This window comes from Streptomyces sp. NPDC090088 (genome assembly GCF_044747345.1).
In the GTDB taxonomy this organism is placed as follows: Bacteria; Actinomycetota; Actinomycetes; order Streptomycetales; family Streptomycetaceae; genus Streptomyces.
On sequence record NZ_JBIVDZ010000008.1, the window covers coordinates 473117 to 530537 of the forward strand.

Below are 57421 nucleotides of genomic sequence, written 5' to 3' on the forward strand. Positions count from 1 at the left end.
ACCCAGCTCCAGATCTCTACCTGCACCGGCGCCGTCAACCAGCGTTGGAACATCCCCACCTGACCCTTCACCGGGGCGGCTTACCGGGTGCCGGAGGCGTGCTCAGGCACCCGATAAGCCGCCCTGCGGGGGGATTCCGCGAAGTCTCACATGGGGGCCGGCCACATTCGCGCCACCCCCTGCCGTCGAGCCCGCTGTCCAGGCGTTCAGGAGCGCGGCCCTTACCGCCTCCTCCGATTCCTCCGGTTCTGCCTCATCGCCCGGTGCCGCCGCTCGCTCGTCCATGTTCATCTCTCCGTAGGTCTGTTCATCTCCGAGGCACGAAGCCGGACGGGCCGTTCAGTCGTCTCTTTCGCGCTGGCGCGGTCCGAAGGCCCAGGTTTTTCCCGGGACCCCTCGACGAGGCCCAGGAACGTCGTGCGCCCCCATTGGGTCGCGCAGTCGACCGACAACCCGTCACGCGCGAGCCGCTCGTTGAGCCTTACGATCCTGCCCTGCAGCGCTCGGCGGCTCATCGGTTCCCCGGCTGTGCCGAGCAGTAGGCACAGATCGTGGCAGCACCAGGGCCGTGAGGCGGAACAGAGGATGTCGAACAGCACCTGCTGGGAGTGTTGCTGGGCGCGGACGGCGCGAAACGGTGGTGAGTCCGCTGCCCTCCGCCGCGATGAGCGCCGCATGTCCAGCCATCGCCTCTCGGCGGCGATTCTGCTGGCGAGTTCCCTGGGTGGCGAGGCGCGGGGGAGGACGTTGGCGGCACCCGCCAGCAGGAGCCGTACGGAATCCGTGTGATCCGGTACGAGTACGACCACGGACGAGATGTTGCTGAGCGCGTGCACGCGTTGCTCCAGGCCGTCGTTCCACTGCGAACCGGGTACGTCCAGGACGGCGAGGCGAGGGCCGGCCTCATGCAGCAGGGCGCCGTAAGCCCGCTCGGAGCCCCAGGTGTGCGTCTGGGTGGGCAGCACCTGCTGACTGCGCAGGGAGCGGAGCAGTGACGCCGTCTGCTCGCGCTGAAGCGTGAGCACGATGCTCACCGGATAGGTGACGTCCTCCTCTTCCACGAGACCGATGGGGCCCTGGGCGATGCTGAGGTCAGTCATGTTCGGTGTTCGTCCTCCGGGGTGGCGGGGCCCGGACCTGGGCCTGGAGGCGTTGGCGAAGGCCGGCTCTCTCGGACGTCGTCGGGTCGCCGGGCGGCAGAGGCAGACCTGACCCGCTCGCCGATTCTCGGTCAGGGTCGGCCGATCCCGCCCATACCGACCAGGGCCGTTCCGATGCCGGATCGGCATGTCCCCAGCTTGCCGACGCGTCATCCGCCGTACCCGCGGCGCCGAAGTGTCCGTTCGGGCCCTGCCGGGGTCCCGTTGGTACCCGATGCGCTTACGGCAGCCGTGAGCACGTCACCCGGAGCCCTACGGTGGTCCCCGTCGGCCTCCCCCGGTCCCCCTCGGTGGGAGGCCGCCCTGATGCCCGTCGGGTCGCCTGCGGTGTGGGAACCACGGCGACGACTCCCAATGTGCCGACGGACCAGGTGACGTGCGCCCCGCGGCTGCCGCTCCTGTCACCCACTCCGCCCTTCCCGCACAGAGAGCCGAACAACGATGCTCGAAGAGCTTCATGTCAGGTCCGAGGTGAGGGCCAGGCCGCCCAGCAGGCGGGCCGACAAGGCGGTCACTCGCCGAAGGTCGGCTGTCTTCTTATCCGTCGTCCTCACCACGTTCCTCGTCGCCTCCAGTGCGCCTACTCCGCTCTACCGCGTCTACCAGGCGAGTTGGCACCTCTCCTCCGGCACGGTCACCGTGGTCTACGGCGTGTACTGCCTGAGCGTCCTGGTCGCGCTCCTGACCGTCGGCGCGCTCTCGGACCATGTCGGCCGGCGGCCGGTCATCGGCGCCGCTCTCGCCCTCGAAGCACTGTCCATGCTGCTGTTCCTGCAGGCCGGCGGCGTGACCTCGCTGCTCCTCGCCCGGACGCTTCAGGGGCTGGCCACAGGTGCCGCGACGAGTGCACTGGGTGCTGCGCTGCTCGACGTGACCAGGCGGTGGGGGCCTCTGTTCGTCAGCATCGCACCGCTCATCGGCATGGCGTTGGGGACGATCGGCACCAGCCTGCTCATGGACCTGATGCCGACTCATCCCGGCAGTGTGTACTCGTTGCTGTTCGGCGCGCTGGCCGTGCAGACACTCGGTCTGGCCTTCCTTCCGGAGTCGAGGTCGCCGAGGCCGGGAGCCTGGCTGTCGCTGCGACCACGGATCCGCGCGCCCCGCTCCAGCCGACGCGCTCTCCTGGTCACCGCACCCGTGTTCGTCGCCGTCTGGGCCCTGGGCGGTTTCTATCTGTCCCTCGGGCCCGATCTGGTCCAGGGCATCACAGGATCGGCGTCGTCGACCGCCGACGGCCTGATCGTGTCCCTGCTGACCGCCAGTGCGGTCCCCGCCGTGCTGCTGACCCGGCGCGCCGAGGCCGGCCGAACGGCATTGGGCGGCTCCCTGCTTCTGACGACGGGGGTGGCCGTCACACTGCTGGCCGCCCACCGCGACTCCTCCACAGCCCTGTACGTGGGGACCGCGGTGGCCGGCACGGGATTCGGCCCCGCGTTCCAGGGCGGCGTCCGGCTGGTGACGGCGAACGTCCTCGCGACGGAACGGGCGGGTCTGATGGCCGCCATCTACACCATCACCTATACGTCGATGTGTGTTCCGGTACTGGTGACGGGTCTGCTCATTGGCGAATACGGGCTCCTGCACTGCACCTTGTTCTTCGGTGTTTTCGTCATGGCGCTCTCACTGACGCCGTTCGCGGGGCTGGGGAAATTCTCCGCCCATATATCAAGTAGAGGTACGACATAGTGAGAATCAGCAACGCGCGCATGCGCGTCCCGGTACTGCTGGCATTTCTGGCAGCCGTCCTCGTCACGGTGACGAGTGCCTCCGCCACCGCGCAGGCAGCCGACACGGAAAGCAAGGCACCCGCCGATTTCGTGGCACTACACGACGTGGCCCCCGCGATCCTTCAGGAAATCCGCTACGCCACGCCCCACAATTTCATCGGCACCCCGATAAACGGTTATGCCGAACCGCTGTGCATCGTCACCGCCCCGACGGCGCAGGCCCTCGCGAAGGCCGAGCGCTACTTCCTGACGCAGGGCTACACGCTGAAGGTGTACGACTGCTACCGACCGCAGCGCGCGGTGGACCAGTTCGTCGACTGGGCCCAGGACCTGACCGACCTGAAGATGAAGGACGAGTTCTACCCGCAGGTGGACAAGGCCGACCTCTTCACTGACGGGTACATCGCGGCGAAGTCCGGGCACAGCCGCGGCAGCACGATCGACCTCACGCTCGTGAAGCTGCCGGTCCACCCGACGCGTCCCTACGTCCCGGGGGAAAAGCTGGAGCCGTGCTACGCCCCGGCGGCGCAGAGGTTCCCGGACAACTCGATCGACATGGGCACCGGGTACGACTGCTTCGACACGCTCGCGCACACGCTGGACCCGCGCATCGTGGGAGTCCAGCACAGCAACAGACTGCTGCTCAAGAACGAGCTCGAGTCTGTCGGGTTCGTCAATCTCGCCGAGGAATGGTGGCACTTCACCTTCGCCGCCGAGCCCTACCCGTCCACCTATTTCGACTTCCCCGTCTCCAGATCCTCGCTGACCAGCTGACCAGCTGACCGGACAACCGAGACCTCGTTCCACGACGTGCGGCGCCGGCCTTCCGGCCGGAAGGCCGGCGCCGCACAGCGAAGGAAATAGAAACCATGACCGAACCATCCACACCCCCTCCGCCCGGACCCCGCCGCAGGCCACTGGTGATACTCCTCTTCGGCGGCCGGAGCTCGGAGCACGGCATTTCCGTCGTGACCGCGGGGGCCGTGCTGCGAGCCATCGACCGGACGAAGTACGACGTCCTGCCGGTCGGCATCACCCAGGACGGGCGCTGGATCCTGACGGCGGACGATCCCGAGCGCATGGCGATGACCGACGGGCGCCCGCCCACGGTCGAGCAGCTCACGGTTTCGGACCGGGGCAGCATCATCGTCTCCGTCGATCCGACCGACCGGACTGTCGTCCGCAGCGAACGCGGCGCGGAGCCCAAGGTCCTCGGCGAAGTGGACGTGGTCTTTCCCGTACTGCACGGACCGTACGGCGAGGACGGCACCGTGCAGGGCCTCCTGGAGCTGTCCGGCATCCCCTACGTCGGAGCGGGTGTCCTCGCCTCGGCGGTCGGCCAGGACAAGGAGTACATGAAGAGGGTGTTCAGCTCGTTCGGCCTGGCGGTCGGGCCGTACCTGGTGATCAGACCCCGCGAGTGGCAGACCGACGCGGCGGGGGCCCGCGCGAGGATCAGCCGCTTCGCCGGCGCGTACGGCTGGCCGCTGTTCGTGAAACCGGCACGGGCCGGCTCTTCGATCGGTATCACCAGGGTGGATGGGCCGCCCGGCCTTGAGGACGCGATCGCGGAGGCACACCGGCATGACGCGAAGATCATCGTGGAGGCCCTGGTGCAGGGTCGCGAGATCGAGTGCGGCGTGCTCGAGTTCCCCGAGGGACCGAGGGCCAGCGTGCCGGCCGAGATCCCGGCGCCCGACGAACGCGCGTACTACGACTTCGAGGCGAAGTACCTCGACTCCACCCCCGGAGTGGTGCCCGCAGCGCTGACCGAAAGCCAGGCCGGCGAGGTGCGCCGACTGGCCCTCAAGGCGTTCGAGGCGGCTTCTTGCGAGGGGCTGGTCCGTGCGGACTTCTTCCTCACCGAGGAGGGACGGTTCGTCATCAACGAGATCAACACCATGCCCGGCTTCACCCCCGTCTCGATGTACCCGCAGATGTGGCAGGCCAGTGGCGTCGAGTACGGGGACCTGGTGGACCGTCTGCTGCAGGCGGCGCTGCGACGGACCACCAGGCTGAGGTGATCCGAGCCGAGCCGGAGCGGGGGGTTTCACTGAGAAGCGGCCGGACTGCAAAACTCGGGGTTTTGACGATTGCTGCACCGAGCGGGGTGGAATTGAGCGGCGCCCTCGGCACGCCGCTGAGAATGCGGGCAAGGGTGCGCCCATGACCGGGCGGTCATGTGTCGATGGTAGGCCCCTTTATGTCGGTCAATCATGGCCGTGGATGCCTGGTGGCGCCAATGCCGATTCGCGCAGAAGTCATGCCGGTCTGGCATCGCCAAAGCCCAAGGCGCTTTTTCGGATCGTAGTTCGACAGGAAAAGCGGCGTGGCTAACATTGGCGTCATGGATATCGACCTCCGGCGTCTCCGCTATTTCGTGACGGTTGCCGAAGAGCTCAGTTTTGTGCGTGGTGCCGAACGACTGAAGATGACGCAGCCCGCACTGAGCCGACAGATCCGCGCCCTTGAGGACGATCTCGGAGCGTCGCTGCTTCAGCGCGGCCCGCTGGGTACGGCGCTCACTCGGGCCGGCGGTCAACTGCTGGAGGACGCACGGCCGCTGCTCGCGGCATCGCTGGCTCTGCAGCGGCGAGTCCGGCTCGCCAGCCGTGAGGGGCACCACTTCACCATCGGCTTCATGCCAGGGGTCATAGTCACGCCGATCGTCAGGCAGTTCCGGGCGCTGGCGCCTGAGGTCAATGTGCAGGTGCTGCACACGGCGCCCACCGACCAGGTCGACTATCTGCTCGACGGTCGCGTCGACGTCTGCTTCGTCCGGCTGCCGCTGCCGGTCGACATCTTCGAGATCGTTCCGCTGTTCCCCGAGCCGCGGGTTGCGGCTCTCTCCGACGAACATCCGCTGGCACAGGCGGGGACCGTCCACATCACGGAGCTGACGCCGTACCGCTTGCTCCAGGACTCCGCAGACGTACCGGAATGGCGAGGCACCGACTTCGACGCGGCAACGGCACGTAACCGTCCGGAAGCCGAACGGCCCACCTCGATCGAGGAGAGCCTGGAAGCCGTCGCGTCCGGCACCGGGTTTCTCGTCGTCCCGGCCGGCCTCGCCGATTTCTACCGCCGCCCCGACATCCGTTACGTCCAGCTCACCGGGGTTGCCCCGCGCATGGTGGCGCTGGCGTACGCCAAGAACCGCAAGATGCCGTCCATCGACCGGTTCGCCAAGATCGTGATTGCGGCGCTCGGTTCGGCCTAGAGGCGCGCGCGTGGGCGAGCGGAACCGCGCTGTTCTGTCGCCATGTCCGATCGGCATGACGCTTCGGGTAATCGGCATTGGCGCGACGAGCCGCGGCCCGCAAAGCTCATCGGTAGAAGGAATGTGAACTGACAGAAAAGGTTTTGACGATGTGTCATCGCGGCTTGTTCGTGCCGGCGGAACAGAGATGACTGCCTATGACTATGTGGTCGTCGGGGGCGGAACGGCCGGCTGTGTTCTCGCGGCGCGACTATCCGAAGACGCGGCGGCGGAAGTGCTTCTCGTGGAGAGCGGCTCGGCGCTGGGCCCGCCGGCCATGCACCTTCCGGTCGGGTTCCCGCTCATCCCGGCCAAGGAGATCCTCTGGTCACGCTGGACGACCCCGCAGCCCGGGACGCTGTCGCGCACGCATCAATGGCCCAGCGGGCGGGTCCTCGGAGGATCGAGTTCGATCAACGCGATGATGCACGTCCGCGGGCACCGCGCCGTGTACGACGCATGGGCGGACAACGGTGCGAAGGGCTGGAGCTACACCGAGCTGCTGCCGTACTTTCGCCGGACCGAGACGGCGATGGGCCGCAACCCCGCCCTGCGCGGCGTCATCGGGCCGGTGTGGGCGGCGCCGACGACCCAGCTCGACGACGGGTCGTTCACCTTCCTCGACGCGCTCACCGAGGCCGGTCACGACCTCACCGACGACATCAACGGTGAACGGCAGCACGGCGCCTTCTGGTGCGACCTGGCCGGGGCGGGCGGCCGTAGGCAGAGCGCTGCGGACGCCTATCTGGTCCCGGTGCTCGACCGGCCCAATCTGCACCTGGCCACGGAGGCGGACGTCAGCCGCCTGGTGGTCGAGCACGGACGCTGCACCGGCGTGGAATACACGTCCTTCGGCACGGTGGAACGCGCCGAGGCGCGCGGTGAGGTGATCGTGGCGGCCGGGACGGTGGGCTCCGCTCACCTGCTGCTGCTCTCCGGTATCGGCCCCGCGGCACATCTGCGTGATGTCGGGATTCCGGTGCTGGCCGATCTCCCCGGAGTCGGCGCCAATCTGCACGATCACCTGCAGTGTCCCGTGGTCTTCGAGACGGGGCGGCAGCTGATGACCAGCCACGGTTTCAGTACGGTCGGTGCCCTGGTGCACAGCGGCGCGACAGCCGTTCCGGACGTCCAGCTGATGCTGCTCGACGCTCCGGCGGACATCGCGGACGTCGGGACGCCCGAGTGCGGACACACGGTCGCCTTCGCTCACACGGCGCCGGTGAGCCGGGGAACGGTTCGGCTCAGGAGCTCGAACCCGGGCCGGCTGCCGTTGATCGATCCGAACTACCTGGCCGACAGCGCCGACGTGTCGGTCATGCTCGCGGCCCTCGGTATCGCGCAGGAGATCGGCGGCATGCCCGCCTGGGGCCAGTGGGGTGCTCGGGAGACCGCCCCGGGAAAGGGAGACGACCTCGTCACCTACGTCCGCAAGAACGCGGCGACCTTCCACAACCCCGTCGGCACGTGCCGGATCGGGATGGACGACCTCGCCGTCGTCGACCCGGACCTGAGGGTGCACGGCGTCGAGGGCCTGCGTGTAGCCGACGCCTCGGTGATGCCGTCCATTCCCAACACCGGAGTCAACGCGACCGTCCTGGCCATCGCCGAACGCGCTGCCGACACCGTCCGACGCGATGCGAAACGGCCCCTGGACACGAAAGAGCGGCAACCGTGAAGTTCTTGTGGCGCATGATCGATGAAACGCTCGTCGGCGCGGTGATCTATGCACTCACGTGCAGGCTGCCCCGCAACTCGCCTCGTGCGGACGCCACGCGTGCGAACACGCAGCGGCGCGATCCCGTGTGATCCGTCCCGAATTCGCGCACCTCGTCAGCCGCAACATGCGCACGCAAGTGGACTGATGCCGAACCGGCATGCAGAGCCAGCGGATAGGCATTGGCGACGAATGACCGCCCCGGGTCAGGATGTTCGACGTGACCCACTTCGACCTCGGAGTGCCTGGCGCAGCGGCAGTAACACACTGCTCGGCGACCGCCTTGAGCGCCTGAGCGTCCCGCGGTGGCTTCCCCGGGTTCGCAGAACCGAACCCTCGAATGCTGCGCACACCAACCGCCGAGCCGGCGAGGCATCGCCCTGCCCTGCCCTGCCCTGCTCAGCCATCACGAAAGGCCGATCAATGTCCCACCACCAGGATTCAGCCGCCGCGAAAGAGGACCCTCGCCTGGACATCAGCGATGTCTACCTGTTCAAGGGACGGACCGGAACGGTCTTCGTCATGAACACCAACCCGGTGTCGGCCGACAAGGGCTTCCACCCCGAGGCGCTGTACGAGTTCCACATCGACACCGACGACGACGCGGTGCAGGATCTGACATTCCGGTTCAGATTCCTCGCCACCGAACCGGACGGCGGGCAGGCTTGGGTGTTCGACCGGCTCACCGGTTACGAGGCCACTGACCGCAACGCCTCGGGAGCCCTTGTGGCAACCGGCAGGACGCAGGAGATCGTCACCACGGCGGACGGCGTCAACGTCTTCGTCGGCCGGGCCGGGGACCCGTTCTACCTCGACGGCACCGTCGTCACGACGGTCGTGACCGCGCTCCGCAACGGCGCGGCTGTGGACCTCTCCGCATTCGACCCGCAGCGGGCCTCGAACCTGTTCGCCGGCACCAACGTCACCGCCATCGTCCTCGAAGTCCCGGACGAGCTCATCGGACCAGGGACGATCGGCCTCTGGGCCACCACCGCCCTTGACGACCACCACGGCGGCTGGCTGCAGATCAACCGGTGCGCGAATCCGCTCGTCAGCACGTTGTTCGACGTCACCGAGGCCGGCTTCGACGACTACAACGCCACTGATCCACACGCCGACCTCGACAACTACGGAGACCTCGTACGCCGGAAGGTCGCGAGTCTCGTGGCCGCGAACGACACGCACCACGACCCGCAGGGCTACGGCGCCGCGACACGGGACGTCATCTTTCCGGACGTCCTGCGCTACCAGGTGGGCACCGAAGCCGACTACGGCGCGAAGGCCCGCAACGGCAGAGGGCTCACCGAGTCCGCTCCCGAGGCGATGTTCGAGATCGTGCTGAACGCTCCCGTGTCCATGGGCCTGGACGCCGGCCACGCCACCGGCACGCTGCGCGCCGTGTTCCCGTACCTCAGCGCACCGGCCTGACGCCGCCAGGGCATCGGCCCCCTCCGTACTCTTCCCCTCCGCAACCAGGAGATTCCCTCATGTCCCGCCGAATCCTGACCGTCTGCGCGAGCTTCGGTTACGTGTTCATCGCACTGTTCTTCGCCGCTCTGCTGATCGCCCACTGGATACCCCCGATGGCGCCGAGTTGGTCGACGGAGCGGGTGGCGGCCTTCTACACGGACCACGCCAACTCGATCCGTGCCGGCCTCGTGGTCATGCTCGTCGGTGCGGTGACGACCGCACCTTTCGTCGCGGCGCTGTCGAGCCTGATCCGGCGTATCGACTCGCGGCTGGCGCCGCTGGCCGCCACCCAACTCGTCTGCGGTGCCGCCAACGTGGCCGCGATCTTCGTACCGGTCCTGATCTTCACCGCGACGGCCTACCGGCCGGACCGGTCGCCCGACATCACGATGGCGCTCAACGACACGGCCTGGATCACCCTGGTCATGAACGCGTTTCCGACCGTCGGGCAGGCCATCGCGGTCGGAGTGGCGATCCTGGCCGACAAGCGCCCCACGCCGCTCCTGCCCCGCTGGGCCGCGTACCTGAACTTCTGGATGGCCTTCCTCTTCCTGCCGAGCATCCTGCTGACCTTCTTCAAGACCGGCCCCTTCGCCTGGAACGGCATCCTCTCGTTCTGGGTCGCGGCCGGAGCCTTCGGCGCCTGGTTCCTCGTCATGACACCGCTGATGGTGCGGGCCGCGAGCCGAGTGGACGACGACCGGGCCCCGGCCGACCTGGAACCCGCGGTATGACCGCCACGGCGGCCCGGACCGAACACCCGGCGCCCCAGCGTCACCGCCACATCCCCGGCGAGGCCGGACTGTGGGTCTTCCTCCTCGGCGACATGATCATGTTCTCGGTGTTCTTCGGCTTCATCGCGGTACTGCACGGCCGGCACCCGCGGATGTTCCGGGCCTCTCAGCAGGCCCTCCATCCAGACCTGGGACTCCTGAACACCCTGCTCCTGCTGATCGCGTCCGCGCTGGTGGCCCGCGGGCTACGGCAGCTCCGATCCGGCAGACCCGCACGGACCCTGCCATGGGCGCTCCTGTGCGCGCTCGGGTTCGCCGCCGTCAAGGGCGTCGAATACGCGCTCGTGATCCACGACGGACACACACCGAGCAGCAACGACTTCTTCATGTACTACTTCGTGTTCACCGGAATCCACCTGGCCCACCTGGCGATCGGGATCGGCGCACTGACGTTCCTCATCGTCCTGTCCCGTCGGCCGCCGGCCCTGAGCCGGGGCCACCTGCTGGCCGCCGAGGGAGCGGCCGCGTACTGGCACATGGTGGACCTGCTCTGGCTCGTCCTCTTCCCGCTCTTCTATCTGGTGGCGTGAGACATGTGGGTCTTTCCGGTACTCGTCCTGGCCACGCTGTCGAGCTGGCTGCTGGGCATCGAAGGCAGCACGTCGACCCTGATCGGCTGCGCGGTCGTGGCGATCGCGCTGATCAAGGTACGCATGGTCGGCCTGCACTTCATGGAGCTGCGCAACGCCCCGGCGGCCCTCCGTGGCGCCTTCGAGGTCTACGTCGTGGCCACGGGCGCCACTCTGCTCACCCTCTACGTAATCCTCTGAAATCACCGGACAATTCGCCAAGCCGATTCGGCATGGCAGGCGACGATATCGGCATTAGCGATACGCGTCGACTTCCTCAATAATTTTCCCAGCGACTCCCTTGTGGAGGGGAGTTCACGAGCAGTGGAGGTGGAAAAAATGAAGAAGCAGCACTCCTGGTAAATTCATCGGCCGCTCCGGTTACCTTTTCGGGTCCGGAGCGGCCGCACATTCCGCGCAATATCCGTCATCGCGAGAAACAGGATCCATCACCTTGCGGCCCCCTCGACCTTCGGTGCCGGCGCCGCTGCGCCATTCCGCGTTCAGAAAGCTCTGGTCCGCCACCACTCTGGCCGCCCTGGGCGACGCCATCTCCTCGGTGGCCCTGCCGCTGGCCGCGATCGAGGTCCTGGGCGCCGACGCCGTCCAAAGTGCCGTCCTGTCGGCCGTGATCTGGCTCCCGAGCCTGTTCCTGGCCATACCGGCCGGCTCCTTCGCCGACCGTACGGGACACCACCGCAGGCTCCTGGCCGGCGCCAACCTCCTGCGGGTCGCCGCCCTGAGCACCGTGCCGATCGCAACGGCCTTCGGCCTGCTCTCGCTCATCCAGCTGGCCGTCATCCTGGCCGTCATCGGCCTGTGCTCGGTGCTGTCGAACGTCAGCGAGAGCGGTCTGTTCGCCACCACCCTGCCGTCCGAGCTCTACGTCGCCGGGCAGGCGGCCTCCTACACGGGCCAGACCGCCGCGATCCTGGCCGGACCCTCCCTCGGTGGACTGCTGGTCCAACTCGCGGGTGTACCGGCGGCGGTCGGTGTGGACTCGGCCACCGCCGTCACGGCCGCCCTGTTCCTCCTCCGACTGCGCCCGGTGGAGCGCCGCCACGAACCCGGCACCCCGGAGAACCGCGACCGGCGCACAGGCTTGGCCTTCATCCGGCGAAATCCGCTGATCAGGACAGCACTCGCGGTCACCGCCACCGGCAACTTCTTCAACATGCTCTTCTTGTCGGTGCTCGTCTGGTACTACGTCCACAAGCTGTCCCTGACCAGTGCCCAGATCGGGTTCGTGTTCAGCGTGCAGGCCATCGGCGGACTCGTCGGCGCGGCCCTGGCTTCCCGCCTCGCCCGCCGCATCGGCCTGGGCCGGATGCTCCTGGTCGGCTGCGTGGTGTCGCACGCTCCGCTCCTCGTGATCCCCGCCGTCGGTGCCACCGGAAGCCTCGTCTTCGCCCTGGTCCTGGCCTCGACGCTGCTGGGCGGCGTCGGTGAATCCGTCCAGGACATCTCGGTCGGCTCGGTCTTCGCGCTGGTGGTGCCACCTCACCTCCGGTCACAGACCCGGGGTGCGTACCAGACCGTGAGCTTCGGCCTCCGGCCGCTGGGTTCGGTCACCGGCGCCCTCATCGCCGCGACAGCGGGAATCCCCGTCGCGCTGTGGGTCGGTGCGATCGGCGGAACCCTTGCCTGCCTCTGGCTCCTTCCCTCACGCCTGCTGTCGTTCAGAGGCCAGGACGACCCGTCCGAGCAGTCCGAGCAGCCGGAAAGTGCCACCGCTCTATCGCAGTGAGGCGGAGAACCGCAGGACGGGACGCCTGACCCGAGCATGCCCATCGGCGAGGGCTCGTCGAGGACGCCTTGGGCACGCACATGCCTGGCCTCCTCGCGCGGCTCGATGGCGTCCGCGCCTGCTCCGACCAACTCAAGTCACCCGCACCAGGCCCCGCGACCTGCCCATTCACGATGCGCACGGCTCCACTAGGCCGACTCATATGAGTTTGTTGCGGATGGCGTAGGAGACGGCGTGGACGCGGTTGCGCAGTCCGAGGCGGTTGATGACTCCGTAGAGGATCTTCTTGATGTTGCGTTCGGAGTAGCACATCGTGTCGGCTATCTCGGCCAGGTCCAGGCCCTGTGAGACCAGTCGGAGCACGTCGATCTCCCGTGTGCTCAGGCCGGACGGTGTCAGGCCCTTGGGCATCAGCACGTTGCGCTGGAGGCGGTCCGCCTGGTCGAGCAGTTCGCGCTGTACCGCGGACGGAAGCAGCGCTTCGCCGGCGGCGACCGCCAGCACGGCACGGATCAGGGACTGCGGCTGCGCCTCTGCCCGCCAGAGCACGGCCCGTATTCCGCTGTGGGCCGCCACCGTCAGGTCGGCGTACCAGCCGTCGCTGACCACGAGTACGACCCGTGCCGGGGGAGGCATGGGCAGACTGCCAAGCGCTTCCAACGTGGAGTTGTCGGCTGTCTGGATCGCGGCCACCACGACGTCCGCCTCCCTCACCGTGGTGAGCGCCACTTTCGGTCCACGGCTCAGCCCGGCCGCCAGCCCGGCGTGTGTCACCGGGTCCGCGGCGTCCACGGCCACCAATACCGAGGCCGTGGGGAGCCATCTTATGACGTCGGCGTGCGGCCGCTGGCCCGGTCTGGCCGCATTGTGCGGACGCCTGCCACGCGGCGAGTCGGTTGCGGCCGCATCGATCGGAAGGCGTCGGTCCGATTCGGCCTGACGCTGCATCGGCACCACCTCTGCCGGAGCCTCCGTCGGACGGCTTCTCATCGCTGCTCGCTTTCTGAATTGAACGTGCCGGTCGGGTCAACGCCGTTGGACGCAGCCGACAGCCGGTGCTTCCGCACGGCCGCTATCCGACCCGTCCGGAGGAGACCTGAGTCCAGATGACCGCGAGCCACACCAGTGCGCGGTCGCTGTGCCTCTGCAGGTCGAGGCCGGTGAGCTTCTCGATCTGCTTGATCCGGTACAGCAGGGTGTTGCGGTGTATGTGAAGGGCGACCGTGGTGGAGGCGCTGTCGAACTGGTTCTCGACCAGGCAGGCGAGGGTCGCCATCAGCTCGCCGTGGTCCCCGCCTGCCAGCGGGCCGAGGCCCCGGTGGGCCACCGCGTCGGCGAGTTCGGGAGAGCGCGCCAGGAGCAGCTGAGGCAGGAAGTCCTCGACCTGGACACGTCCACCCCGATGGGATCGCGATGCGACAGCGACCAGCAGACGCGGGTTGTCGACGGCGGTCTGAAGGCCGGCCCGCCCGGCCGGTAGGCCCTGTGCGAGGAGCAGGCGTCGGTCGCCCGTGAACGCGGACCAGTCGAACGCGGGCCCGGTGAGTCCGGTGACGCGGGCATCCTCGACGAAGGCCAGGGCTCCTGCGGTGCGCAGGCGGGCGGCGAGGTCGGCGCGCTCGGCAGGGGTGGACTTGTCGAGCAGCACGACGAACGGCACGTACGGAGGCGTCAGATCGAAGCCGAGCCGAGCGGCACGCTCCTGGTCCTCCACCGTGATGGGCAGGTGGGCGCAGAGGCGGTCGAAGAGGGTGCGCGCCCGCCGGTCGCCCTGTGCGGACGGCAGGTCGGCCTGGTCCGCGTGGGCCTGCGTGAGCATTCGGGTGACCATGTCGAGGTAGCTGTCGAGGTGACGCCGCGCCTGATCGGTCCAGGCCGTCAGATGTCCGCGTTCCTCCGCGGTGGCCAGACCGAGCACGGCGTCCCAGAAGACGCCCGCGGCCCGGTGATGGAGGAGCAGGGCGCCGTTCAACGGCTGTCCGGCGTCGGCGCACTCCCGCGCCTGCTCGTACACCTCGGACAGGACATACGCGTCCGGAGGTGTGCCCCTCACCATCCAGTCCAGGAGCAAGCTGACGTGTCGGCGCAGCGAGGCACGAAGTGCGGAAGCCCCGCAGTCGCGCGCCGAGCGCCCGTATTCGGGCGTGCGGCGAAGTACGGGTTCCATACGTTGGACCACGGCATCGGCGTCGATGTGCTCCAGGATGTCGCGCAAAGCGGCTGTCGCAGCGGCAGCGCCCTTGGATCTGCCGGTCATGATGGACAGGCACGAACCACGCGGAGAGCCGACCTCCGTGCCGTGCCGTTGTATGCCGCAGCGCTCGGGGTGTGTCCGGTGGACGGCGTGGCCCTGCCCCGGTGCCGGCGTGGTCCCATGGTGACTCCTTTCGTGGGGTGCATCCGCCCCGTCGGCCGGTTGGGGGCCGATACCCGAAGGCGCGGGCGTACCCGCGAGGAGACTGTTGTGCGACCGCGTCCGCGCCTGACGCGCAAAGGGTCCAGCGCCCTGCGGCCGCTCCCGATCGGCGGTGTGTGTCCCCCGTGTCCCCCGGTCCGCGACGGCGGCCGGCTGTCCTCGCGGGCCCGGCGCCGTACACAACTGCCTTTACGGCGACGGACGTTGTGGCTTCTCTCCTCGGTCCGACCATGGTGGACCGGCTGAGGGGGACCGCGCCAATGCCTATCTGTTCGATTCTGAAGCCGTTTCGGCATATGCCGTGATGGGCGTGGCTACGATGAGCCGCATGGATCTCGACATACGCCGGGTGCGCTACTTCGTGGCCGTGGCCGAGGAGTGCAGCTTCGTGCGCGCGGCGAGCCGTCTCTACATGACGCAGCCCGCGCTCAGCCGTCAGATCCGGGCGCTGGAGGAGGATCTGGGCGTGGTCCTCTTCCTGCGTGACCGGCAGGGCACCGTCCTGACGCGGGCGGGGCACCAGTTGCTGGAGGACGCCCGGCCGATGCTGGCGATGGCGCAGGCGGTGCAGCAGCGGGCGCGGACGGCGAGCCGGGAGGTGAACCAGTTCACCATCGGCTTCATGCCGGGTGTCATCGTCACCCCCATCGTGCGCGAGTTCGCCCGGACGGCGCCGCAACTCGACATCGATGTCGTCCACACCTCGATCACCGACCAGGTCGACTTCCTGCTCGACGGGCGGGTCGACGTCTGCTACGTCCGACTGCCCCTGCCCGAGGGCATGTTCGAGGTTGTCCCGCTCTTCCCGGAGCCCCGTGTGGTGGCACTGCCCAGTGATCATCCGCTCGCGGAACTCAAGGCGGTGCACGTCGAGGACCTGCGGGACATGACCTTGCTACAGGATCCGAAGGACGTACCGGAATGGCGCGGACGTGTCCCGCTCGACCCGGTGGCGCCGCCTGGAGACACCGGACGGTTCCCGGCGACGATCGAGGAATGCCTGCAGACCGTCGCCTTCGGGTCCGGGTGCTACGTCATGCCGGCCGGCATGGCCGGCTTCTACCGCCGTGACGACGTCGTCTACCTGACGCTGGAGGGCGTCGCACCGCGCATGGTCGCCCTGGCCTACTCCAAGCACCGGACCATGCCCGAACTCCTCCAGTTCGCCGAGCTCTCGCGCCGCATGCTCGGCCCGGGCCCGGACTGATTCCACGACGAGGCCGAGACCTGGACCGGATGTGGCGTGGGCTGAACGACGGCACAGCGTACGGACCCGCCACTCCCTGCAACCCTCCGACCTGAACGGCATCCGGGGATCGCGTCACCGGCAGGGCCGTTGTGCCGGTGCCCAAAGAACGGAGATCATGCTGGTCCCGCGCACGTTGTGCGCGGCTGCGTCACGCGTCGACACTGACACACAGGCATCTGCGGTCACAGGACCCGGCATGCCGGAAGGGCGCCCGGCGAGGTGCCCTCACCGTCTCCGCGGTGCGAGGAGGTGACCGGTACCGGATGTCGCCCATGAGCGGCGCGGCGGGCAGGTGCTGAGTCCGCCGCCTCCTGGTCCGGTCGAATGTCGAACGGCAACTGCGCTGGAGTTCCGCCCTCATGTCAACACCCGTCACTGTCGGACGTCACCGCCTTCAGCGCCTTCTGGGCTGCGGAGGTTTCGGCATGGTCTGGCTCGCCTACGACGACCTGCTCGAAGCCCCGGTCGCGGTGAAGGTCATGGCGGAGAAGTGGGTTCACCGCCCCGACCTCCGGGAGCGTTTCCTGGACGAGGCCCGGCTGCTGCGCCAGGCCGCGTCGGACCGCGTGGTGCAGGTGTACGACATCGGCGAACTACCGGACGGGCGCCCGTACTTCGTCATGACCTACGCCGACGGCGGCACGCTGGCCGACCGGCTGGCCCAGGGACCCCTGGCCGTCGACCAGGCGCTGCGGTTCGCGGTGCAGGCCGCACGGGGCGTGGCCGACCTGCACGCGGTCGGCATAGTGCACCGTGACATCAAGCCGTCCAACATCCTGCTCCAGTCGGCATCGGGCGGCCGTGAACGGCTGCTGGTGGCCGATCTCGGCCTGGCCAAGAGCCTGGCGCACGCCTCGGGACTGACGCAGGGCGTGGGATCACCCGGCTACATGGCTCCGGAGCAGGTCCCGGAGGACCGCCTGGTCGATGTCGACGAGCGGGCCGACGTCTACGGCCTGGGCATACTCACCTACGAGCTGCTGACCGGGAGCCTGCCGGGCTCGACGGAACAACTCGACTGGCCCGGGCCGCCGCGCCCCCAGGTGCCGACGGCAGTCCGACGCGTGACGCGCCGCGCTCTCGAACCGGAGCGGGAGGGACGCTGGGCCGACGCCGCCGAGTTCGCGGACGCGCTCGAAGCCGCCGGTGCCACGACCATCCGCAGCCGCCTGTTCCGAACCGTCGCAACCGGCAAGGGAACCCGCGCACGGAGAGCAGTGGCCGTACTCGCCGGGACCGCCGTCCTCGTGACCGCGGCGCTGGCCACCCGCGCGGCCTTCGAAGCGGACTCCGCCGTCGACACGAAGCCCCGTGCGGGCGCAAGCAGCACAGCGATCGCAGAGCCGTACGCGACCTCTGCCGCCTCGACATCACCGTCCCCGCACCGGGCACCTGCCGCGGCGGCTTCTTCGTCTTCGCCCACCCGGACCGCCGCGCCGCCGTCACCAAGCGCCTCTTCCGCCGGACGCGGCGCCGAGACGACGAAGACGACGGCCCCTACGGGCAAGGCGGCGGCCCCGGACCCGGGCGGGACGGCATCGGCCTCGCCCGAATGGACGACGTTGACCGTGCGGCATGACCAGCAGCTGATGCCGGGCGAGTCCTGGCAGACCAACCGGACGACCATGACGATGCAGACCGACGGCAACCTCGTCATCTACGACGAGGACCACCACCGGCGCTGGTCCTCGGGCACCTCGGGTACCGGATACCGCGCCATCATGCAGGCCGACGGCAACCTCGTCGTCTACGACAAGGACACCTGGGGTGTCTGGAGCTCCGTGACTTCCGGGCACGACGGCGCCTATCTGTACTTCGGCACCGACGGCGACGTCAGCGTGGTCTACCAGGGCACCACCCTCTGGTCCGCCGGCACCCAGCACTGAACCGTCGCCGGTCGTCATGCCCCGGCACCGACGATCCTGCCCCCGTCCGTGAGCGTCCGCGGCGTCTCATCCATCCCCGGCACGACACGCTCCACCCGGGTCGCCGTGGTCGGCCGGCCGTACCTTCTTGACCTCTGCGCCTGCCTCAGCGAAGCCCGGGTTGCGGGAGTTGCTCCACAGCCGTGCGGTCCCGGGCCAGCCGCGCCGAACGGACAGGGACGACAGGCCGCTCGCTCTCAGCGCGCTACGCCTTGGGCCTCTTCGTCACCGCGCGAGCCGACTTCGCGTTGATAGCTCCGTCGAGACGTGCCAGATGGGCGCGTTGCGATACTTGGCGGCCGAAGTAAGAGCAGCCGTACAGGGACGCAATTTTCTCTACTGGTTCAAGCCCCGGCTGCGCTCCGCTCCGCCGCCGCTCCTGCCTTCGGCCCGCTCCGGCGGGCTGCGCCAACGCGCGCCCACGAGGGGAAGGCTGGGGCATGAGGGAACTCCCGCGCAGACGCCTGCGGGGCCGGTCGGCTCCGAGACTTTAGGCAGCCACCATGGGGCGAGCCTCGAAGATCGTGGCCCTAACGTCGTGCTTTAACGGGCAGGTCCACAGACTGCCCGACGCGCCGGAAGCTTACAGGGCCATGATCACTCGCCCCATGGCAGCTCCAGCCCAAAGTCTCGGAGCCGACCTCTCGCCGTCGTCGGGCGTCCTAGGGTGTGCGCATGGTTCAAGCTAGCGAGACCGCCCAGATAAGGAAGCGCTGGGAGGACGCGCACACAAGGACTTGAGCCGTGAGTATTACCTTGGCTCCGATACGGGCGATTGGGCCTGCCTGAGTTGCGGTGAGTGCTTCACGCGAGCGGAAGTTAAGGCTCTGCGTGGCGAGTGACGTCACTCTGAACTCGCTCTGCGGTACAGCAGAGAAGTACAGCAACCATGCCGACCTCCGGTGACCATCCCCAGCCGTTAACGGCCACTTGACCAGCCCCGGAGACCTGGGCGACCTTCGTGCCCGTAGTTCGCATCGAGGGGCCTGCGGAAGCACGACCGTCGTGGCGGTGTCAGTCCTACCATGCACAATGCCGTCCATGAGTGAGCGCTATGAGGTCGTCTTTTCCTGCTACTTGCGCGACGACACCCCCGAATGGGTCATGGCCGCCTTGCGGTGGCACTTGGGCATGGACGCCGAGTTTCCCGAAGGTCTCGACGACCAAGACGATTATCTGTACCCACTGCTCGTCCCCGACAACTACGCCAACCGCCGGGTGCCCGGTGGAGACGTCGTGTCCCTGCGTCGAGAGGTGCAAGAGTTCACGAGTTCCGGGGAGAGATGCGAGTGGGAACTTTTCGCACGCAACCACTGGATCGACGACTCCATGCTTTACCTCCGGGGCCTGTTGGACCTGCTCGCCCCACACATCGCGCAGCCCGGTTATGGGGGCCACTTCCGTCATATATCCGACACCGAAGTGACTGTCTTCGACTTCCGCGATGGGGCGTACGAGCCCATCAAGATATGGGGTGTCGATCCACGGTGACAGGCGCATAGGGTTCGCGCCCCGCGTGCCCCATCGGAGGCAGCCAGCGGAGAAACACGGGTCGGCCCCTCCAGGACGAAGAGCGGTCGTGCCACATCTATGCCAGAACGGGCGGGGAGTCACGGGGAATCGGGGTACACCGAAGCACATGCCGCCGGACTCTCTCAAGGCGGGGAATCCGCAGGCCACACCACAAGTCGCCCCACCTCGCTCCTGAAGCGGTGTTCCAAGAGCGCCGATGCCTCCACCAGTCGCAGTCGCTACGCTCGGACTCGTGAGCGAAGCCGCCCGACTCATAGCGAACCACCGAGTCCATGTCGTACCCGTTGTGTTGGCCCTGGCCAATCCACCATGGCAGCGGGACGTGTGGCTCGACCCGTCGGCGTTCGAAGACCTGGACCATGTCTTCCACACACTCTTCGACGACTTCTGCGACGCCGACGAGCCAGAGGGGTACCTCGGCGTCAGCCTCCGAAGTGACGAAGAGGTCGTCCTGATGAGAGAGCTCGGTACCGCGCTTAACGCCGCGGCGGCCGAGGCGCCCAACGACACCAACGCGGAGTATCTCCAGGCATCTGCTTGGCCAGAGGTCGTGGCCATCGCCGGACGCCTCGCTCAAGTCATGGTCGCGAACGACCTAAGGGAACTCGCCGTGCTGCTCGACGGAGCGGCCGTGCCAGACCCGTGCCGGATCGTGCGGGGAACCACGGGAACAGCGGGGGGGCAGGCCGGCGGCGATTCAGGCTCCGATACGGCGTCGCCACAGGTCGGCTCGGCAACCTCTCGCGAACGCCCCTAGCTTCCCAAGCTCATGGCTCTGCAGGGCGGCTCTCGCTGCCTGTTCTGTGTCGAGCAGAGAACGGTGGCACCAGGGGGAGCGCTGGCGCTGATCCCGCTAGTTGCCGCTTGCCCGCAGTGCGAGCTGCGCGGCTGGACGGCAGGGACGGCCTACTCCCGCGCACCGTTGTTCGAATTCTGGGGGAAGCCAACCGCGGGTGAGCAAACGCGGATGGGCCGGAAATGCAGTGATCGCAGCAAGAGCGAACGCGAGCGAAGCCCAGGGCGTCTGCACTCGAACGGTCGCTTGGGAACCCCGAGTGTTGACGAAGCTGGTCTGGAAAACGTCAGAAGCTACAAGATCGATTGAACTCAACGCCCCCCAATCGAGGTCGAGTTCTGCCGCATGCGCAAAATGGAGTTTCTGTAGGGTGAGGGTAACTTCGCCGGGCCCGTCCACTACCCAGCGTGGCTGGGCGTCACGCGCTGCCTGACGACGGCGAGCGGAGTTGCCGACTGCAGAGCCCACCAACGAGCCGATCACAAACCCGGGGCTACCGAAGGCAGCGACGTTGGTGTGCGTGTAGCTCCCGCTACCGAGGGTCCTCCAGGTCAGGCGTTGCCCCGGCCCTACAGCAAGTGCACGGTCACCATGTTGCAGGCGCGCGGTCGTGGCTACCACCGGCCGGCGGGCCACTTGCCCTTCGAGGATATCGGCGAGGATGTCGCACGAGTGCCAGAGGTATTCGTCAAAAGGCGACCATAACGGTTGACTGGGGATCTCTGGCGGCGGCGCAAAGGGGTTGGCCACTGTCGCTCCAGCGTCCAGTCGGGGGGCGAAGGCTACGGTTCGCGATCAAGCCTACTCAGGCTGTCCCGCTTGCTGGTCTGTTGACTGCCCACTCATGTGAGGGTGACCGCACCACAAGCGCACCAGATCGAGCGGGGAAGAGAGGGGAACCACGGTGAAAGCGGCCGAACCCGACGAGGCTGCCCCATGGCCGTTCGCCCAGGTCGGCACCCGAACCGCCCCCAAATGCCCGCAGCTTCCCAAGCTCAGAGCGCGAGTTCGATTCTCGTTACCCGCTCCAGAATTGAGGTCCAGGTCCGAGACCTGGGCCTTGTTCGTTGTCCAGTCCGGTAGGTGGCACACCACGACCGCATCACGGAGCGGCATTCCTGGACGAGCGGTCTGCCCGGGGCACGTACGAGTAGCGGGACCGTTCAGCCGATGTCAGACCCCTGCGGAATCATGACGCTCGGAAGCCGGGTCGACCTTGCTGGAGGGGCACGTGGTGAATGCCGACCTGATACGCGACCTCGGCAGGTCAGACCGGTACGAGGCAGCAGCAGACGCGTTGGTCACGTTCGGCGCCGACGGGGTGGAGCAGTTGGTGCGGGAGGTGATGGACGCGGAGTCCCCGGTGGACTGGCGGCCGATCACCGCCGTACTCGGGCGGATCGGGGAGCCAGGGTTCGACGGTCTGCTCCAGGGGCTCGTCTCCGCGTCCACCGAGGAGTCCCGCAAGCGAGTCGGCTTCGCGTTCTCCCAGCTCGGCGTGGCCGTTCTCGACCGTTACACCGCAGCCCTCGCCCACCCCGCGCCGCTCGTGCGCCGTCAGGCCGTCCGGGGGATCGAGCACTGCGGCGAGGCCGGCCAGTCGGCCGCCGTCCTGCTGCCGCTGCTCGGCGACCCGGACCAACAGGTCGCGCGGCAGGCTCAGGACACTCTGATCCGAACAGGCGAGCACGTGCTTCCGCTGCTCCGGCACGTCCGGGAGCGGGGGCCGGGCCGGCAGCGGGCGCGGGCGTTGACCGTACTCGCAGAACTCGGTGGCGAACCGGCGCTGTCGCGTGCCGACATGGCCGCGATCGAGCGACTCATCTGCATCAAGCTCCAGGACGATCGCCCCGAACCGCTGTGGGCCTGCTGGAACCACTGGATGGCCGTCCCCAGCGGAGACCAGGCCGGGATCATGCGCGTCCTCGGCCTGACCGCCGCACGGCCCGTGACCTTCGCGCTCGGCAACGACATCGTCGACGCAGACGGCCACGGCTGCGACACGGACGAACACACCGGCTACGAACGGGTCTTCGTCACCCCGGAACTCGATGGCTGGACCCTCGTCCTCGGCGCCTGGTGCGACCCGCACGGTCAGGAGCGCCGTGAGGACGTGCTGCGGCTGTGTACCGAACTCAGTGCCCGTTACGGCCGGGCCCAGGCGTACTACTACGGCGGCCAAGGCGACGGCTCCGCCTGGCTTGTTGCCGAGCACGGCACGGTGATCCGGCGTTACGGCGAAACCGGCGAGGCGGAGGACGAGTTGCTGACGCTCGGCGAGCCGCTGCCGTACGAACGAGCACGCCGCACGGAACTGGGTCTGCACCCCGACTGGGACCCCGCGCAGGAGAGCGAGGACGACGAGGACGAGTGGCGGTGGACCGCTCACGACCTCGCCCCGGACATCGCCCGCGCCCTGGGCGCCGCAAGCCCACTCGACGTCACTGCCGACACACCGTCACGCGGCACCGGCGTCATCGCCCTGACTCCGTACGGTGTCGCCCACGGCGTACCGGCGGGCGCCTACCGCATCTGAGTCACGGCGGCAAGGATCGGCGCCGATGCTCCGTGCTCGTCCGCCCGCCGACCACCTCGAAGGGCTCTCGACGTCTCGGAACCGACGGCGTGCCCATAGCGTGCCCATAAGACCGGTAAACCACGGTCAACAACGGTGCGATCCTGTGCTCCAGGGCATCACACCAAAGCACGTATGCCGAGGTCAGAGGCCATCCGGCTCCCCGAGCACCGTCGCTTCCCAAGCTGAGAGCAAACTCAGTGGTCGCGCAATGCGCCGGTCGGGCCGACCGCGCTCCAACCGGTACCACCCACCAGCCGGCCGCGAGTGCTCCCTAACTGACCAGCGACGCGGCACTCCTGACACCCCATCAGAACGAGCGTCAAATGAGCGTCAAGATACCTCGGAGAGCGTCATTTCAGCGTCAAGATATCGCCCGTAACGCCCACACCGCACATAGCGCACACCACCCGAACCCGCAGGTCAGACGGTCTTTCCGGCCGGTTCAAGGATCGCGACACACTCCACGTGGTGGGTCATCGGAAACAGATCGAACGCCCGCAGTGTCCGCACCCGGTATCCCCCGTCCCGGAAGTACGCCAGGTCGCGGGCGAGGGCGGCCGGGTCGCAGGCGACGTAGGCGATGCGGCGGGCGGTGAGGGAGGTGAGGTGTTCGACCGTCTTGCGGCCGGCGCCCGCGCGGGGCGGGTCGAGGACGATGAGGTCGACCTCGGTGATGCCGGTGCGCGGGAGGACCGACTCGACCTTGCCCTGTTCGATACGGACCCGGGGGAAGTCGGCGAGGTTGTGCCGGGCGTCCTCCACCGCGCGCTTGCCGGACTCGATGCCGAGGACCGCGCCCTTCTCGCCGAGGCGGTCGGCGAGGGCGCCGGCGAAGAGGCCGACGCCGCAGTAGAGGTCCAGGGCCATCTCGCCCTTGCGCGGGAGAAGGCCCTGCATGACCGCCGTGACCAGGGTGTCCGCCGCCTTCGGGTGGACCTGCCAGAAGCCGCCGCTGCCGACGCGGTGGGTGCGGCCGTCGGCGCGCTCGCGGACGAAGGCGCGGCCGTGGACGCGGTGGATGCCGCCGTCGTGCTCGTCGACGCGCATGACCGAGACGGGCCGGTCGAGTTCGACGAGGGGGAGGCGGGCGCCGGGGCGCGGTTCCAGGATGACCATGCGGTCCTGGGAGCCCGTCGCGGCGATCGCGTCGACCGAGACCATGCCCGACCAGTCGCGCTCCTCGATGCCCAGCTCGCTGATGCCCGGCGCCGCGATCATGCAGTGCTCGATCGGCTCCACCTCGTGCGAACGGTGCCGGCGCAGTCCGGCGTTGCCGTCGGCGTCGACCGCGTACTGCACGCGCGTGCGCCACTGCGGCACCTCGCCGGCCGGCAGCTTGTCGCCCTCGGCGGGCATCACCGTGCCGTCCCAGCCGGCCTCCTCGGGCGTGAGGCCCGCGAGCCGCCGCAGCTGTTCGGCGATCACCTCGCCCTTGAGCCGGCGCTGGACACCCGGCTTGGCGTGCTGCCAGTCGCAGCCGCCGCAGCGGCCGGGGCCGGCGTAGGGGCAGGGGGCCTCGACCCGGTCCTTGGACGCGTCGAGGATGTCGACCGCGTCGGCACGCAGGAAGCGGGCCCCCTCCTCGCCCTCGGTCACCCGGGCCACGACCCGCTCGCCGGGCAGCGCGTGCCGGACGAACAGGACCTGGCCCTCGGCGGTGCGGGCGATGCAGTGCCCACCGTGCGCGACCGGGCCGACCTCGACCTCGTACTCCGTCCCCACCAGCGATTTCTTCGGTTCTGCCTGCATGAGTGGGGTGACTCCAGAGAGAGGGGAGGGGAACGGCCCGGGCGGGGGCCGACGACAGCCCACCAGTCTACGTGGTCCGCACCCCGTCCCGTCCCGCTCAGCTGCTGCTGGGCTCCTTCGGCCTCGCCTCCGCCGGACCACGTCGTACCGCACCCGGCGCGTTCCAGTCCTGCCGCTTGCGGGCACGGATCTTGGCCGCCTCGGAGGAGGCCAGCTGGTAGGGCACGGAGGTCACCATCACGCCGGGGGTGAAGAGCAGGCGGCCCTTCAGCCGCAGCGCGCTCTGGTTGTGCAGGATGTGCTCGTACCAGCGGCCGACGACGTACTCGGGGATGATCACGGAGACCGCGTCCCGCGGCGACTGGGCGCGCAGGCTCTTGACGTACTCGATGATCGGGCGGGTGATCTCGCGGTAGGGCGAGTCGAGGACCTTCAGCGGCACGTCTATCCCGCGCCGTTCCCACTCCTCGCGCAGCGCCTTCGTCTCGGCCGGGTCGACGTTGACGGTGAGCGCCTCCAGGGTGTCCGAGCGCATCAGCTTGGCGTAGGCCAGGGCGCGCAGGGTGGGGCGGTGGATCTTGGAGATCAGCACGACCGAGTGGACGCGGGAGGGGCGGACGAGGTCGTCGTCCGGTTCCTCGGGGGCCGAGATCTCCTCGGAGACGCGGTCGTAGTGCTTACGGATCGCGGTCATCGTGGCGTAGAAGATGCACATGCCGAGCAGCGCCACCCAGGCGCCGTGGGTGAACTTCGTGACCAGGACGACGACCAGCACCAGGCCGGTGAAGAAGGCGCCGAAGGCGTTGATCGCGCGGGAGCGGATCATGTGGCTGCGCTTGGCCGGGTCCTTCTCCACCGCCAGGTGGCGGTTCCAGTGCCGGACCATGCCGGTCTGGCTGAGCGTGAAGGACACGAACACGCCGACGATGTAGAGCTGGATCAGCCGGGTCGAGTCGGCGCCGTAGATGACCACCAGCAGGGCGGCGGCGCCGGCCAGGAGCACGATGCCGTTGGAGAAGGCGAGGCGGTCGCCGCGGGTGTGCAGCTGGCGGGGCAGGTACCGGTCCTGGGCGAGGATCGAGCCGAGGAGGGGGAAGCCGTTGTACGCGGTGTTGGCGGCCAGGAAGAGGACCAGGGCGGTGGCGGCGGCGAGCAGCACGAACAGGAAGCTGCCCTTGCCGAAGACGGCCTCGGCGACCTGGGAGATCACCGGGTTCTGGACGTAGCCGGAGCCGATCGGGACGCCGTTGTGGAGCAGGTCGCTGGCCGGGTTCTCGGCCATGCGGACCTTGGTGACGGCGGCGAGCGCGATGATGCCGCAGAACATGGTGACCGCGAGCAGGCCCATCATGGCCAGCGTGGTCGCCGCGTTCTTGGACTTCGGCTTGCGGAAGGCCGGCACGCCGTTGGAGATGGCCTCGACACCGGTGAGCGCGGCACAGCCGGAGGAGAAGGCGCGCAGCAGGAGGAAGACCAGGGCGAAGCCGGCCAGGCCCTGGTGTTCGGCCTTGATGTGGTAGCCCGCGGTCGGGGCGCGCATCGTGTCCCCGAGGACCAGGCCCCGGAACGCGCCCCACGCGATCATGATGAAGACGCCGCCGACGAACACGTACGTCGGAATCGCGAAGAGCTTGCCGGACTCCTTCACGCCGCGCAGGTTCATCAGTGTGAGCAGCACGATCACGGTGACCGCGCAGAGGACCTTGTGCTCGACGACGAAGGGGACCGCGGAGCCGAGGTTCTCGATGCCGGAGGCGATGGAGACGGCGACGGTCAGGACGTAGTCGACGAGCAGGGCGCTGGCGACGGTGAGGCCGGCCTTGGCGCCGAGGTTGGTGGTGGCGACCTCGTAGTCGCCGCCGCCGCTCGGGTAGGCGTGCACGTTCTGCCGGTAGGAGGCGACCACCGTGAACATCAGCACCACGACCGCGACCGCGATCCAGGGGCTGAAGTGGTACGCCGACACGCCCGCGATGGACAGGACCAGCAGGACCTCTCCCGGCGCGTACGCGACGGAGGACAGCGGGTCGGAGGCGAAGACGGGGAGGGCGATGCGCTTCGGCAGGAGCGTTTCGCCCAGCCGGTCACTGCGCAGTGCGCGCCCGATCAGGATCCGTTTGGGCACGTCGGTCAGTTTGGACACGAGAGAGGATCGTAGGCCTTCCACCTGGCAGGTCTCCAGCCGCAGTGCTGGATCTGCCTCACGGGTGAAAAAGATGACGTATGGAACTGCGGATTCCGCAGCTTACGCCCGATCCGTGCCTAGATGGCAGACCCCGCCTGTCGTCGCACTTCGGAGGTCCCGTGCCCGCAACCGCAGAGCTGATCGGTGGAGCGGTAGCCCTTGTCGGCCTCGGAATCCTCACCGCCTGGAGCGTGCGCAGCATCACTCGGCGATGAGCGTCGCCAAGGGGTGCCCGGCCGGGACGGTGCGTGTGTAGCTTGGGGCTCGGTCTGAGACCCTGATGGGGCTGAGCAGTAACTTTTGGACACCGGAAGGACGGTCGTGCACATCGTCATCATGGGCTGCGGCAGAGTGGGTTCCGCTCTCGCCCAGACCCTGGAGCAACAGGGGCACACGGTCGCCGTGATCGACCAGGACCCCACCGCCTTCCGCAGGCTGGGCCCCGGGTTCGGCGGCCGCCGGGTCACCGGGGTCGGCTTCGACCAGGACACCCTGCGCGAGGCCGGCATCGAGGAGGCGGGCGCCTTCGCCGCCGTCTCCAGCGGTGACAACTCGAACATCATCTCCGCGCGGGTCGCCCGCGAGATGTTCGGCGTGGAGAACGTCGCGGCCCGGATCTACGACCCGCGGCGCGCCGAGGTCTACCAGCGCCTCGGCATCCCGACCGTCGCCACGGTCCGCTGGACCGCCGACCAGATGCTGCGCCGGCTGCTGCCCTCGGGCGCGGAGCCGCTGTGGCGCGACCCCACCGGCGGGGTCCAGCTCGCCGAGGTGCACGTCTCCCCGAAGTGGGTCGGGCACAAGATCAGCAAGCTGCAGGAGGAGACCGGCGTCCGGGTCGCGTTCCTCACCCGGCTCGGCGAGGCGATGCTGCCCACCTCGCAGACGGTGCTGCAGGAGGGCGATCTGGTGCACGTGATGATGCGGACGGACGACGTCGACAAGGTCGAGGCCGCCTTCGCCGGGGGTCCGGAAGAGGAGGGCGGTCACTGATGAGGGTCGCCATTGCCGGTGCCGGCGCCGTCGGCCGCTCGATCGCGGGCGAGCTGCTGGAGAACGGCCACGAGGTCCTGCTGATCGACAAGGCCCCGACCGCCATCTCGGTGGAGCGGGTCCCCCAGGCGGAGTGGCTGCTCGCCGACGCCTGTGAGATCACCTCCCTCGACGAGGCGGCGCTGCAGCGCTGCAACGTCGTGATCGCCGCGACGGGCGACGACAAGGTGAACCTGGTCGTCTCGCTCCTCGCGAAGACGGAGTACGGCGTTCCGCGCGTCGTCGCCCGGGTCAACAACCCCAAGAACGAGTGGTTGTTCAACGAGGCCTGGGGCGTGGACGTGGCCGTGTCCACCCCGCGTCTGATGTCGGCGCTGGTCGAGGAGGCGGTGAGCGTCGGCGACCTGGTCCGGCTTCTCCGCTTCAGCCACGGCGACGCCAACCTCGTCGAGCTCACCCTGCCCGAGGAGTCGGCGCTGGCCGGCACCCAGGTCGGCGACGTGGAGTGGCCCGAGGACACCTCGCTGGTCACGATCATCCGCGGCACCCGGGTCCTGACCCCGTCCCGCGAGGACTCCCTGGAGGCGGGCGACGAGCTGCTCTTCGTCGCCGCCCAGGCCCGCGAGGAGCAGCTGGAGGACCTGCTGTCGGTCCGGCGGGAAGACGTCTGACGTACCGCGCGTGCGGAAGGGGCGCTCTCCGCGCGGAGAGCGCCCCTTCCGTCGTATCGGTGGCTACTTGCGGTGGCGGCCGCCGGCGGCCTCGCCGCCCTCCGTGGCCAGCGCCGCCTTGCGCTCCTCCTCGGCCTTCTCGGCCTTCTCGGCCTCCTCCATCTCCGCGAACACGTCGATCGGAGCCGGCGCCTTCGCCAGGAAGACCCAGGTGAGCCAGACGGCGAGCAGGAACGGCGGGATCTTCAGGGCGACCAGCACCCAGCCGAGCTGCGCGGTGTTGGCCCACCAGTACAGCGGGAAGAGGATCGCGCACTTGGCGAGCAGGATCAGGCCCCAGGCCCAGCTGGCCTTGGCGTAGGCCTTCTTGCGGCCGGGGTTGCGGGTGCGCCAGGAGAGGTTCTCCTTGAAGACCGGGCCGAGGATCAGGCCGATCAGCGGCACCCCGCACAGGGTCGTGATGATGTACGCCAGCGCCAGGCCCAGCGTGTACAGCATGCCGGGCAGGTAGAAGTCCTTGGCGTTGCCGGTCATCATCGCGAACACGACACCGAAGGCGACGCCGAAGACCCCGCTGAAGGCGTGCTTGACGGTGTCCCGCATGGCGAGGCGGACCACGACCAGCACCACGGAGACCGCGAGGGCGGCGATCGCCGACCAGTGCAGGTCCTTGTTGATGGTGAAGATCGTGACGAACAGCAGGCCCGGCAGGACGGTCTCGACCATGCCGCGCACGCCGCCGAAGGCCTCGAACAGCGCGGCCTCGGTCACCGCCCGCGCATCGTCCCGGGCCTGCGTGTCTTCGGTCGGCTTGTCGAGCGACGTCACCGGCTACTCCCTACCGAGGGGTCTCAGTTCGTACTTGGGATTGAACAGCACCCGGCGGCCCCGGCTCATCGAGATCCGGCCCGATGCGATCAGCCTGCGCCCCGGTTCTATGCCCACGATGGAGCGCCTGCCGAGCCACACCACGTCCAGCGCGGCGGAGCCGTCGAACAGCTCGGCCTCCAGGGCCGGGACTCCGGCCCGCGGCCGCAGGGTGACCGTGCGCAAGGTACCAGTAACGGTGACGATCTGCCGGTCGTGGCAGTCGCCGATCCTGGTGCAGCCCGCCGTGTCGGCGTCCTCGCGCAGCTCCTCCGACTCCAGGTCCTCCTGGGAGGTGGAGAGCCGGTCGAGCATGCGCCGGAACCGGCCGGCCGGCTTTTCGGAACGAGGAACAGCACTCATGTCTGAAGCGTACCGGGGCCCGCCGACACCGCCGTAGTCCAGCTCACTTCGCGACCCGGCTCACTTCTCGAACCGGTACCCCATCCCCGGCTCCGTGATGAAGTGCTTCGGGTGCGACGGGTCGGCCTCCAGCTTCCGGCGCAGCTGGGCCATGTACACGCGCAGGTAGTTGGTCTCCGTCCCGTACGACGGCCCCCAGACCTCCTGCAGCAGCTGCTTCTGGCTGACCAGCCGGCCGGTGTTGCGGACCAGCACCTCCAGCAGGTGCCACTCGGTCGGGGTGAGCCGGACGTCCTTGCCGGCCCGGTTGACCTTCTTGGCGGCCAGGTCGACGGTGAACCCGTCGGTCTCCACCAGGACGTCGTCCTCGCCGCCCCCGGCGACGGGCTCGGCGCGGCGTACGGAGGCCCGCAGCCGGGCCAGCAGCTCGTCCATGCCGAAGGGCTTGGTGACGTAGTCGTCGGCGCCCGCGTCGAGCGCCTCGACCTTCTCGTCCGAGGAGTGCCGGGCGGACAGCACCAGGATCGGCACCCGGGTCCAGCCGCGCAGCCCCCTGATCACCTCGACGCCGTCCATGTCGGGCAGACCGAGGTCGAGGACGACCACGTCGGGGTGGCGGGAGGCGGCCAGTTCGAGGGCGGTACGGCCGTCGGGGGCCGCGTCGACCTCGTACTTGCGCGCCTTGAGGTTGATCACGAGGGCGCGCACGATCTGCGGCTCGTCGTCGACCACGAGCACCCGGGTCATGAGGCCTGCCTTTCCGGTTCTGCTGTTGCCTGCGGCACGGTGACCGATCCTGCCGCGCGGAGGCTGAGGACCATGGTGAGCCCGCCGCCGGGCGTGTCCTCGGCGTTGAGGGTGCCGCCCATCGCCTCCGCGAAGCCCCGGGCGACCGCGAGCCCGAGTCCGACCCCAGCGCCGCGCGGAGCGTCACCGTAGCGCTGGAAGGGCTCGAATATGCGGTCTTTGGCGTCGTCGGGCACGCCGGGCCCGCGGTCCACGATCCGCACCTCCACCCGGTCGGCGATGGCGCTCGCGGAGACGAGCACGGGCCGGTCGGACGGGCTGTACTTGACGGCGTTCTCGACCAGGTTGGCCACCGCCCGCTCCAGGAGCCCGGCGTCGGCCTCGACCATCGGCAGGCTCTCGGGGACGTCGAGGTCCACGCTGCCGTCCGGCACCCCGACCAGCGCCATGGGGACCACCTCGTCGAGGTCGAACTCGCGGACGATCGGGACGACGGTGCCGGTCTGCAGCCGGGACATGTCGAGGAGGTTGCCCACGAGGTGGTCGAGCCGGTCGGCGCCCTCCTCGATGCCCTCCAGGAGCTCCGCCCGGTCCTCCTCGGACCAGTCCACGTCGTCCGAGCGGAGCGAGGTGACGGCCGCCTTGATGCCGGCCAGCGGGGTGCGCAGATCGTGGCTGACGGCGGCCAGCAGGGCCGTGCGGATCCGGTTGCCCTCGGCGAGGGCGCGGGCCTGCTCGGCCTCCTCCCGCAGGCGTCTGCGGTCCAGTACGACGGCGGCCTGGGCGGCGAAGGCGGCGAGCACCCTGCGGTCCTCGGCGGGCAGCACCCGGCCGGTCAGGGCGAGGGCCATGTGGTCGCCGACGGGCATGTCGACGTCGGCGTCCTCGGGCCGGCCGAGGGCGGGTCCGAAGCCGGCCCGGCCCGCGCAGGTCCAGGGGTCCACGTCGCTCGCCCGCTCCAGCAGGGCGGCGGACTCCATGCCGAAGGTCTCCCGGACCCGTTCGAGGAGCGCGTCCAGGCTCGTCTCGCCTCTGAGCACGTTGCCGGCGAGGAAGGAGAGGATCTCCGACTCGGCGCGCAGCCGGGCCGCCTGGTGGGTGCGGCGGGCGGCGAGGTCCACGACCGAGGCGACGGACAGCGCGACCCCGAAGAAGATCACGATGGCGACGATGTTCTTCGGGTCGGCGACGGTCAGCCGGTGCAGGGGCGGGGTGTAGAAGTAGTTCAGCAGCAGCGACCCGAAGGCCGCCGAGGCCAGCGCCGGGAAGAGCCCGCCGAGCAGCGCGGCCGCGACCGTGAAGGTCAGGAACAGCAGCATGTCGTTGGCGAGGCCGAGGGCGACGGTGTTCAGCAGCACCGCCATGGCGGCCGGGCCGGCCAGGCCGACGATCCAGCCCGCGATGATCCGGCCGCGCCCCAGCCGTGCGCCCCGGGCCACGGGCAGCCCGCGCCCCTTCCCGGCCTCGTCGTGGGTGACGATGTGGACGTCCAGGTCCGGTCCCGACTCGCGGGCGACAGTGGCGCCGACGCCGGGCCCGAGGATGTACTGCCAGGCCTTGCGGCGCGAGGAGCCGAGCACGATCTGGGTCGCGTTGACGCCGCGCGCGAAGTCGAGCAGGGCGGCCGGTATGTCCTCGCCGACGACGTGGTGGAAGGTGCCGCCGAGGTCCTCGACCAGGGTGCGCTGGACGGCGAGTTCCTTCGGGGAGGCCGAGGTCAGGCCGTCGCTGCGCGCGATGTAGACGGCGAGCACCTCGCCGCCGGCGCCCTTCTCGGCGAGCCGCGCGGCCCGTCGTATCAGCGTCCGTCCCTCGGGGCCGCCGGTCAGGCCGACGACGATCCGCTCCCGCGAGCCCCAGATCGCCGACACCCGGTGCTCGCTGCGGTACTGCTTCAGGTACTCGTCGACCCGGTCGGCCACCCACAGCAGGGCCAGTTCGCGCAGGGCGGTGAGGTTGCCGGGGCGGAAGTAGTTGGACAGGGCCGCGTCGACCTTGTCGGACGTGTAGATGTTGCCGTGCGCCATGCGCCGGCGCAGCGCCTGGGGCGACATGTCGACCAGTTCGATCTGGTCCGCGCGCCGTACCACCTCGTCGGGCACGGTCTCGCGCTGGCGCACGCCGGTGATGGACTCCACCACGTCGCCGAGGGACTCCAGGTGCTGGATGTTGACGGTCGAGACGACATCGATCCCGGCGGCGAGCAGTTCCTCGACGTCCTGCCAGCGCTTGGGATTGCGGGAGCCCGGGATGTTGGTGTGCGCGAGTTCGTCCACCAGGGCGACGGCGGGGGCGCGGCGCAGTACGGCGTCCACGTCCATCTCGGTGAAGGCGGCGCCCCGGTACTCCAGTTCCCGGCGCGTGACCTGTTCCAGGCCGTGCAGCATCACCTCGGTGCGCGGCCGGTCGTGGTGCTCGACGAAGGCGACCACGCAGTCGGTGCCCCGTTCCACGCGCCGGTGCGCCTCGGCGAGCATGGCGTAGGTCTTGCCCACGCCCGGTGCCGCGCCGAGGTAGATCCGAAGCTTGCCGCGTGCCATGGCCCCATTGTCTTCCCGTGACTGCCGTATACGCAGCGTCGACCTTACGGCCAACAATCCCGGTGGACGGGGCGGGGAGCCGGGCGGCGGGCATCTTTGACACAACCCTGATGGGCGCCGGTAGAGCGGGTCCGGCGCCCTGCCGGTGGCTCAGTTGGGGTTGTCACCGTGGGTGAGGGTCTCCCAGGCGACGAAGAGGTTGTTGGTACCCGCGGGGCGGTTGTTCCGGGTGAGTGTCTGGGTGTTGGTCATGGCGATGCCCAGCCGGTTGTGGAGGGCGTTGTAGCCGACCTCGGTGACGGGGCCGAGGCCGAGGGTGAGGGAGCCGCCGCAGAGCCAGCTGGGGACGGCGGTGCCCAGCTGGTACTTGGCCTGGAAGCCGAGCGCCTGGCGCAGCCGCTCGCCGACGTCCGTGCCGTACAGGTCCTCGCCCTGGATCCGGCTGGTCTCGGCGATGTGCGAGATGGACGAGATGCCGTACCCGGTGTGCGTGAAGTCCCGGCAGGTCTCCTGGGTGAGGCCGGTGACGAAGGTGGACTGGCCCTGCCAGTAGGAGACGATCTTGGCGGTGGTGTCGAGGTTCTGGCTGGGCACGGTCTTCGGCACCGACCCGTCGGAGGCCAGGTAGACATAGGCGGCCGCGCGGGTGCGGAACTTGGCCATGGCCGTGTCGTACGACGTCTTGTCCTCCAGGAAGACGGAGATGCCGACGGCGGCCTCCATCATCGTCAGCTCCCAGTTGCCGTTGGAGTTGGAGCCCTTGATGACGGTGGGGAGGTAGACGTTGCGCAGCATGGTGGCGAAGCGGGCCTGGTTGGCCCAGCTGCCGGTGTACGTGTACTTGATGATCTCGGCGGCCTTGGGCCAGGAGGAGCCGGCCCAGCCGGTCTGCAGGGGCGCGTTGCTGTTGGTGTGGCTGGTGAGGGTGGCCGACCAGGCGTCCATGATCTGGATGGCCTTCTGGGCGTACCGGGCGTCCTTGGTGATGTACCAGGCGAGGGCGTCGGTGTACGCGGCGATCGCGTCCTCGCGCTCGTCGGTGCAGCCGTAGTTCGGGTTCGAGTACGACCCGCACTCGACCGTCGCCCGGGGCGCGGGCGTGCGGTTCAGGTCGGCGTACTTGCTCGCCATCATCTGGTCGTAGGCCGCTTTCCAGGGCTGGGCGCCGGCCAGCACCTCGGTGCGGGCGAAGTCCAGCTGGGCCTTGGAGACGGTGACTCCGGGGTGCACGAAGGTGCTGGGGGCGGCCTGCGCCGGCCAGGAGAGGGCTCCGGCGAGGAGGGCGACGACGGCCACGAGGAGTCCGGTTCTGCGCATACCTGAAGGCCTTTCGTTCATGTGAGTGAACGCGAGGCGCCTTTATGAACGGCGCGTGAGCCGTGACCGTAGGTACAGACCAATGCGCCGTCAAGGGGTCGCGCACGCAAAAGAGCCGCACCCCGAAGGGTGCGGCTCTCGAACGGTTCTCCCGCCGGAGCGCCTACCGGACCTCGGTGATCTCCGGTCCGCGCTGGAGCTGGCCCATGCCGCCGGAGAAGCGCGAGGACTCCTCCTGCTGGACGCCCTCGGGCACCATCTGGGCGTCGTTCGGCAGCTTCAGGACGATCGGGTCGCGGGGCGCCATCGGGCCCTCGCCGCGGACCACGACGGTGTCCCGGAAGATCTGCTCCAGCAGACCGGCGGCCTGCGGCTGCACCGCGCCCTGCCCGGAGATCACCCCGCGCAGGAACCAGCGCGGGCCGTCCACACCCACGAACCTGACGACCTGGAAGCCGCCGGTGCCGTCCGGCAGCTGCACCGGCACCTGGGCACGCAGCTCCCAGCCCAGCGGCCCCTCGACCTCGTCGACGATGCCGCCCTGCTGGGTGATGCCGGAGCCGATCTCCTCGCGCACCTCGCCCCAAATGCCCTCACGCTTGGGCGCGGCGAAGGCCTGGAGCTGGACCGCGCTGTCGCGCAGCACGACGGTCGCCGCGACGATCGCGTCGCCCGCGACCTCGACCCGGAGCTCCATGCCGTCCACGCCGGGCACGAACAGACCGCCGAGGTCCACCCGGCCCTCGCCGGGCTCGCGCACCTCGGTGGCGTCCCACGGCCCGTCGGGCCGGGGCTCCGGTTCCAGGCGTACGCGCTCGCGTGCGCCCTCTTCCTCGTCCGCCTCGGTGTCGACGCTGTCGACGACCTGCTCGGCCTCGCCGGCCGCGTCCTCGGCGGCACCCTTCTTGTTGCGACGTCCGAACACGTCACTGTCCTTCCCGGTCGGATACGACCGAAGCGTATCGATTCCCACCCGTCCGACCGCCCTCGGCGGCCTGACCGCTTGTGCCGCTCACGTCGCCCACCGCGGCGTGCCCGCCGGTGGACCCGAAGCCCCCCTCGGCCCGCGCCGAATCGGGAAGCTCCGCGACCTCCTGGAAGCGGACCCTCTCGACCTGCTGGACGACCAGTTGGGCAATCCGGTCGAAGCGCTCGAACCGCACGGCCTCGCGCGAGTCGAGATTCACCACGATCACCTTGATCTCCCCACGGTACCCGGCATCGATCGTCCCCGGGGCATTCACGAGGGCCACACCGCACCGGGCGGCGAGCCCCGAACGAGGGTGCACGAAGGCCGCGTACCCGTCCGGGAGGGCGATCGACACCCCCGTGGGCAGTACGGCCCGCTCGCCGGGCTTCAGCTCGCACGCCTCGGTGGTGCGCAGATCGGCTCCCGCGTCACCGGGGTGCTCGTACGCCGGAAGCGGTACGTCGGGGTCGACACGGCGGATGAGGACGTCGAGAGGGCTCACGGTACGGGCGGGGCTCACGGGATACGGAGGACCTTCGGGGTGCGGCGGGGCTGCGGGGTGCGAGGGGCCTGCGGGGTTCACGGGTTCACCTCGAAGGCGCGGGCGCGGCGGACCTGGTCCGGGTCGCTCATGGCGGCCTGGATCTCCGTCTGACGGCCGTGGTCGACGAAGTGCTCGACCGGGACCTCGATGAAGAGGGCGTCGGCCCGGACCGCGACCGGGCCCTCGGGGCCGTCCACGCGTCCGGTGGCGGTCGAGTAGATCTTCCGGCCGGCCACGGCGACGACCTCGGCCTCCAGATGGAGCGTGGTGCCGACGGGCACCGGCCGCACGAAGTCGGTCTCCAGCCGTCCGGTGACGGCGATCTTCCGCAGCAGCCAGTTCAGCGAGCCGAGCGTCTCGTCGAGGGCGCTGGCCAGCACTCCGCCGTGGGCGAGGCCCGGGGCGCCCTGGTGGGCGGGGCGCACGGTGAACTCGGCGGTGAGGGAGACTCCCTCGCCGGCCCGCACCTCCAGATGCAGCCCGTGCGACTGCCCATGGCCACACCCGAAACAGTGTTCGTAGTGGGCACCGATGAACTCACCGGGCGCGGGAGCATCGGGGTGCCGCACCGGTTTCTCGGCGTAGGCGGGGGGCTGAAGAGCTGCGGAACTACCACTCACAGGCGCAGACCTTACCCGCGCGTCCGGTGAATCCGGACACCGTGCCAAGCTTGGCCCCATGCAGCTCTCCGCCACCCCGTACGAAGAACGCCTCACCGCCCCCCGGTCGTGGTGGTTCGTCAGCTTCCTGGTCGGCGTCTCGTTCGCCCTGATCCTGCTGCCCTTCGGCACCCTGCCGATGCTCGGCGGCCTGGCCGGCGGCACGGCGGCGGCAGCGGTGGTGGCCAGCTCGTACGGCTCCCCGCGCATCCGGGTCGTGGGCGACTCGCTGATCGCGGGCGAGGCGAAGATCCCGGTGTCGGCCCTGGGTGAGTCGCACGTCCTCGACCCCGAGGAGGCGCGCGCCTGGCGCACGTACAAGGCCGACGTCCGCGCCTTCCTGCTGCTGCGCTCCTACATCCCCACCGCGCTGCGCGTGGAGGTCACGGACCCGCAGGACCCGACGCCCTACCTGTACCTCTCCACGCGCGAGCCGGAGGCACTGGCGACGGCGATCGCGTCGGCGAAGACCGCGACCGCGAAGCCGTAGCGCGCCGACCGGCGTTCCCCGCTCCGCCGCCCGGCCCGGTTTCGGTCGCGCCGGTTTCGGTCGCGGCGGCGGTCAGGCGCCGAAGTCCTCCGGGAGTTCGGCGATCGGCAGGGGCTCCGCGGGCTTCTCGAGCGGCGGCAGCTCCGGGAGCTCGTCCCACGGCACCTGGATCTTTCTCAGGTCCGTCCGGATCCGCGCCGCCAGCTTCTTGGTGTCCCGGCGGTTCATGACCGCCCCCACCGCGGCGCCCACCATGAACGGCATCAGGTTGGGCAGGTCCCGCACCATGCGCTTCATGATCTGCTGCCGGAGCTCGCGCTTCATGTGCCCGCCGAGGGCGTTGTTGATCGTCGACGGCTTCATCACGTCGATGCCGCGCTCCCCCGACCAGGAGGCCAGGTAGGCGGTGCTGCGGGCCTTGAGGTTCCCCGGCGGCCGCACGCCGTACACCTCGTGCAGTTCGGCGATCAGCTTCAGCTCGATCGCCGCGACCCCGGTGATCTCCGCGGCCAGCTCGGTCGGCATGGCCGGCGGCACCGGCAGCATCGCCGCCGCACCGACCCCGGCCCCGACCGCCGAGGTCGCGCCCGCGGCGCCCGCCACCAGTTTGTCGGCGAGCTGCTCGGGCCCGAGACCCGGGAACTGCCGACGCAGGGCCGCGAGGTCACGTACGGGGACACGCGGGGCGATCTCGATGATCCGGTCCGCGAGGTAGCCGAGCCCCGCTTTCGCCCGGCTGCCGCCCATACGGGCGCCTTCCCGGGCCAAGTCCACGGCCTTGTCACGGATGACCGCGACCCGCCGCCGGGCGACGGGCGCGGCCAGGTCCGCCGGCGCCGGGAGGTCACCCCGGTCGACAGCCGGTTCGAGCGAGGCTCCCGGATCGGGCGAGCCTCGCTCGGCGTCACGCGCGCGCGGGCCGTCGTCGGACGGCCCGGAGTCCGCTCCCCGCGAGGGGAAACGGCGCTTCCGAGGTGGGGTCGAGCCAGTCATGCCCGACCCGCCCTCAGTCGCAGTCGCGGCAGATCGGCTGACCGTTCTTCTCCCGGGCCAGCTGGCTGCGGTGGTGCACCAGGAAGCAGCTCATGCAGGTGAACTCGTCCTGCTGCTTGGGCAGCACCCGGACGGCCAGTTCCTCGTTCGAGAGGTCGGCGCCGGGCAGCTCCAAGCCCTCCGCGGCCTCGAACTCGTCGACGTCCACGGCGGACGTGGACTTGTCGTTCCGCCGGGCCTTCAGTTCTTCAAGACTGTCCGAGTCGACGTCGTCGTCGGTCTTGCGTGGAGTGTCGTAATCGGTTGCCATGTCGCTCTCCCCCTCTGGGTGTCTGCGGTGTCTCCAGCGCACGTAACGCGTGAGAGGCCGGACTTGTGCCCGACCCGAGGCGGAGATTTTGCCTCACATCAAGGTCTGTTACTCAATCGACACCCAACCGGACCCCTCGAGAGTGATCGGGTTGAATGGCGATGGGGACCGTACACGGTCCTGTCGAGGCACTTCAAAGGCGCCTCATCCTGTACTTCCCGTGATCAAGACCCCTGAAAACAGGGATTTTCCCGGCTTTATTCCCCTAATCATGATCACGGAGAGTAGATGGCCGGAATTCCGCCCATGTGATCGATCACACACGGAGGTACGCGCCACGCCGCCCGAAAATTCCGCGCAAAGCGAACATCCCCCGCGTGTGTCCCGATCTTGTAACTGGCTCAGACCGGCAGGGTGACCCGCATCACGAGCCCGCCGCCCTCACGGGGCTGGGCCGCGATGTGGCCGCCGTGTGCCCGGGCCACGGACCGGACGATGGACAGGCCGAGGCCGACCCCCTTGTCGCTGCCCGTGCGCTCGGTACGGAGCCGTCTGAAGGGCTCGAAGAGGTTGTCGATCTCGTACGCCGGCACCACCGGTCCGGTGTTCGCGACGGACAGTACCGCCTGGCCGTGCTGGATCTCGGTGCTGACCTCGACCCACCCGTCCTCGGGCACGTTGTAGCGCACCGCGTTCTGCAGCAGGTTGAGCGCGATCCGCTCCAGCAGCACACCGTTGCCCTGGACGACCGCCGGCTTCCGCTGCCCCTTGATGGTCACGCCCTTGGCCTCCGCCTCGGCGTGCACCTGGTCGACGGCCTGGGAGGCGACCTCGGCCAGGTCGACCGGCTTGCGCTCGATGATCTGGTTGTCGCTGCGGGCGAGCAGCAGCAGACCCTCCACGAGCTGCTCGCTGCGCTCGTTGGTGGCCAGCAGGGTCTTGCCGAGCTGCTGGAGCTCCATGGGCGCGCCCGGGTCCGAGAGGTGCACCTCCAGGAGCGTGCGGTTGATCGCCAGGGGCGTGCGCAGCTCGTGGGAGGCGTTGCCGACGAAGCGCTGCTGGGCGGTGAAGGCCCGCTGGAGCCGCTCCAGCATGTCGTCGAAGGTGTCCGCGAGTTCCTTGAGCTCGTCGTCCGGGCCGTCCAGCTCGATCCGGCGGGACAGGTCCGAGCCGGCCACCGCGCGGGCGGTGCGGGTGATCCGGCCGAGCGGGGACAGCACCCGGCCGGCCATCGCGTAGCCGAACGCGAAGGCGATCACGGCGAGACCGAGGAGGGCCAGCAGCGAGCGGCTGAGCAGGTTGTCCAGGGCCGCCTGGCGCTGGTGGTCCACGCACTGGGCGATCGCGGCGTTGAAGTCCGTGATCGGCACGTTGGGCATGCCGGTGATCGCCGCGCACTTGTCGCTGGAGACCTTGATCTCGGAGCCGCTGACGATCTTGAAGAACGGCTGGTTCCCGGTACTGATCGCCTGAGCGGCCAGCAGGTAGATGATCGACAGCAGCAGGATGCCGGCGATCAGGAACATGCCGCCGTACAACAGCGTCAGCCGTATGCGGATGGTGGGGCGCAGCCACGGGAAGACCGGCTGCGGCCTCCTCGGGTCCCAGGTCGGCTTCGGAGGCGCCTGCGGGGGTGCGGGAGTGCTCGCCACAGTCATCAGATCCGGTATCCCGAACCGGGGACGGTGACGATGACGGGGGGCTCGCCGAGTTTGCGGCGCAGGGTCATCACGGTCACGCGCACGACGTTGGTGAACGGGTCCGTGTTCTCGTCCCAGGCCTTCTCCAGGAGCTGCTCGGCGGAGACCACGGCGCCCTCGCTGCGCATCAGCACCTCCAGGACGGCGAACTCCTTGGGCGCGAGCTGGACCTCCTTGCCGTCGCGGAAGACCTCGCGGCGGTTCGGGTCGAGCTTGATGCCGGCGCGCTCCAGGACGGGGGGCAGCGGCACGCTGGTACGGCGGCCGAGGGCCCGCACGCGCGCGATGAGCTCGCTGAAGGCGAAGGGCTTGGGGAGGTAGTCGTCGGCGCCGATCTCCAGGCCCTCGACGCGGTCGCTGACGTCGCCGGACGCGGTCAGCATGAGGACGCGCGTGGGCATGCCCAGCTCGACGATCTTGCGGCAGACGTCGTCGCCGTGCACGAGGGGGAGGTCGCGGTCGAGGACGACCACGTCGTAGTCGTTGACGCCGATGCGCTCCAGGGCGGCCGCACCGTCGTACACGACGTCGACGGCCATGGCCTCCCGGCGCAGTCCGGTGGCCACCGCATCGGCGAGCAGTTGCTCGTCCTCGACGACGAGTACGCGCACGTCGCTTGTCCTTCCTCTGTCCACCCGCGTAGCGCGCACCGGCGCTCACGGGCAGGGTTCTCCACGGGATGTGTGACCTCCATCCTGCCCTTTTCGGCCATAAGTCGGCAGTAAGACGGGGGCGGGGACGGCCGGATCGGAGGCGGCCGGGCGGGAATGCGAGATTTTCTCCTGCGGTTGAGGTTTCCACGGAAGGGAGCGGGGGGAGGACGGCATGTACACCCCGCGATCACGCTCTGCATGTGCCGCAACACCATGCGGTACGTACACCGCCGCTACAGCAGAGTGGACGATGGGGGTGTCCGGCACCGTCGCCGCCCAGCAGGGCAGCGCTGGGCACCCGCGAGAGACGTGATCGCCCCTTTCGAACGGCACACCCCCGTGCCACCGACCCACGACCCTGGACGAGGGGGCGCAGCATGGACGCATTCACGACGGGACTTCTGCAGCGCATAAAGGCGACCGAGTCCGACATCACCCGGGCTCGTGACGAGGGCGACGACTTCCTCGTCGAAGTGGAACAGGCCGAGCTCGACGACCTGCGCCGCCTCGCCGCCGAACACGGTGTGGAAGTCGGCGCGACCAGCGTCTGATCCAGCCCACAACGCACGAACAGGGCCCCGGCGAATCCAGCGCCGGGGCCCTGCCCGTACCTGATCCCTGCCCGCCGCGACCGCGTTCGATTCCTGCCGGACGCCGAGCGCCGGACACCGAGCGCCGAACGCCGGACACCGGTCTCCGGCGGCGGTCGCGGCGGTTCCTCAGTCGTGCCAGGCCCCGAAGTCCTCCAGCAGGCGCTGGAGGGGCTCGAAGACGCCCGGTGTACCGGCGACGGTCAGATCGCGGGACGGGGGCCCTCCGGGGCGGCCACCGGTCAGGGCGCCCGCCTCACGGGCGATCAGGTCCCCCGCTCCCCAGTCCCACGCGTTGAGCCCGCGCTCGAAGTAGCCGTCCAGTCGGCCGCAGGCCACGTCGCACAGGTCGACCGCCGCCGAGCCGCTGCGCCGGATGTCGCGCAGCAGCGGGATCAGCCGGGCGGCGACCTCGGCCTGGTGGGTGCGGACCGCGGTGACGTAGTTGAAGCCCGTGGAGACCAGCGCCTGGTCCAGCGGCGGGGCGGGCCGGCAGCGCAGCTCGCGCTCGCCCTCCCACGCCCCCGTGGCCCGGGCCCCGCCGCCGCGCACCGCGTGGTACGTCTCGCCGCGCATCGGCGCCGCCACGACGCCCACCACGGTCTCCCCGTCCTGCTCGGCCGCGATGGAGACCGCCCAGGTCGGCAGCCCGTAGAGGTAGTTGACCGTGCCGTCGAGCGGGTCGATCACCCAGCGGATCCCGCTGGTGCCCTCCGACGAGGCGCCCTCCTCGCCGAGGAAGCCGTCGTCGGGGCGGTGCCCGGAGATCAGGTCGGTGATCAGCTTCTCCGCCGCGATGTCCATCTCGGTCACGACGTCGATCGGGCTGGACTTGGTCCGGGCGACCGCGAGGTCGGCGGGGCGGCCGTCCCGCAGCAGCGCGCCCGCGCGGGCGGCCGCTTCGAGGGCGAGGTCCAGCAGATCCTGGTACGGGGCGTCGGTCACGGGGCTCCTCACGCGTAGGGGCTGTCGACGCCGGCCGCGGCCGGGCGGGGGGCACGGGCCGGGCAGCAGCCGACCGGGCAGAGGTCGTGGCTCGCGCCGAGCGCGCCCAGGGCGCACGGCGTGACCGCCCGCCCGCTCTCCGCGGCGGCCCGCTCCAGGACCAGGTCACGGACGGCGGCGGCGAACCTGGGGTCGTCCCCGACGGTCGCGGACCGCCGTACCGGCAGCCCCAGCTCCCCGGCCTTGGCCGTGGCCTCCGTGTCGAGGTCGTAGAGGACCTCCATGTGGTCGGAGACGAAGCCGATGGGGGCCATGACGACGGCCGGGACCCCGGCGCCGTGCAGGGTCTCCAGGTGGTCGCAGATGTCGGGCTCCAGCCACGGGATGTGGGGGGCGCCGGAGCGGGACTGGTAGACGAGCCGCCAGGGGTGGTCGACGCCGGTGCGCTCGCGGACCGCCTCGGCGATCAGCTCGGCCACGTCCAGGTGCTCCTCGACGTACGCGCCGCCCTCGCCGTGCGTCTCGACCGGGCCGGAGGTGTCGGCGGACGCGGTCGGGATGGAGTGGGTGGTGAAGGCGATGTGGGCGCCCGCGCGGACGTCCTCGGGGAGGTCGGCGAGGGACGCCAGCACCCCGTCGATCATCGGCTCCAGGAACCCGGGGTGGTTGAAGTAGTGCCGCAGCTTGTCGACCTTCGGCAGGTCGAGGCCCTCGGCCGCCAGCGCGGCCAGCGAGTCCGCGAGGTTCTCGCGGTACTGGCGGCAGCCCGAGTAGGAGGCGTAGGCACTGGTGGCGAGCACCAGGACGCGGCGGCGGCCGTCGGCGACCATCTCGCGCAGGGTGTCCGTCAGATACGGCGCCCAGTTGCGGTTGCCCCAGTAGACGGGCAGGTCCAGGCCGTGCTCGGCGAAGTCCTTGCGCAGGGCGTCCAGCAGGGCGCGGTTCTGGTCGTTGATCGGGCTGACCCCGCCGAACAGGAAGTAGTGCTGCCCGACCTCCTTGAGACGTTCCTTCGGGATACCGCGCCCGCGCGTCACGTTCTCCAGGAACGGGACCACGTCGTCCGGGCCTTCCGGGCCGCCGAAGGAGAGCAGGAGCAGGGCGTCGTAGGGGGTGGCATCGAGCGCGTCTGACATGTGCCGATCCTGCCACCCGGCGCTGACGGCCCGGAAACAGGAGCGTGAAGAGTCGGATTCGGGAGGTTTATCCCCAGTGCCCGGCGGGTGCATGAGGGTCCCCTTACTCGTAAGCTGTATCAGCCGCAATCACGCCTTACCGAGTACCGAGCCGTCGGAGACCCCCGTGCCCAGCCCCTACCGCGCCCTGTTCGCCGCACCCGGCACCAAGGGCTTCTCCGCCGCGGGCTTCGTCGGCCGGATGCCGCTGTCGATGATGGGCATCGGTGTCGTCACGATGATCTCCCAGATCAGCGGGCGGTACGGCCTCGCGGGCGCGCTCTCGGCCACCATCGCGCTCTCCGCCGCCGCACTGGGCCCGCAGGTGTCCCGGCTGGTCGACCGACACGGCCAGCGCCGCGTCCTGCGCCCCGCGACCCTGCTCGCGCTCGCGGCGGCGGCCGGACTGCTGTTCGCCGCCCGCTACGGAGGACCGGACTGGCTGCTGTTCGTGTGCTCCGCCGGGATCGGCGCGGTGCCGAGCCTGGGCGCGATGATCCGGGCCCGCTGGGCCGCTCTCTACCGGGGCACCCCGCAGCTGCACATCGCCTACTCGTTCGAGTCCGTCGTCGACGAGGTGTGCTTCATCTTCGGGCCGATCATCTCCATCGGCCTGTCCACGGCCTGGTTCCCGGAGGCGGGCCCGCTGCTGGCCGCCTGCTTCCTCGCCGCCGGGGTCTTCTGGCTGACCGCCCAGCGGGCCACCGAGCCGAAGCCGCACCCGCGCGAGCACCACGGTCGCGGTTCGGCGCTGCGCGCCCCCGGCCTCCAGGTGCTGGTGGCGACCTTCGTGGCCACCGGAGCGATCTTCGGGGCGGTCGACGTGGTGACCGTCGCCTTCGCCGACGAACGCGGCCACAAGGGTGCCGCCAGCGTGGTCCTGGCGCTCTACGCGGCGGGCTCCTGCCTGGCCGGGGTGGTCTTCGGCCTGTTGCGGTTCGCGGGGAAGCCGGAACGCCGGTGGCTGCTGGGCATATGCGCGATGGCCGTGAGTATGATCCCCCTCCTACTGGTCGGAAACTTGCCGCTTCTGGCCGTGGCGCTGTTCGTTGCGGGTCTGTCCATCGCGCCGACGATGATCACGACGATGTCCCTCATCGAAGAGCACGTACCTCGCGCGAAACTCACCGAGGGCATGACCTGGGTGAGTACCGGCCTCGCGGTCGGGGTGGCGCTCGGCTCCTCGGTCGCCGGCTGGGTGATCGACGCTGCCGGGGCCCGTGCCGGGTACGGGGTTCCGGCCGTGTCCGGGGCCGTCGCGGTCGCGGTCGGTTTCCTCGGGTACCGCCGGCTCAGCAGGCCGGTCACGGGTCGGGGAGGCATCGTTGGGCAGCACAGCGAGCGGGAAGAGCGGCACGTGGCGTAACTGGGGAGGGAATGTCACCGTCCGCCCCGCGCGGGAGGTCACGCCCGCCTCCGTGGACGAGCTCGCCGCGGCCGTACGGCAGGCGGCCGAGGACGGTCTGAAGGTGAAGGCGGTCGGCAGCGGTCACTCCTTCACCTCGATCGCCGCCACCGACGGTGTGTCGATCCGCCCTCAACTGTTGACCGGTATCCGCAACATTGACCGGCAGGCCATGACCGTCACGGTCGAGTCGGGCACCCCGCTCAAGAGACTCAACATGGCCCTGGCCCGCGAGGGTCTGTCGCTGACCAACATGGGCGACATCATGGAGCAGACGGTCTCCGGCGCCACCAGCACCGGCACCCACGGCACCGGCCGTGAGTCCGCCTCGCTCGCCGCCCAGATCAAGGCGCTCGAACTGGTCACCGCCGACGGCTCGGTGCTCACCTGTTCGGAGAAGGACAACCCCGAGGTGTTCGCGGCGGCCCGGGTCGGCCTCGGCGCCCTGGGCATCGTCACCGCGATCACCTTCGCGGTGGAGCCGCTCTTCCTGCTCGCCGCGCGTGAGGAGCCGATGCCGCTGGACCGGGTGCTCGCCGAGTTCGACCAGCTCCGCACCGAGAACGAGCACTTCGAGTTCTACTGGTTCCCGCACACCGGCAACACCAACACCAAGCGCAACAACCGCAGCGCGGGGCCGGCGCAGCCGGTGAGTCAGCTGGCCGGCTGGTTCGAGGACGAGTTCCTCTCCAACGGCGTCTTCCACGCGGCCCAGCTGCTCGGCCGCGCGGCGCCCGCCGTCGTACCGACGATCGCCCGGATCTCCAGCACGGCGCTGTCCGCGCGGAGTTACACGGACATCCCGTACAGGGTCTTCACATCCCCGCGCCGGGTGCGCTTCGTGGAGATGGAGTACGCGGTTCCGCGCGAGGCGCTGGTGGACACGCTGCGGGAACTGCGGGCGATGGTCGAGCGTTCAGGTCTCAGGGTGAACTTCCCGGTCGAGGTCCGCACCGCCCCGGCCGACGACATCGCGCTGTCCACCGCCTCCGCCCGGGACAGCGCCTATGTCGCCGTGCACATGTTCCGGGGCACTCCGTACCAGGCGTACTTCACCGCCGCCGAGCGCATCTTCACCGCCCACGAGGGGCGCCCGCACTGGGGCAAGGTGCACACCCGGGACGCGGAGTACTTCGCCGAGGTCTATCCGCGCTTCGGCGAGTTCACGGCGCTGCGGGACCGGCTCGACCCGGACCGGCTGTTCCAGAACGACTACCTGCGGCGGGTCCTGGGTCAGTGAACTCGCCCGGCGCCGGGGGCGCTTGCCCCCGGCGTCCGCCGGCTCCCCCTCGAACTTCCCTTCGCCTCCTCCCCCGTACCGGTTCCGGGAGGGGACGTACGGACGAAAACCATTAGTTCCGTTTCGGTGGATTGCGTGAAGTACGCCACGTTCAAGATCCCCCGAAGCGGGCAACCAGCGGCCGAAGAGCGGTTGTTGCCAGAAGTTGGGCGGCGCGCCAATCCACGCACGTGGCCCGAATGGAGTACTGTTTCGAGCCCTGGGTCCGGTCTCCCGCCAGGGCGTCCGGAGCCTTGCAGGACCGCCGGGAGGGGGCTAGTTGCACAGGGTGACGGAGTTGGTCACTTAGCGTTGCGAATAGGTAACCGTGCCATAACGGCGTTCCCGGGCCCGCGCCCGACACGCCGGGCAACTCGGCAAGGTTGTGGCAGGCTGCACCCGGGCAGGCCACACTCGACTAGCGGAAGCAGCGACGCACGTGACGTCGGCAGGCACCACCCGGGAGGTCCCCATGCCCGAACTGCGTGTCGTGGCCGTCTCCAATGACGGCACACGGCTGGTGCTCAAGGCTGCCGACTCGACGGAGTACACCCTTCCGATCGACGAACGGCTCCGTGCCGCCGTGCGCGGCGACCGGCCCCGGCTCGGGCAGATCGAGATCGAGGTCGAGAGCCATCTCCGGCCACGGGACATCCAGGCGCGGATACGGGCGGGTGCCAGCGCGGAAGAGGTCGCGCAGCTCGCCGGGATCCCCGTCGACCGGGTGCGGCGCTTCGAGGGTCCGGTACTGGCCGAGCGCGCCTTCATGGCCGAACGAGCCCGCAAGACACCCGTCCGTCGGCCCGGCGAGAACTCCGGTCCGCTGCTCGGCGAGGCCGTGCAGGAGCGACTGGTGCTGCGCGGCGCCGAGAAGGACACCGTCCAGTGGGACTCCTGGCGCCGTGACGACGGCACCTGGGAGGTCCTGCTCGTCTACCGGGTCGCGAGCGAACCGCACTCGGCGAGCTGGACCTACGACCCGCCCCGGCGGCTCGTCCAGGCGGTCGACGACGAGGCGCGCTCGCTGATCGGCGAGTCCGACGACCTCGCCGTACCGGAGCCCAGCTTTCCGTTCGTGCCGCGGATCGCGCGGCTGCCGCGCGACCGGCCGCTGGATCGCACCGGCGACCGGGACCGCGAGCGGCCGAGCCTGCCCGCGCAGTCGTCCGAACCGGTCGAGGAGACGACCGGCGAACGCGACTCGCTGACCAGCCTGCTGGAGGCGGTGCCGAGCTTCCGCGGCGACATGGTGGTCCCGGAGCGCCCGGCGGAACCCCAGCCGGAGGAGCCCGTCACGGAACCGGCGGAGGAGGAGCCCCCCGCCCCGGCGGCCTCGGCCGGCTCCGCCTACGCGGACGTCCTGATGCCCCGTTCGGTCGGCAGCCACCGCGACCGCCTGGTCGGCGCCACCGACCGCCAGGCCGAGGCCGACGGCGTCCGCCCCGGCCGCCGGGCCGCCGTGCCGAGCTGGGACGAGATCGTCTTCGGCACGCGGCGCAAGAAGCAGGAGTAGGAACGGGTCGTACGACCGTACGAGGGCGGGAGGCACGCGAGCGCGCCTCCCGCCCTCGTCGTGCGCTACTGCGGGTCGGGACCGACCGCGACCGGACGGGACGGGTCGGACGACCACTCCGACCACGAACCGACGTACAGCGCCGCCGGGATGCCCGCGACGGCCAGCGCCAGCACCTCGTGGGCGCCGGAGACGCCCGAGCCGCAGTAGACGCCCACCTCGGCCCCCTCCGAGGCGCCCAGGCCCTTGAAGCGGCCCTGGAGTTCGGCGGCGGGCAGGAAGCGTCCGTCCGGGCCGACGTTCTCGGTGGTCGGGGCCGACACGGCACCCGGAATGTGGCCGCCGACCCGGTCGATCGGCTCCACGTCACCCCGGTACCGCTCCCCCGCGCGGGCGTCGAACAGCACACCCGAGCGAGCCAGCCCGGCCGCCCCGTCCGCGTCGAGCAACGGCACGGCGCCCGGCGCCGGTTCGAAGTCACCCTGGACCGGCTCGATCAGGTCAGTCGAAAGAGCGCCCTCCCAGGACGGCAACCCGCCGTCGAGCACCCGCACATCCGGGTGACCCGTCCAGCGCAGCAGCCACCAGGCGCGGGCCGCCGCCCAGCCCTGCCCGCCGTCGTAGACGACGACCGGCCGGTCCGCCGAGACGCCCGCGCGGCGCATCGCCGCACCGAAGACGGCCAGGTCGGGCAGCGGATGCCGGCCGCGCTCGCCGGGCGCCGAGGCCAGTTCCCCGTCCAGCTCCACGAAGACGGCGCCCGGCAGGTGCCCGGCCGTGTACGCGGCCCGGCCGTCGAAGGCCGGTGTGCCGGGCGGGGTCAGCTGCCAGCGGACGTCGAGCAGTACGGGCGGGTTCGGCCCGGTCAGGTCGTCGGCGAGTTCGGTTGCGGTGATGATGGCTTCCATGGCCCCATCCTTACGCCAGGGGTGGCCGCGACGTCCAGGTACGACTACTCTGCTCGGCCGGACAGCCTCGATCACCGGGCGTACGGGATCGGGCACATGCTGTACAGCTGATGGACACCCGACGGCAATCGACCGGAAACGGGCGAGAAGCGGCAGACCAGGCATCCTCGCGGCGAAACCGCCCGCACGGGCGTGGACACCCGACGCCACGGAGGGTGCGGGAACCGGCACGGGGCGTGCCCGAAGCTGCGGCAGGACCGGTCCGGGGAGCGGAAGCGACACGGCCACCGCGAGGGGCCGAGGAGAGAGTGACGATGACCGAGGTACGGGGATCGGCGGGCGCGAACGGCGGGACACACGCCCGGCGCGCGCCCGGCACCCCCTGCTGGGTGAGTCTGATGGTGCACGGCTTGACCACGACCGAGGAGTTCTACGGAGCGCTGTTCGGCTGGGAGTTCCAGCCCGGACCCCAGCAGCTCGGCCCCTATGTGCGGGCCCTGCTCGACGGCCGGGAGGTCGCGGGGATCGGGCAGCTGCCGCCGGACCTGCACCTGCCGATCGCCTGGACGCCGTACTTCGCCTCCGACGACGTGGACCTGACGGCCGAGACGGTACGGCTGTGCGGCGGCACCCTGGGCGTCGGCCCGCTGGACGCGGCCGAGGCCGGGCGGATGGCCATCGGCTCCGACCCCTCCGGCGCGGTGTTCGGCATCTGGCAGGCCTCGGCCCACCTCGGCACGGCCGTCACCGGCGTCCCCGGCACACCCGCCTGGAACGAACTGCTCACCTTCGAGACCGGAAGCGTCACCAAGTTCTACGAGACGGTGTTCGGTTACGAGGAGGAGCCGGTGGTCTCCGCCGGCTTCGACTACGTCACCCTGCACGTCGGGGGCCGGCCGGTGGCCGGTATCCACGGCGTCGGCCTGTCGCTGCCCCGGGACCGGGGGCCGCACTGGCTGACGTACTTCGAGGTGGCCGAGGTGGACGCCACGCTGCGCGGGGTGACCGCGCTGGGCGGCCGGGTGCTGAAGCCGGCCCGGGACAGCGCGCACGGGCGGGTGGCCACGGTGGCCGACCCGGAGGGCGCGGTCTTCTCGGTGATCCAGAGCCCGCGCTGAGCCCGCGCCCCCGTCCGGTTCACCGGCGGCCGGTCCGGCATGGGACGGACGGTACGGACCGCGCCGCCGCCCCACGCCTCACTCGCACCGGTCAGTGCTTGCCGCACTTGTTGACGTCGATCCGCACGATCTGCGGGTCGTGGTCGCTGGCCTGGTCCGCGAACTCGGCGTTGATGTGCACCACGTCGTAGTCGAGGTGGGTCACCGCCGGGCTGGTCAGGATGTGGTCCAGGGTCTGCGAGTTGCCGTCGTACACATAGGTGTAGCGCTGGTCGGCCGGCAGGGTGGTGATCAGCGGCTTGAGGACGCCGCCGTCGGTGAGGGTGGTCACCGTCCGGGAGAACTCGTAGTCGTTCAGGTCGCCGAGCACCACGGCCTTGGCGTTCTTGTCGGCCGCGAGCAGGGACTTGACGAACGTGTTGACCTCGGCGGCCTGGGCCGCGCGCTGGGTCTCCGAGCTGCGGGCCGGCGGCTGGTAGCGGCCGTGCAGGGGCTGGTCGCCGCCCTTGGACGTGAAGTGGTTGGCGACGACGAAGACGGTCTCGCCGTGGAAGACGAACTCGCCCACCAGCGGCTTGCGGCTGCTGTCCCAGGCGTCGCTGGTCGGGTCGATGCGGCCCGGGGAGTACGTCAGCTGCGCGCCCTTGCGGGTCTTGACCACGCTGGTGCCCGTGGTCGCGTCGCCGCCGGGCCGGTCCGTGAAGGAGACCCGCTTGGGGTTGAAGAGGAAGACCTGCCGGATGTTGCCGCCGGGCTCGCCGCCGTCCTGGTCGTTCTCCGGCGAGATGTAGCGCCAGGAGTAACGCGGGCCGCCCGCCGCCCGGATGGCGTCCGTGAACCGCTTCAGGGTCGCCTCGGCGGTGACGGTGCCGTCGTCCGTCGCGCCGTTGTCGTCCTGGATCTCCTCCAGGGCCACGATGTCGGGCGAGTTGAGGTTGACCGCGACGCCCTCGGCGAGCCGGTCGAACTTCTCCTGGTCGTCCAGCGCGTCCAGGTTCTCCACGTTGTACGTGGCGACCGCCAGCTCGTCGCCCTTCTGGCGGCGGGTCACCTCGCGCTTGAGGCCGTTGTCGACCAGGGTGCCGAGCTGGGTGGCCTGGACGTTGTAGCCGCCGTAGGTGGAGTAGTCGAGCGGGCCGGTGGTGGTACCGGACAGCTCGTCGCCGACGTCGGCCGCCGGGAAGGCGGTGGTGGTGTCGAGGGACATCACCTCGATACCGCCGGTGTTGGGCTGGTCGTACGAGGAGTAGAGGGTGCCGCCGCGCGGGGTCGGGTTCTCGTCGGGCTTGACCGTCACCCACAGCTCGCCGTACGCGTCGGAGGCGCCGACCACGCGGGCGTCGGAGAACGTGGTCCGCATGCCCTCCAGGGACTCGTAGAAGTCCTGGGCGTAGACGGTCGGCTGGAGCGCCAGCGACTCGATGCTCGCGCCGTCCGCGGTCGGGATGTAGGCGTCCGGTACGGCGGCCGCGTCCAGGGTGACGGCCGCGGGCAGCGCGTTGCCGCTGGAGAGCACGGTCGTGGTCGGGCTGCCGATCTCGGTGACCGACTGGCTGGTGCTGCTCGGGTAGTACTCGCTGACCTTGCCGCTGACCAGCACCGAGTCGCCGACGGCCACGGTGGGGACGGCCGAGCCGGTGTACACGAAGACGCCCTCGCTGGTGCGCGGGTCGGCGTCGGGCGTCGGGTCCTGGATCCAGAAGCCCTTCGAGCCGGAGGTACGGACGCCGGTGACGATGCCCGGCACCTTGGCGACGGTCTGCCCGGCGAGCGGGGAGAGCCGGGTGGTGCCCTGGATGTCGTGGACGCGGACGGTGCCCGGCTGGGTCGGGTCGTCGTCGCCTCCGCCGTCGCCGTCGCCCGAACCGGGGGTCTGCCCCGCCGAGTTGACGGGCGAGGGGGTGCCCGAGGCGAGGTCCGCCGCGTTGTCGTCGGTGTCGGCCAGGGTGGCGGCCCGCGCCACGGAGGCGGTGTTGGAGGCGCCGGTGGCCGGGCCGGTGCCCTCGCGGACGACGGCGGTGCCGTAGCCGACCAGGTCGACGATCCGGCCGTCGGCCGCGCAGTCGGCGGCCGTCTTGCAGGTCAGCGCGGTGGAACCGGAGACGAGGGCGATGGTGCCGGTGGTCGCGCTCATCGCGATCGAGCCGGTCGCGTCCGCGGTCGGCAGGGCCGTGGTGCCGCCGGTGCCCTGCGCCTCGGCGACCAGGAAGCGGCCGCCGGGGGCGATCGAGCCGGTCAGCTGGGTCACCTGCCACTGCGAGGACGAGGACGGCGAACCCGGCAGGTACTGCACGCTGTAGCCGGCCAGGTCGTACGCGGCGGACCCGGCGTTGCCGAGCTCGACGAAGTCCCGGGTCAGGGTCGCGCCGGAGTTGCCGCCACCGCCGTACACTTCGGCGATCACCGCGGTGGCGGACGGAGCGGCGTACGCGGCGGGGAGGGCGGTGATCGCGAAGGCGCTCGCCGCGCTCACGGAAATCAGCGGGTAGGCGGCGCGGCGCATGCGGGATCTGCTCGCTGCGGGTCTGGACACGCTGGCGGTCTCCTCGGACGTCGGATGCTTCAACACGCCGCCGACCGACGGCGCTTGGACCGGTCGTGTGGGGGGAGTCGGCTCAAGTTACGCGCGTAGAGACGGGATCGCCAAGGGCTCCTGGGTTAAATCCAGGAAACAGCGGGGTGGTTCAGGTGGCCCTACGGGACCGGCAGGACGTCGGGCGAGAGGGCCGCCGCCCGGGCCGTCGCGCTCGTCATCCGCTTGCGGTGGTGGCGTCGGCACAGCACCTCGTAACCGACCTTCCCGGCCGAGCCGTTGACGTCTCCGACGACCACCTGGGCGCCCTCGACGACCATCTCGCCGTCGACCGTACGGGCGTTGTGGGTGGCGCGGGCGCCACACCAGCACAGGGCCTCCACCTGGAGCACCTCGACCCGGTCGGCCAGCTCCACCAGCCGCTGGGAGCCGGGGAACAGCTTGGAGCGGAAGTCGGTGGTGATGCCGAACGCGTAGACGTCCAGGCCCAGATCGTCGACCACGCGCGCGAGCTGGTCGATCTGCTCCGGCGCGAGGAACTGCGCCTCGTCGGCGATGACGTAGTCCGCGCGGCCGCCCTGGGAGAGGTGGTCGACCAGGTAGGCGTACAGGTCCTGGCCGTCCTCGACCTCGACGGCGTCCGTGACCAGGCCGAGCCGGGAGGACAGCTTGCCGTGGCCCGCGCGGTCGTCACGGCTGAAGATCATGCCGACCAGGCCGCGGGCCGACCGGTTGTGCTCGATCTGCAGAGCCAGGGTCGACTTCCCGCAGTCCATCGTTCCGGAGAAGAACACCAGCTCGGGCATGGGGAGTTGAGCACCTTTCGGTTTCGGTGGGGCGATAGCGGACGAGGGTGTCAGGAGCGTACTTCGAGCAGCGGGACGAGCTGCTCGGCGGGGGTCATCGAACCGTGGTTGCCGACCATGGCCGACTCCTTGGGCTCCCGTTCGGAGGCGATGATCAGAACGTCGTCGTGCGCGGCCGCGACCACGTCGCCGATCCGTTCGCGGACCCGCCGGTCGAACCGGTCCGGCGGGCCGAACCAGCCGGCCGCGATCGCCTCGTCCCGCGAGGCCACCCAGAACTGCTCCCCGAGCACCTCGCGCCAGCAGGTCAGCACGTCGTCCTCGGCGCCCGGCACCGCGTAGACGTGCCGGGCCCGGCCCTCGCCGCCCAGCAGGGCGACCCCGGCCCGCAGCTCCCAGTCCTCGTCGAAGTCGATGCGGTGCTGCTCGTCGAACGGGATGTCGACCATGCCGTGGTCGGCGGTGACGTACAGCGCGCTGCGCGGCGGGAGCTGCTCGGCGAGCCGCTGGACGAGCCGGTCGACGTGCATGAGCTGGCCGCGCCAGGTGTCGGAGTCGACGCCGTAGCGGTGCCCGGCGCCGTCCAGCTCGGCGTAGTACGTGTACACCAGGGAACGGTCGGCGGCGGCCAGCTGCTCCGCCGCGAGGTCCATCCGCTCCTCGCCGGTCAGCCGACCGTGAAACGTTCCGCCGCTGAGCGCGACCTTGGTGAGCGGGGTGTGCTGAAAATGCGGGGAGGACACCTGGGCGGCGTGCACCCCGGCGTCCTGGGCGAGCTGGAAGACGGTGGGGTACGGCTGCCAGGCGGCCGGGTCGGTCCAGGGCTGCCAGCGGAGCTGGTTCATCAGCTCACGGGTGGCCGGGTTGCGGACGGTGTAGCCGGGCAGGCCGTGCGCGCCCGGCGGCAGGCCGGTGCCGACGGAGGCCAGGGAGGTCGCGGTGGTCGCCGGGTAACCGGCGGTGATCGGCCGTCCCGTCCCGCCGCGCGAGCTGCCGAGCAGCGAGGTCAGCAGGGGCGCCTCGTCGGGGTGGGCCTTGATCTGCTCCCAGCCCAGTCCGTCGATCAGGAAGACGCAGTTGCGGTCGGCCGCGGACAGTTCCGTGATCGACGCGGTCATTCCGGGGACGGCCATGCCGGCGGCCAGGGTGGGCAGCAGGTCGGCGAGGGAGCCGCTGCCGTACTCGGGCAGCGGCGCGGAGTCGAGGGCCAGCGGTTCCGGGTGGTCCCAGGCGGCGTACGCCATCAGCGCGTGACGTCCGCGGTCGCCTCGGAGATGGCCTGGGCGAAGGCGAGCGCCTGGCGCACCGTCTCCGGGCCGTCCCCCGCCTCGCTGACGCGCAGGCTGAGGTCGTCGGCGGTGGAGTTGCCCGTGTAGCCGTGGTCGGCCTCGCAGTTGGGGTCACCGCAGGCGGCCGGCTCCAGGTCGATGCGGGAGACCGCGCCCCAGCCGATGGTCAGCACGATCTCGCGGGGCAGGGTGCCCGGCGTGTACTGCTCCGGGTTGGCCACGACCCGGCTGACCACGACCGACGAGATCCGGCCGAGCTTGACCGACTCCGTCGAGGTGGTGGCGTACGGGGTCGGGGAGGTGTTGTCGGCGGCCTGCTCGTCGGTGTGGCTGACGATGAAGCGGTTGCCGGTGAGGACGAGCACGGTCACATGCCGCCGGACCTCGTTCTGGTCGAACGTCGTCTCCTGGTGGACCAGGTACGACCGGATCGGCTCGCCGCCCACGGCGGCCTCCACCGCCTCGGCCACGAGGGCCGGGTAGTAGCCGCTGCGCTCGATCGCGACGCGCAGCCCCTGGGTCGTCGTACTGGTCTTGGCCATGGCGTCCATCTTAATCCGTGGGCAAGGGGACCCGGGCCAGTCGGGAGGCCCGCTTCGAACGCCGTCGGCGGGGGCGGGCGTTCGCTCCGCTCAGTACGCGGGCAGGGTGCGCGGGCCGAGATCGTCGCGGGCGGGCGGGGGTGCGAGGCGGACGGTGGCGCCGAGGACGCTGAGGCCGTGCCGGGCGACCACGACGGGTTCCAGGGTGACCGCGACCACCTCGGGGTGGTCGTCGACCAGCCGGGACACCCTGAGCAGCAGCTCCTCCAGGGCGGGCGTGTCGACCGGGGTCGAGCCGCGCCAGCCGAACAGCAGGGGGGCGGTCCGGATCGACCGCACCAGCGAGGTCGCGTCCCGGTCGGTGACCGGAACCAGCCGGTGCGCCATGTCCCCCAGCAGCTGGGACGCGGCCCCCGCGAGCCCGAACGACAGTACGGCCCCGGCAGCGGGGTCGATCACGGCCCGTACGACGGTGTCGACGCCCCGGGGCGCCATCCGCTGCACCACCGGGCGCAGCTCCTCCGGCGGCCCGAACAGCTCGGTCAACTCGGCGTACGCCCGGCGCAGTTGCTCCTCGTCCGCGAGGTCCAGCCGCACCCCGCCGAGGTCCGCGCGGTGGCGGAGGTGCGGGGCGGTGGCCTTGAGCGCGACGGGGTAGCCCAGCTCGCGGGCGGCCCCGGCGGCGGCCTCGGGGGTGGGGGCGGGCAGGGCGCGGTGCACGTCGATGCCGTACCCGCCGAGCAGCGCGCAGGTCTCCTCGACGCCGAGGGTGAGCCCCTCGCCGCGCTCCAGCAGCGCCCCGATCAGTGCGGCGGTCCCCTTCTCGTCGATGTCCTCGTACTCGGGCACCTTTCCGGGCTCGGCGGCCTCCCGCCGCCACTGCGCGTACTTCACGGCCTCGGCGAGGGCGCGTACGGCGCGCTCGGCGGCGGGGTAGGCGGGGATGAGGCGGGAGCAGGGGTGGGGGGTGGCGGGCGGCGTCCTGTCGGCTGCGGTTTCCCCGGTGGGCGCGCGTTCCGCGGGACGCTGGAGGTCCCCCCGCTCAGGGGGAGCAGAAGCCCGGGGCGCGGTGCGGCCCGCGGCCGACAACGCCTCCGCGAGCCCACCGAGCTCCACGTGCACCACGAGGACCGGCTTGCCCGGAACGCCCTCGGCCGCCGAGCGCAGCGCCTCCGCCAGCTCCGCGTCCCCGACCGTCCCCTCCCCGATCGTCGGGATGGCGGTCACCACGACCGCGTCGCACGAGTCGTCCGCCAGCGCTCCGGCGAGCGCCCGGTGGAAGTCCGCCGCCGTCGCCCCGGTCGTCAGGTCGAGCGGCCGCGCGGGGCGGAGCCCCTCGGCCAGGCACCGGTCGTAGGTGAGCAGCCCCAGCGACTCCGAGTTCCCGACGATCGCCACCCGGGGCCCGGCCGGCAGCGGCTGGCGCGCGAGCAGCAGCCCCGCGTCGACCAGTTCCGTGATCGTGTCGACGCGGATCACCCCGGCCTGCCTCAGCAGCGCGGACACCGTGGCGTGCGGCAGCCGGGTCGCCCGTACCGCGTGCCCCTGCGGGGCGGATCCGGCCCCCTGCACCACGACCAGCGGCTTCGCCGCCGCGGTCCGCCGCGCGAGGCGGGTGAACTTGCGCGGGTTGCCGATGGACTCCAGGTACATGAGGACGACGTCGGTGTCGGGGTCGTCGTACCAGTACTGGATGACGTCGTTGCCGGAGACGTCCGCGCGGTTGCCGGAGGAGACGAAGGTGGAGACGCCCGTGGTCCCGGTGACGCCCCCGCCGCGCCGGTGCAGCCGGGAGAGCAGGGCGATGCCGATGGCGCCGGACTGGGCGAACAGGCCGATCCGGCCGGGGCGGGGCATCTCGGGCGCGAGGGAGGCGTTCAGCCGGACGTCGTCCGCGGTGTTGATGATCCCGAAGGCGTTGGGGCCGATGATCCGCATGCCGTACGTGCGCGCGTGCCGGACGAGTTCGCGCTGGCGTGCGCGGCCGTCCTGGCCGCTCTCCGCGTATCCGGAGGCCAGCACCACCAGGCCCTGGACGCCGTGTTCGCCGCAGTCGGTGACGACACCGGGGACGTGCTCGGCGGGGACGGCGACCACGGCGAGGTCGACCGGTCCTTCGATGTCCCGCACGGAGCGGTGCGCGGGCACCCCGTCGACCTCCTTGAGGTCGTCCGGGAAGGCCTGGTTCACGGCGTGCAGGCGGCCGGTGAAGCCGGCGTCCCGGAGGTTGCCGAGGACGCTGCGGCCGACCCCGCCGGGTGCGCGGCCGACGCCGATCACCGCCACGGAGCCGGGTGCCAGCAGCCGTCGTACCGAACGGGCCTCCGCGCGCTGCTCGCGCGCCCGCTGGACGGCGACGGAGCGGTCCGTGGGCTCCAGGTCGAACTCCAGGCGGACGACACCGTCCTCGAAGCTGCGCTGCTGGGTGTAGCCGGCGTCCGTGAACACCTTGATCATCTTGGAGTTGGCGGGCAGCACCTCGGCCGCGAACCGGCGGATGCCGCGCTCGCGCGCGACGGCGGCGATGTGCTCCAGGAGGGCGGAGGCGACCCCGCGGCCCTGGTGGGCGTCCTGGACGAGGAAGGCGACCTCGGCCTCGTCGGCGGGGGCCGAGGCGGGCATTC

At 70.2% G+C, this 57421-nt stretch carries 49 protein-coding genes (2 of these 49 cut by a window edge); 24 read left to right on the top strand and 25 right to left on the bottom strand.

Annotated elements, in window-relative coordinates; genetic code table 11:
• A protein-coding gene (locus tag ACIPSJ_RS36035) for a ricin-type beta-trefoil lectin domain protein (RefSeq protein ID WP_401352217.1) crosses the window boundary here: on the top strand, positions 1 to 63 show its end. 1341 nt of this gene lie to the left of the window's left edge; 63 of the gene's 1404 nt are visible here — the last part of the coding sequence; its start codon lies beyond the left edge, outside the window; the stop codon is at positions 61 to 63.
• 224 nt (positions 64 to 287) lie between these two features.
• Here the strand turns inward: ACIPSJ_RS36035 and ACIPSJ_RS36040 are convergent, their stop codons facing one another.
• The gene (locus ACIPSJ_RS36040; RefSeq protein ID WP_401352219.1) at positions 288 to 1100 is read right to left on the bottom strand and encodes a hypothetical protein; all 813 of its coding nucleotides are present in this window, start codon (positions 1098 to 1100) and stop codon (positions 288 to 290) included.
• Positions 1101 to 1601: 501 nt separating this feature from the next.
• On the opposite strand from ACIPSJ_RS36040, the gene ACIPSJ_RS36045 reads away from it, so the two are divergent.
• From ACIPSJ_RS36045 to ACIPSJ_RS36090, 10 genes are all read left to right on the top strand, one after another.
• Complete coding sequence (locus ACIPSJ_RS36045; protein ID WP_401352221.1) at positions 1602 to 2849, top strand: MFS transporter; 1248 nt, start codon at positions 1602 to 1604, stop codon at positions 2847 to 2849.
• A 20-nt stretch (positions 2850 to 2869) separates the two neighbouring features.
• Positions 2870 to 3664, top strand: coding sequence for a M15 family metallopeptidase (locus ACIPSJ_RS36050; protein WP_401352528.1), 795 nt, complete (start codon positions 2870 to 2872; stop codon positions 3662 to 3664).
• A 95-nt stretch (positions 3665 to 3759) separates the two neighbouring features.
• Entirely contained in the window at positions 3760 to 4914 is a 1155-nt protein-coding gene (locus tag ACIPSJ_RS36055; RefSeq protein WP_401352223.1) for a D-alanine--D-alanine ligase family protein, read from the top strand.
• Between the two features lie 323 nt (positions 4915 to 5237).
• Positions 5238 to 6110 carry a LysR family transcriptional regulator gene (locus tag ACIPSJ_RS36060; RefSeq protein WP_401352225.1) on the top strand — a complete coding sequence of 291 codons (873 nt, stop codon included), beginning with the start codon at positions 5238 to 5240 and terminating at the stop codon, positions 6108 to 6110.
• Between the two features lie 187 nt (positions 6111 to 6297).
• Positions 6298 to 7827, top strand: a complete 1530-nt coding sequence (locus ACIPSJ_RS36065) for a GMC family oxidoreductase (protein ID WP_401352227.1) — start codon at positions 6298 to 6300, stop codon at positions 7825 to 7827.
• Positions 7828 to 8289: 462 nt separating this feature from the next.
• A complete protein-coding gene (locus ACIPSJ_RS36070; RefSeq protein WP_401352229.1) occupies positions 8290 to 9294 on the top strand; it encodes a DUF4331 family protein in 1005 nt (334 codons plus the stop codon).
• Positions 9295 to 9353: 59 nt separating this feature from the next.
• On the top strand, positions 9354 to 10070 hold the full coding sequence (locus ACIPSJ_RS36075; protein ID WP_401352231.1) for a hypothetical protein: 717 nt from the start codon (positions 9354 to 9356) through the stop codon (positions 10068 to 10070).
• A complete protein-coding gene (locus ACIPSJ_RS36080) occupies positions 10067 to 10660 on the top strand; it encodes a cytochrome c oxidase subunit 3 (RefSeq protein ID WP_401352233.1) in 594 nt (197 codons plus the stop codon). The genes ACIPSJ_RS36075 and ACIPSJ_RS36080 overlap by 4 nt, the downstream gene beginning before the upstream one ends.
• A gap of 3 nt (positions 10661 to 10663) precedes the next feature.
• Positions 10664 to 10900, top strand: a complete 237-nt coding sequence (locus ACIPSJ_RS36085) for a cytochrome C oxidase subunit IV family protein (RefSeq protein WP_401352236.1) — start codon at positions 10664 to 10666, stop codon at positions 10898 to 10900.
• A 253-nt stretch (positions 10901 to 11153) separates the two neighbouring features.
• Entirely contained in the window at positions 11154 to 12446 is a 1293-nt protein-coding gene (locus ACIPSJ_RS36090; protein ID WP_401352239.1) for an MFS transporter, read from the top strand.
• A 198-nt stretch (positions 12447 to 12644) separates the two neighbouring features.
• Here ACIPSJ_RS36090 and ACIPSJ_RS36095 read toward each other — a convergent pair whose 3' ends face one another.
• Both ACIPSJ_RS36095 and ACIPSJ_RS36100 read right to left on the bottom strand, forming a co-directional pair.
• Positions 12645 to 13238: a response regulator transcription factor gene (locus ACIPSJ_RS36095; protein ID WP_401352242.1), complete on the bottom strand. Its 594-nt coding sequence runs from the start codon at positions 13236 to 13238 to the stop codon at positions 12645 to 12647.
• Between the two features lie 280 nt (positions 13239 to 13518).
• A complete protein-coding gene (locus ACIPSJ_RS36100; RefSeq protein ID WP_401352245.1) occupies positions 13519 to 14502 on the bottom strand; it encodes a PucR family transcriptional regulator in 984 nt (327 codons plus the stop codon).
• Positions 14503 to 15190: 688 nt separating this feature from the next.
• On the opposite strand from ACIPSJ_RS36100, the gene ACIPSJ_RS36105 reads away from it, so the two are divergent.
• From ACIPSJ_RS36105 to ACIPSJ_RS36125, 5 genes are all read left to right on the top strand, one after another.
• The gene (locus ACIPSJ_RS36105) at positions 15191 to 16069 is read left to right on the top strand and encodes a LysR family transcriptional regulator (RefSeq protein ID WP_401352247.1); all 879 of its coding nucleotides are present in this window, start codon (positions 15191 to 15193) and stop codon (positions 16067 to 16069) included.
• A 401-nt stretch (positions 16070 to 16470) separates the two neighbouring features.
• On the top strand, positions 16471 to 17997 hold the full coding sequence (locus ACIPSJ_RS36110; RefSeq protein WP_401352250.1) for a protein kinase: 1527 nt from the start codon (positions 16471 to 16473) through the stop codon (positions 17995 to 17997).
• A gap of 1080 nt (positions 17998 to 19077) precedes the next feature.
• Positions 19078 to 19527 carry a hypothetical protein gene (locus ACIPSJ_RS36115; protein WP_359206642.1) on the top strand — a complete coding sequence of 150 codons (450 nt, stop codon included), beginning with the start codon at positions 19078 to 19080 and terminating at the stop codon, positions 19525 to 19527.
• A gap of 274 nt (positions 19528 to 19801) precedes the next feature.
• Entirely contained in the window at positions 19802 to 20326 is a 525-nt protein-coding gene (locus ACIPSJ_RS36120) for a hypothetical protein (protein WP_401352253.1), read from the top strand.
• Between the two features lie 1270 nt (positions 20327 to 21596).
• Complete coding sequence (locus tag ACIPSJ_RS36125) at positions 21597 to 22901, top strand: HEAT repeat domain-containing protein (RefSeq protein WP_401352256.1); 1305 nt, start codon at positions 21597 to 21599, stop codon at positions 22899 to 22901.
• A 462-nt stretch (positions 22902 to 23363) separates the two neighbouring features.
• On the opposite strand, the gene ACIPSJ_RS36130 is transcribed toward ACIPSJ_RS36125, so the two are convergent.
• Positions 23364 to 24692: a class I SAM-dependent RNA methyltransferase gene (locus ACIPSJ_RS36130; RefSeq protein ID WP_401352258.1), complete on the bottom strand. Its 1329-nt coding sequence runs from the start codon at positions 24690 to 24692 to the stop codon at positions 23364 to 23366.
• Between the two features lie 97 nt (positions 24693 to 24789).
• A complete protein-coding gene (locus ACIPSJ_RS36135) occupies positions 24790 to 26835 on the bottom strand; it encodes an APC family permease (protein WP_401352261.1) in 2046 nt (681 codons plus the stop codon).
• A gap of 363 nt (positions 26836 to 27198) precedes the next feature.
• Between ACIPSJ_RS36135 and ACIPSJ_RS36140 the strand changes: the two genes are divergently transcribed.
• On the top strand, positions 27199 to 27870 hold the full coding sequence (locus ACIPSJ_RS36140) for a TrkA family potassium uptake protein (protein ID WP_355709980.1): 672 nt from the start codon (positions 27199 to 27201) through the stop codon (positions 27868 to 27870).
• A complete protein-coding gene (locus tag ACIPSJ_RS36145) occupies positions 27870 to 28541 on the top strand; it encodes a TrkA family potassium uptake protein (RefSeq protein WP_351710019.1) in 672 nt (223 codons plus the stop codon). Before ACIPSJ_RS36140 ends, ACIPSJ_RS36145 begins: the two co-directional genes overlap by 1 nt.
• A gap of 63 nt (positions 28542 to 28604) precedes the next feature.
• Here ACIPSJ_RS36145 and ACIPSJ_RS36150 read toward each other — a convergent pair whose 3' ends face one another.
• From ACIPSJ_RS36150 to ACIPSJ_RS36185, 8 genes are all read right to left on the bottom strand, one after another.
• Positions 28605 to 29369, bottom strand: coding sequence for a DUF3159 domain-containing protein (locus ACIPSJ_RS36150; RefSeq protein ID WP_359210875.1), 765 nt, complete (start codon positions 29367 to 29369; stop codon positions 28605 to 28607).
• 3 nt (positions 29370 to 29372) lie between these two features.
• Positions 29373 to 29771, bottom strand: a complete 399-nt coding sequence (locus ACIPSJ_RS36155; RefSeq protein ID WP_355709974.1) for an OB-fold nucleic acid binding domain-containing protein — start codon at positions 29769 to 29771, stop codon at positions 29373 to 29375.
• Positions 29772 to 29831: 60 nt separating this feature from the next.
• The gene (locus tag ACIPSJ_RS36160; protein ID WP_359210871.1) at positions 29832 to 30518 is read right to left on the bottom strand and encodes a response regulator; all 687 of its coding nucleotides are present in this window, start codon (positions 30516 to 30518) and stop codon (positions 29832 to 29834) included.
• Entirely contained in the window at positions 30515 to 33058 is a 2544-nt protein-coding gene (locus ACIPSJ_RS36165; protein ID WP_401352266.1) for an ATP-binding protein, read from the bottom strand. The genes ACIPSJ_RS36160 and ACIPSJ_RS36165 overlap by 4 nt, the downstream gene beginning before the upstream one ends.
• 150 nt (positions 33059 to 33208) lie before the next feature.
• Positions 33209 to 34375: an alginate lyase family protein gene (locus ACIPSJ_RS36170; protein ID WP_359210865.1), complete on the bottom strand. Its 1167-nt coding sequence runs from the start codon at positions 34373 to 34375 to the stop codon at positions 33209 to 33211.
• A gap of 163 nt (positions 34376 to 34538) precedes the next feature.
• Positions 34539 to 35300, bottom strand: coding sequence for a DUF3710 domain-containing protein (locus tag ACIPSJ_RS36175; protein ID WP_355709966.1), 762 nt, complete (start codon positions 35298 to 35300; stop codon positions 34539 to 34541).
• 1 nt (position 35301) lies between these two features.
• A complete protein-coding gene (gene dut, locus ACIPSJ_RS36180; protein WP_401352271.1) occupies positions 35302 to 35865 on the bottom strand; it encodes a dUTP diphosphatase in 564 nt (187 codons plus the stop codon).
• Positions 35866 to 35924: 59 nt separating this feature from the next.
• Positions 35925 to 36509: a PaaI family thioesterase gene (locus ACIPSJ_RS36185; protein WP_355709962.1), complete on the bottom strand. Its 585-nt coding sequence runs from the start codon at positions 36507 to 36509 to the stop codon at positions 35925 to 35927.
• A 58-nt stretch (positions 36510 to 36567) separates the two neighbouring features.
• Here ACIPSJ_RS36185 and ACIPSJ_RS36190 point away from each other — a divergent pair, with 58 nt between their 5' ends.
• Entirely contained in the window at positions 36568 to 37038 is a 471-nt protein-coding gene (locus ACIPSJ_RS36190; RefSeq protein ID WP_359210858.1) for a DUF3093 domain-containing protein, read from the top strand.
• A 72-nt stretch (positions 37039 to 37110) separates the two neighbouring features.
• Here the strand turns inward: ACIPSJ_RS36190 and ACIPSJ_RS36195 are convergent, their stop codons facing one another.
• The 4 genes from ACIPSJ_RS36195 to ACIPSJ_RS36210 form a co-directional block, all read right to left on the bottom strand.
• Positions 37111 to 38031, bottom strand: a complete 921-nt coding sequence (locus ACIPSJ_RS36195) for a hypothetical protein (RefSeq protein WP_401352274.1) — start codon at positions 38029 to 38031, stop codon at positions 37111 to 37113.
• Positions 38032 to 38044: 13 nt separating this feature from the next.
• A complete protein-coding gene (locus ACIPSJ_RS36200) occupies positions 38045 to 38341 on the bottom strand; it encodes a DUF4193 domain-containing protein (RefSeq protein WP_005481602.1) in 297 nt (98 codons plus the stop codon).
• Between the two features lie 401 nt (positions 38342 to 38742).
• Positions 38743 to 39993 carry a HAMP domain-containing sensor histidine kinase gene (locus ACIPSJ_RS36205; RefSeq protein ID WP_359211104.1) on the bottom strand — a complete coding sequence of 417 codons (1251 nt, stop codon included), beginning with the start codon at positions 39991 to 39993 and terminating at the stop codon, positions 38743 to 38745.
• A gap of 5 nt (positions 39994 to 39998) precedes the next feature.
• Positions 39999 to 40652, bottom strand: coding sequence for a response regulator transcription factor (locus ACIPSJ_RS36210; protein WP_003993508.1), 654 nt, complete (start codon positions 40650 to 40652; stop codon positions 39999 to 40001).
• 419 nt (positions 40653 to 41071) lie between these two features.
• Between ACIPSJ_RS36210 and ACIPSJ_RS36215 the strand changes: the two genes are divergently transcribed.
• Positions 41072 to 41245, top strand: a complete 174-nt coding sequence (locus tag ACIPSJ_RS36215) for a hypothetical protein (protein ID WP_165939545.1) — start codon at positions 41072 to 41074, stop codon at positions 41243 to 41245.
• A 168-nt stretch (positions 41246 to 41413) separates the two neighbouring features.
• Here ACIPSJ_RS36215 and ACIPSJ_RS36220 read toward each other — a convergent pair whose 3' ends face one another.
• Both ACIPSJ_RS36220 and ACIPSJ_RS36225 read right to left on the bottom strand, forming a co-directional pair.
• On the bottom strand, positions 41414 to 42229 hold the full coding sequence (locus ACIPSJ_RS36220) for an inositol monophosphatase family protein (protein ID WP_359210851.1): 816 nt from the start codon (positions 42227 to 42229) through the stop codon (positions 41414 to 41416).
• Positions 42230 to 42237: 8 nt separating this feature from the next.
• Positions 42238 to 43365, bottom strand: coding sequence for a ferrochelatase (locus ACIPSJ_RS36225; RefSeq protein ID WP_401352278.1), 1128 nt, complete (start codon positions 43363 to 43365; stop codon positions 42238 to 42240).
• Between the two features lie 166 nt (positions 43366 to 43531).
• On the opposite strand from ACIPSJ_RS36225, the gene ACIPSJ_RS36230 reads away from it, so the two are divergent.
• The 3 genes from ACIPSJ_RS36230 to sepH all read left to right on the top strand — a co-directional run bounded on the left by ACIPSJ_RS36230 (position 43532) and on the right by sepH (position 47601).
• Complete coding sequence (locus ACIPSJ_RS36230; RefSeq protein ID WP_359210845.1) at positions 43532 to 44770, top strand: MFS transporter; 1239 nt, start codon at positions 43532 to 43534, stop codon at positions 44768 to 44770.
• A complete protein-coding gene (locus tag ACIPSJ_RS36235; RefSeq protein ID WP_401352282.1) occupies positions 44730 to 46049 on the top strand; it encodes a D-arabinono-1,4-lactone oxidase in 1320 nt (439 codons plus the stop codon). Before ACIPSJ_RS36230 ends, ACIPSJ_RS36235 begins: the two co-directional genes overlap by 41 nt.
• Before the next feature lie 511 nt (positions 46050 to 46560).
• Positions 46561 to 47601: a septation protein SepH gene (gene sepH / locus ACIPSJ_RS36240; RefSeq protein WP_355709948.1), complete on the top strand. Its 1041-nt coding sequence runs from the start codon at positions 46561 to 46563 to the stop codon at positions 47599 to 47601.
• Between the two features lie 65 nt (positions 47602 to 47666).
• On the opposite strand, the gene ACIPSJ_RS36245 is transcribed toward sepH, so the two are convergent.
• On the bottom strand, positions 47667 to 48509 hold the full coding sequence (locus tag ACIPSJ_RS36245; protein ID WP_401352285.1) for a sulfurtransferase: 843 nt from the start codon (positions 48507 to 48509) through the stop codon (positions 47667 to 47669).
• Between the two features lie 314 nt (positions 48510 to 48823).
• On the opposite strand from ACIPSJ_RS36245, the gene ACIPSJ_RS36250 reads away from it, so the two are divergent.
• Positions 48824 to 49627, top strand: a complete 804-nt coding sequence (locus ACIPSJ_RS36250) for a VOC family protein (RefSeq protein ID WP_401352288.1) — start codon at positions 48824 to 48826, stop codon at positions 49625 to 49627.
• 91 nt (positions 49628 to 49718) lie between these two features.
• Here the strand turns inward: ACIPSJ_RS36250 and ACIPSJ_RS36255 are convergent, their stop codons facing one another.
• From ACIPSJ_RS36255 to ACIPSJ_RS36275, 5 genes are all read right to left on the bottom strand, one after another.
• Entirely contained in the window at positions 49719 to 52130 is a 2412-nt protein-coding gene (locus ACIPSJ_RS36255) for an endonuclease/exonuclease/phosphatase family protein (RefSeq protein WP_401352532.1), read from the bottom strand.
• Between the two features lie 191 nt (positions 52131 to 52321).
• The gene (locus tag ACIPSJ_RS36260; RefSeq protein ID WP_355709943.1) at positions 52322 to 52966 is read right to left on the bottom strand and encodes a thymidine kinase; all 645 of its coding nucleotides are present in this window, start codon (positions 52964 to 52966) and stop codon (positions 52322 to 52324) included.
• Between the two features lie 50 nt (positions 52967 to 53016).
• Positions 53017 to 54210: an alkaline phosphatase family protein gene (locus ACIPSJ_RS36265; protein WP_401352291.1), complete on the bottom strand. Its 1194-nt coding sequence runs from the start codon at positions 54208 to 54210 to the stop codon at positions 53017 to 53019.
• Complete coding sequence (locus tag ACIPSJ_RS36270; protein WP_355709939.1) at positions 54210 to 54806, bottom strand: DUF5998 family protein; 597 nt, start codon at positions 54804 to 54806, stop codon at positions 54210 to 54212. Before ACIPSJ_RS36270 ends, ACIPSJ_RS36265 begins: the two co-directional genes overlap by 1 nt.
• An 81-nt stretch (positions 54807 to 54887) precedes the next feature.
• Positions 54888 to 57421: the 3' portion of a GNAT family N-acetyltransferase gene (locus tag ACIPSJ_RS36275; RefSeq protein WP_401352295.1), read on the bottom strand. The gene runs 313 nt beyond the window's last position; only the last 2534 of its 2847 coding nucleotides appear in the window; its start codon lies off the right edge, out of view; the stop codon is at positions 54888 to 54890.

Coding starts and splice junctions, on each gene's coding strand:
- ACIPSJ_RS36040 (WP_401352219.1), bottom strand. CDS start 1,100: ATGACTGACCTCAGCATCGCCCAGGGCCCCATCGGTCTCGTGGAAGAG.
- ACIPSJ_RS36045 (WP_401352221.1), top strand. CDS start 1,602: ATGCTCGAAGAGCTTCATGTCAGGTCCGAGGTGAGGGCCAGGCCGCCC.
- ACIPSJ_RS36050 (WP_401352528.1), top strand. CDS start 2,870: ATGCGCGTCCCGGTACTGCTGGCATTTCTGGCAGCCGTCCTCGTCACG.
- ACIPSJ_RS36055 (WP_401352223.1), top strand. CDS start 3,760: ATGACCGAACCATCCACACCCCCTCCGCCCGGACCCCGCCGCAGGCCA.
- ACIPSJ_RS36060 (WP_401352225.1), top strand. CDS start 5,238: ATGGATATCGACCTCCGGCGTCTCCGCTATTTCGTGACGGTTGCCGAA.
- ACIPSJ_RS36065 (WP_401352227.1), top strand. CDS start 6,298: ATGACTGCCTATGACTATGTGGTCGTCGGGGGCGGAACGGCCGGCTGT.
- ACIPSJ_RS36070 (WP_401352229.1), top strand. CDS start 8,290: ATGTCCCACCACCAGGATTCAGCCGCCGCGAAAGAGGACCCTCGCCTG.
- ACIPSJ_RS36075 (WP_401352231.1), top strand. CDS start 9,354: ATGTCCCGCCGAATCCTGACCGTCTGCGCGAGCTTCGGTTACGTGTTC.
- ACIPSJ_RS36080 (WP_401352233.1), top strand. CDS start 10,067: ATGACCGCCACGGCGGCCCGGACCGAACACCCGGCGCCCCAGCGTCAC.
- ACIPSJ_RS36085 (WP_401352236.1), top strand. CDS start 10,664: ATGTGGGTCTTTCCGGTACTCGTCCTGGCCACGCTGTCGAGCTGGCTG.
- ACIPSJ_RS36100 (WP_401352245.1), bottom strand. CDS start 14,502: ATGGTGAGGGGCACACCTCCGGACGCGTATGTCCTGTCCGAGGTGTAC.
- ACIPSJ_RS36105 (WP_401352247.1), top strand. CDS start 15,191: ATGGATCTCGACATACGCCGGGTGCGCTACTTCGTGGCCGTGGCCGAG.
- ACIPSJ_RS36110 (WP_401352250.1), top strand. CDS start 16,471: ATGTCAACACCCGTCACTGTCGGACGTCACCGCCTTCAGCGCCTTCTG.
- ACIPSJ_RS36115 (WP_359206642.1), top strand. CDS start 19,078: ATGAGTGAGCGCTATGAGGTCGTCTTTTCCTGCTACTTGCGCGACGAC.
- ACIPSJ_RS36130 (WP_401352258.1), bottom strand. CDS start 24,692: ATGCAGGCAGAACCGAAGAAATCGCTGGTGGGGACGGAGTACGAGGTC.
- ACIPSJ_RS36145 (WP_351710019.1), top strand. CDS start 27,870: ATGAGGGTCGCCATTGCCGGTGCCGGCGCCGTCGGCCGCTCGATCGCG.
- ACIPSJ_RS36155 (WP_355709974.1), bottom strand. CDS start 29,771: ATGAGTGCTGTTCCTCGTTCCGAAAAGCCGGCCGGCCGGTTCCGGCGC.
- ACIPSJ_RS36160 (WP_359210871.1), bottom strand. CDS start 30,518: ATGACCCGGGTGCTCGTGGTCGACGACGAGCCGCAGATCGTGCGCGCC.
- ACIPSJ_RS36165 (WP_401352266.1), bottom strand. CDS start 33,058: ATGGCACGCGGCAAGCTTCGGATCTACCTCGGCGCGGCACCGGGCGTG.
- ACIPSJ_RS36170 (WP_359210865.1), bottom strand. CDS start 34,375: ATGCGCAGAACCGGACTCCTCGTGGCCGTCGTCGCCCTCCTCGCCGGA.
- ACIPSJ_RS36190 (WP_359210858.1), top strand. CDS start 36,568: ATGCAGCTCTCCGCCACCCCGTACGAAGAACGCCTCACCGCCCCCCGG.
- ACIPSJ_RS36195 (WP_401352274.1), bottom strand. CDS start 38,031: ATGACTGGCTCGACCCCACCTCGGAAGCGCCGTTTCCCCTCGCGGGGA.
- ACIPSJ_RS36200 (WP_005481602.1), bottom strand. CDS start 38,341: ATGGCAACCGATTACGACACTCCACGCAAGACCGACGACGACGTCGAC.
- ACIPSJ_RS36215 (WP_165939545.1), top strand. CDS start 41,072: ATGGACGCATTCACGACGGGACTTCTGCAGCGCATAAAGGCGACCGAG.
- ACIPSJ_RS36225 (WP_401352278.1), bottom strand. CDS start 43,365: ATGTCAGACGCGCTCGATGCCACCCCCTACGACGCCCTGCTCCTGCTC.
- sepH (WP_355709948.1), top strand. CDS start 46,561: ATGCCCGAACTGCGTGTCGTGGCCGTCTCCAATGACGGCACACGGCTG.
- ACIPSJ_RS36245 (WP_401352285.1), bottom strand. CDS start 48,509: ATGGAAGCCATCATCACCGCAACCGAACTCGCCGACGACCTGACCGGG.
- ACIPSJ_RS36250 (WP_401352288.1), top strand. CDS start 48,824: ATGACCGAGGTACGGGGATCGGCGGGCGCGAACGGCGGGACACACGCC.
- ACIPSJ_RS36255 (WP_401352532.1), bottom strand. CDS start 52,130: ATGCGCCGCGCCGCCTACCCGCTGATTTCCGTGAGCGCGGCGAGCGCC.
- ACIPSJ_RS36260 (WP_355709943.1), bottom strand. CDS start 52,966: ATGCCCGAGCTGGTGTTCTTCTCCGGAACGATGGACTGCGGGAAGTCG.
- ACIPSJ_RS36265 (WP_401352291.1), bottom strand. CDS start 54,210: ATGGCGTACGCCGCCTGGGACCACCCGGAACCGCTGGCCCTCGACTCC.
- ACIPSJ_RS36270 (WP_355709939.1), bottom strand. CDS start 54,806: ATGGACGCCATGGCCAAGACCAGTACGACGACCCAGGGGCTGCGCGTC.